The organism is uncultured Desulfovibrio sp., from assembly GCF_910584445.1.
GTDB lineage: Bacteria > Desulfobacterota > Desulfovibrionia > Desulfovibrionales > Desulfovibrionaceae > Desulfovibrio.
This window is the reverse complement of sequence record NZ_CAJUBO010000008.1, coordinates 1-57,443: the sequence shown is the minus strand read 5'-3', so window position 1 is coordinate 57,443 and position 57,443 is coordinate 1. Positions and strand designations below refer to the sequence as shown.

48 protein-coding genes and 2 tRNA genes (1 of these 50 running past the window's edge) are annotated in these 57,443 nt (G+C 65.0%); 22 read left to right on the top strand and 28 right to left on the bottom strand.

The window, feature by feature from the left end:
* The 3 genes from QZ294_RS05265 to QZ294_RS05255 all read right to left on the bottom strand — a co-directional run.
* A protein-coding gene (locus tag QZ294_RS05265; RefSeq protein WP_297047657.1) for a hypothetical protein crosses the window boundary here: on the bottom strand, positions 1–90 show its 5' portion. 2,940 nt of this gene lie to the left of the window's left edge; 90 of the gene's 3,030 nt are visible here — the first part of the coding sequence; its start codon is at positions 88–90; its stop codon lies beyond the left edge, outside the window.
* Between the two features lie 113 nt (positions 91–203).
* Positions 204–1,607, bottom strand: coding sequence for a [FeFe] hydrogenase H-cluster radical SAM maturase HydG (gene hydG / locus QZ294_RS05260; RefSeq protein WP_297047655.1), 1,404 nt, complete (start codon positions 1,605–1,607; stop codon positions 204–206).
* Positions 1,608–1,745: 138 nt separating this feature from the next.
* Positions 1,746–2,900: a hypothetical protein gene (locus QZ294_RS05255; RefSeq protein WP_297047653.1), complete on the bottom strand. Its 1,155-nt coding sequence runs from the start codon at positions 2,898–2,900 to the stop codon at positions 1,746–1,748.
* 138 nt (positions 2,901–3,038) lie between these two features.
* Between QZ294_RS05255 and QZ294_RS05250 the strand changes: the two genes are divergently transcribed.
* Complete coding sequence (locus tag QZ294_RS05250) at positions 3,039–3,719, top strand: DedA family protein (protein WP_297047651.1); 681 nt, start codon at positions 3,039–3,041, stop codon at positions 3,717–3,719.
* The gene (hydF, locus tag QZ294_RS05245) at positions 3,706–4,980 is read left to right on the top strand and encodes a [FeFe] hydrogenase H-cluster maturation GTPase HydF (protein WP_297047649.1); all 1,275 of its coding nucleotides are present in this window, start codon (positions 3,706–3,708) and stop codon (positions 4,978–4,980) included. Before QZ294_RS05250 ends, hydF begins: the two co-directional genes overlap by 14 nt.
* Before the next feature lie 118 nt (positions 4,981–5,098).
* Here hydF and nifS read toward each other — a convergent pair whose 3' ends face one another.
* The 6 genes from nifS to QZ294_RS05215 form a co-directional block, all read right to left on the bottom strand.
* The gene (gene nifS, locus QZ294_RS05240) at positions 5,099–6,253 is read right to left on the bottom strand and encodes a cysteine desulfurase NifS (RefSeq protein WP_297047647.1); all 1,155 of its coding nucleotides are present in this window, start codon (positions 6,251–6,253) and stop codon (positions 5,099–5,101) included.
* A 3-nt stretch (positions 6,254–6,256) separates the two neighbouring features.
* Positions 6,257–7,093 (bottom strand): Fe-S cluster assembly protein NifU, encoded by an 837-nt coding sequence (gene nifU / locus QZ294_RS05235; RefSeq protein WP_297047644.1) that lies wholly within the window; start codon positions 7,091–7,093, stop codon positions 6,257–6,259.
* Complete coding sequence (locus QZ294_RS05230) at positions 7,077–7,565, bottom strand: Rrf2 family transcriptional regulator (protein ID WP_297047641.1); 489 nt, start codon at positions 7,563–7,565, stop codon at positions 7,077–7,079. The genes nifU and QZ294_RS05230 overlap by 17 nt, the downstream gene beginning before the upstream one ends.
* 39 nt (positions 7,566–7,604) lie before the next feature.
* Positions 7,605–8,546, bottom strand: a complete 942-nt coding sequence (metA, locus tag QZ294_RS05225; protein ID WP_297047639.1) for a homoserine O-succinyltransferase — start codon at positions 8,544–8,546, stop codon at positions 7,605–7,607.
* A gap of 336 nt (positions 8,547–8,882) precedes the next feature.
* Positions 8,883–9,587, bottom strand: a complete 705-nt coding sequence (locus tag QZ294_RS05220; protein WP_297047637.1) for an ATP-binding protein — start codon at positions 9,585–9,587, stop codon at positions 8,883–8,885.
* A 7-nt stretch (positions 9,588–9,594) separates the two neighbouring features.
* Complete coding sequence (locus QZ294_RS05215; protein ID WP_297047635.1) at positions 9,595–10,269, bottom strand: HAD family hydrolase; 675 nt, start codon at positions 10,267–10,269, stop codon at positions 9,595–9,597.
* 230 nt (positions 10,270–10,499) lie between these two features.
* On the opposite strand from QZ294_RS05215, the gene QZ294_RS05210 reads away from it, so the two are divergent.
* The gene (locus tag QZ294_RS05210) at positions 10,500–11,381 is read left to right on the top strand and encodes an ornithine carbamoyltransferase (RefSeq protein WP_297047633.1); all 882 of its coding nucleotides are present in this window, start codon (positions 10,500–10,502) and stop codon (positions 11,379–11,381) included.
* Positions 11,382–11,577: 196 nt separating this feature from the next.
* Here the strand turns inward: QZ294_RS05210 and QZ294_RS05205 are convergent, their stop codons facing one another.
* From QZ294_RS05205 to QZ294_RS05175, 7 genes are all read right to left on the bottom strand, one after another.
* The gene (locus QZ294_RS05205; RefSeq protein ID WP_297047630.1) at positions 11,578–12,306 is read right to left on the bottom strand and encodes a thermonuclease family protein; all 729 of its coding nucleotides are present in this window, start codon (positions 12,304–12,306) and stop codon (positions 11,578–11,580) included.
* A 4-nt stretch (positions 12,307–12,310) separates the two neighbouring features.
* Positions 12,311–14,077 carry an RNA polymerase sigma factor RpoD gene (gene rpoD, locus QZ294_RS05200; RefSeq protein WP_297047628.1) on the bottom strand — a complete coding sequence of 589 codons (1,767 nt, stop codon included), beginning with the start codon at positions 14,075–14,077 and terminating at the stop codon, positions 12,311–12,313.
* Positions 14,064–15,800, bottom strand: a complete 1,737-nt coding sequence (gene dnaG, locus QZ294_RS05195) for a DNA primase (RefSeq protein WP_297047626.1) — start codon at positions 15,798–15,800, stop codon at positions 14,064–14,066. Before dnaG ends, rpoD begins: the two co-directional genes overlap by 14 nt.
* Before the next feature lie 49 nt (positions 15,801–15,849).
* Positions 15,850–18,306 carry a Smr/MutS family protein gene (locus QZ294_RS05190; protein WP_297047624.1) on the bottom strand — a complete coding sequence of 819 codons (2,457 nt, stop codon included), beginning with the start codon at positions 18,304–18,306 and terminating at the stop codon, positions 15,850–15,852.
* A gap of 145 nt (positions 18,307–18,451) precedes the next feature.
* Positions 18,452–18,904: a GatB/YqeY domain-containing protein gene (locus QZ294_RS05185; RefSeq protein WP_297047622.1), complete on the bottom strand. Its 453-nt coding sequence runs from the start codon at positions 18,902–18,904 to the stop codon at positions 18,452–18,454.
* A 110-nt stretch (positions 18,905–19,014) separates the two neighbouring features.
* Entirely contained in the window at positions 19,015–19,218 is a 204-nt protein-coding gene (gene rpsU, locus QZ294_RS05180) for a 30S ribosomal protein S21 (protein ID WP_165078020.1), read from the bottom strand.
* A gap of 234 nt (positions 19,219–19,452) precedes the next feature.
* Positions 19,453–19,746 carry an HU family DNA-binding protein gene (locus QZ294_RS05175; protein ID WP_297047748.1) on the bottom strand — a complete coding sequence of 98 codons (294 nt, stop codon included), beginning with the start codon at positions 19,744–19,746 and terminating at the stop codon, positions 19,453–19,455.
* A gap of 226 nt (positions 19,747–19,972) precedes the next feature.
* Between QZ294_RS05175 and QZ294_RS05170 the strand changes: the two genes are divergently transcribed.
* The 10 genes from QZ294_RS05170 (at position 19,973) to rfbC (ending at position 29,786) form a co-directional block, all read left to right on the top strand.
* Positions 19,973–21,253, top strand: a complete 1,281-nt coding sequence (locus QZ294_RS05170; RefSeq protein WP_297047617.1) for a competence/damage-inducible protein A — start codon at positions 19,973–19,975, stop codon at positions 21,251–21,253.
* Positions 21,254–21,364: 111 nt separating this feature from the next.
* Complete coding sequence (locus tag QZ294_RS05165; RefSeq protein ID WP_297047615.1) at positions 21,365–22,525, top strand: HlyD family secretion protein; 1,161 nt, start codon at positions 21,365–21,367, stop codon at positions 22,523–22,525.
* 302 nt (positions 22,526–22,827) lie between these two features.
* A complete protein-coding gene (locus QZ294_RS05160) occupies positions 22,828–23,103 on the top strand; it encodes a DUF2325 domain-containing protein (RefSeq protein ID WP_297047613.1) in 276 nt (91 codons plus the stop codon).
* 114 nt (positions 23,104–23,217) lie between these two features.
* Positions 23,218–25,440, top strand: coding sequence for a ferrous iron transport protein B (feoB, locus tag QZ294_RS05155; RefSeq protein WP_297047610.1), 2,223 nt, complete (start codon positions 23,218–23,220; stop codon positions 25,438–25,440).
* Between the two features lie 127 nt (positions 25,441–25,567).
* Positions 25,568–26,119, top strand: a complete 552-nt coding sequence (locus QZ294_RS05150) for a thermonuclease family protein (protein ID WP_297047607.1) — start codon at positions 25,568–25,570, stop codon at positions 26,117–26,119.
* Positions 26,112–26,531 carry a hypothetical protein gene (locus tag QZ294_RS05145; protein ID WP_297047604.1) on the top strand — a complete coding sequence of 140 codons (420 nt, stop codon included), beginning with the start codon at positions 26,112–26,114 and terminating at the stop codon, positions 26,529–26,531. The genes QZ294_RS05150 and QZ294_RS05145 overlap by 8 nt, the downstream gene beginning before the upstream one ends.
* Positions 26,518–27,075: an exonuclease domain-containing protein gene (locus QZ294_RS05140; protein ID WP_297047602.1), complete on the top strand. Its 558-nt coding sequence runs from the start codon at positions 26,518–26,520 to the stop codon at positions 27,073–27,075. Before QZ294_RS05145 ends, QZ294_RS05140 begins: the two co-directional genes overlap by 14 nt.
* 87 nt (positions 27,076–27,162) lie before the next feature.
* Positions 27,163–28,278 carry a dTDP-glucose 4,6-dehydratase gene (gene rfbB / locus QZ294_RS05135; RefSeq protein ID WP_297047600.1) on the top strand — a complete coding sequence of 372 codons (1,116 nt, stop codon included), beginning with the start codon at positions 27,163–27,165 and terminating at the stop codon, positions 28,276–28,278.
* Complete coding sequence (gene rfbA, locus QZ294_RS05130; RefSeq protein ID WP_297047597.1) at positions 28,275–29,174, top strand: glucose-1-phosphate thymidylyltransferase RfbA; 900 nt, start codon at positions 28,275–28,277, stop codon at positions 29,172–29,174. Before rfbB ends, rfbA begins: the two co-directional genes overlap by 4 nt.
* Positions 29,175–29,240: 66 nt before the next feature.
* Entirely contained in the window at positions 29,241–29,786 is a 546-nt protein-coding gene (rfbC, locus tag QZ294_RS05125; protein WP_297047596.1) for a dTDP-4-dehydrorhamnose 3,5-epimerase, read from the top strand.
* Between the two features lie 51 nt (positions 29,787–29,837).
* On the opposite strand, the gene QZ294_RS05120 is transcribed toward rfbC, so the two are convergent.
* The 3 genes from QZ294_RS05120 to QZ294_RS05110 all read right to left on the bottom strand — a co-directional run bounded on the left by QZ294_RS05120 (position 29,838) and on the right by QZ294_RS05110 (position 33,543).
* A complete protein-coding gene (locus QZ294_RS05120) occupies positions 29,838–31,877 on the bottom strand; it encodes an alpha-amylase family glycosyl hydrolase (protein WP_297047593.1) in 2,040 nt (679 codons plus the stop codon).
* A 75-nt stretch (positions 31,878–31,952) separates the two neighbouring features.
* Entirely contained in the window at positions 31,953–32,876 is a 924-nt protein-coding gene (locus QZ294_RS05115; RefSeq protein WP_297047590.1) for an NAD(P)-dependent oxidoreductase, read from the bottom strand.
* A gap of 82 nt (positions 32,877–32,958) precedes the next feature.
* Positions 32,959–33,543, bottom strand: coding sequence for a hypothetical protein (locus tag QZ294_RS05110; RefSeq protein ID WP_297047587.1), 585 nt, complete (start codon positions 33,541–33,543; stop codon positions 32,959–32,961).
* 228 nt (positions 33,544–33,771) lie between these two features.
* Between QZ294_RS05110 and QZ294_RS05105 the strand changes: the two genes are divergently transcribed.
* From QZ294_RS05105 to QZ294_RS05080, 6 genes are all read left to right on the top strand, one after another.
* A complete protein-coding gene (locus tag QZ294_RS05105) occupies positions 33,772–34,725 on the top strand; it encodes a TAXI family TRAP transporter solute-binding subunit (protein WP_297047585.1) in 954 nt (317 codons plus the stop codon).
* A gap of 165 nt (positions 34,726–34,890) precedes the next feature.
* Positions 34,891–35,355: a DUF1850 domain-containing protein gene (locus QZ294_RS05100; protein ID WP_297047746.1), complete on the top strand. Its 465-nt coding sequence runs from the start codon at positions 34,891–34,893 to the stop codon at positions 35,353–35,355.
* 18 nt (positions 35,356–35,373) lie between these two features.
* Positions 35,374–37,494 (top strand): TRAP transporter permease, encoded by a 2,121-nt coding sequence (locus QZ294_RS05095; protein ID WP_297047583.1) that lies wholly within the window; start codon positions 35,374–35,376, stop codon positions 37,492–37,494.
* 137 nt (positions 37,495–37,631) lie between these two features.
* Positions 37,632–37,706: transfer RNA gene (locus tag QZ294_RS05090), tRNA-Gln, on the top strand.
* Positions 37,707–37,708: 2 nt separating this feature from the next.
* A tRNA-Glu gene (locus QZ294_RS05085) sits at positions 37,709–37,785 on the top strand.
* A 142-nt stretch (positions 37,786–37,927) separates the two neighbouring features.
* Positions 37,928–39,070 (top strand): DUF4062 domain-containing protein, encoded by a 1,143-nt coding sequence (locus QZ294_RS05080; protein WP_297047578.1) that lies wholly within the window; start codon positions 37,928–37,930, stop codon positions 39,068–39,070.
* Positions 39,071–39,419: 349 nt separating this feature from the next.
* Here QZ294_RS05080 and fusA read toward each other — a convergent pair whose 3' ends face one another.
* The 6 genes from fusA to QZ294_RS05050 all read right to left on the bottom strand — a co-directional run bounded on the left by fusA (position 39,420) and on the right by QZ294_RS05050 (position 49,110).
* A complete protein-coding gene (gene fusA / locus QZ294_RS05075) occupies positions 39,420–41,540 on the bottom strand; it encodes an elongation factor G (protein WP_297047577.1) in 2,121 nt (706 codons plus the stop codon).
* A gap of 30 nt (positions 41,541–41,570) precedes the next feature.
* Complete coding sequence (locus tag QZ294_RS05070; protein WP_297047575.1) at positions 41,571–42,428, bottom strand: hypothetical protein; 858 nt, start codon at positions 42,426–42,428, stop codon at positions 41,571–41,573.
* Entirely contained in the window at positions 42,428–43,867 is a 1,440-nt protein-coding gene (gene argH, locus QZ294_RS05065; protein ID WP_297047572.1) for an argininosuccinate lyase, read from the bottom strand. Before argH ends, QZ294_RS05070 begins: the two co-directional genes overlap by 1 nt.
* Positions 43,868–43,933: 66 nt before the next feature.
* Positions 43,934–45,139, bottom strand: coding sequence for an argininosuccinate synthase (locus tag QZ294_RS05060; protein ID WP_297047570.1), 1,206 nt, complete (start codon positions 45,137–45,139; stop codon positions 43,934–43,936).
* Positions 45,140–45,337: 198 nt separating this feature from the next.
* Positions 45,338–47,197, bottom strand: a complete 1,860-nt coding sequence (locus QZ294_RS05055) for an ABC transporter ATP-binding protein (RefSeq protein ID WP_297047567.1) — start codon at positions 47,195–47,197, stop codon at positions 45,338–45,340.
* A 185-nt stretch (positions 47,198–47,382) separates the two neighbouring features.
* Complete coding sequence (locus tag QZ294_RS05050; protein ID WP_297047563.1) at positions 47,383–49,110, bottom strand: TrkA family potassium uptake protein; 1,728 nt, start codon at positions 49,108–49,110, stop codon at positions 47,383–47,385.
* A 251-nt stretch (positions 49,111–49,361) separates the two neighbouring features.
* Between QZ294_RS05050 and ettA the strand changes: the two genes are divergently transcribed.
* The 3 genes from ettA to QZ294_RS05035 all read left to right on the top strand — a co-directional run bounded on the left by ettA (position 49,362) and on the right by QZ294_RS05035 (position 53,709).
* Entirely contained in the window at positions 49,362–51,044 is a 1,683-nt protein-coding gene (gene ettA, locus QZ294_RS05045) for an energy-dependent translational throttle protein EttA (RefSeq protein ID WP_297047560.1), read from the top strand.
* Positions 51,045–51,082: 38 nt separating this feature from the next.
* A complete protein-coding gene (locus QZ294_RS05040) occupies positions 51,083–52,747 on the top strand; it encodes a DUF4139 domain-containing protein (RefSeq protein WP_297047558.1) in 1,665 nt (554 codons plus the stop codon).
* A gap of 248 nt (positions 52,748–52,995) precedes the next feature.
* Positions 52,996–53,709 (top strand): helix-turn-helix transcriptional regulator, encoded by a 714-nt coding sequence (locus QZ294_RS05035; RefSeq protein WP_297047555.1) that lies wholly within the window; start codon positions 52,996–52,998, stop codon positions 53,707–53,709.
* Between the two features lie 39 nt (positions 53,710–53,748).
* Here the strand turns inward: QZ294_RS05035 and QZ294_RS05030 are convergent, their stop codons facing one another.
* From QZ294_RS05030 to lysA, 3 genes are all read right to left on the bottom strand, one after another.
* Complete coding sequence (locus QZ294_RS05030) at positions 53,749–54,642, bottom strand: phosphatidylglycerol lysyltransferase domain-containing protein (RefSeq protein WP_297047552.1); 894 nt, start codon at positions 54,640–54,642, stop codon at positions 53,749–53,751.
* Between the two features lie 55 nt (positions 54,643–54,697).
* Positions 54,698–56,068 (bottom strand): MATE family efflux transporter, encoded by a 1,371-nt coding sequence (locus QZ294_RS05025; protein WP_297047549.1) that lies wholly within the window; start codon positions 56,066–56,068, stop codon positions 54,698–54,700.
* 118 nt (positions 56,069–56,186) lie between these two features.
* On the bottom strand, positions 56,187–57,443 hold a 1,257-nt coding region (gene lysA, locus QZ294_RS05020; RefSeq protein ID WP_297047547.1), incomplete at its 5' end, for a diaminopimelate decarboxylase.

Sequence of the window (57,443 nt, the reverse complement as noted above, 5' to 3'; positions counted from 1 at the left end):
GCCGGTACGCGAATCAAGAATACGGTTGACAAGGGAAAGGATGTCCTTGTCCTGCTTGTCAAAGTAAATATCGCTCCAACGTTCCGCCACGCCGTGCCCCCTTGCTGGCCGCCGTGATGAAAGGATCACTGGCAGAAATTTGCCGGGGCGCGCCCCGGCGGCAGAAAGCCCCGCGACGCGCCCCGAAAGAGGTCCTCGTTTTGCTAGATGAATTCGTCCATGCGGCCCGAACGCACCTTCTGGAGGAGCCGCTCGGCCGCGCCGCGCTCATGCTCGGCGAGCTGCTCCAGCTTTTCGGCGATGACCTTTTCGCCAAGCTGACGCGTATAGGGCGTCGCATAGTTGATGAGGAATTCCATGAACGATGCCATGGAGTTCGGCCCGCACTGGGATTTGATGTTCCCCCCGCGGACAAGGGAGATGAACTCCTTGCCGCTGCGGCCAAGGCGCGGGCAGGCCGTGCAGAAGGAGGGCAGGTGCCGGGCCTCCTCCAGGAGGAAACGCACGACCTCGTCGAGGTGGCAGTCTTCGCCGATGGGGAAGGGCGCCTTTTCACCGGGCGCGTCCGTCCAGCTTTCATAGGGGTTGGCGACGCTGCCGGTGAGCAGTTGCGAACAGCCCGTATTGCAGGCCGCGCGCCAAAGCCCGGCGGGTTCGCGCGTGGTCAGCAAAATGCCCGTGTAGGGAATGGCAAGCCGCGTGATGGCGACACAGCGCAGGAAGTCCTCGTCATTCATGGCGTAGGGCGGCTGGAAGTCGCAACCGGGCGCGGGACGCACGCGGTGCAGGTTGACCGTGCGGCCGCCTGCGCCGTATTCGCGGGCAAGATGGGCGGCATGGGCCGCCAGGGCGAGCAGGTCGAATTCCCAGGGACCCAGGCCCAGGGCAAGCCCCAGCCCCACATCGGTCATTCCGGCCCTGAGCGCCGTCTCCGGGCCGAGCAGCCGGCCGGCGAAGTCGCTTTTGGGACCGCCGGGATGGGCGTTGTGGTAGCTCGCCTCGTGGTAGGTCTCCTGATAGATATTGACCGTTCCGGCTTCGGTGCGCCGCAGCAGCGCGTATTCCTCGGCGGTGAGGACGCCGAGATCCAGATTGACCCGGCGGATCTCCCCCATGCCGTCAAAAAGGCGGTGCAGGGCATCGACGGCTTCGGCCCAGTATTCCACATCGGCGCTCGTGCTCTGGCCGCTGACCAGCACCACGCGTTTGTGCCCCTGCCGGATGAGCTTGCGCGCCGCCTCGCGCAGTTCCGCCTGGTCCAGGCGCTTGCGCTGGATGGCGGTGTTGCCCTTGCGGGAGGCGCAGTACCGGCATTCGCTGGCACAGGTATTGCTGATATGGAGCGGTGCCGTGAGCACGATGCGGTCGCCATAGACCTTTTGCTTGACCAGGTCCGCGGTGCCGAAGATGAGCTTCATATCCTCCGGTTTCCGCACCCGGAGCAGGGCCACGATCTCGTCGGGACCCAGCGGTTCCAGTGCCAGGGACTTATCAAGGATTTCGCGCACCACGGCCGTTTCGGGCGCGCTTTCACGGGCAAGCGCCGTTTCGAGGGCGACGGGGTCCAGCCAGGACGAGGCGGAAGCGGACGGAGATGTGCCGGGCATAATGCATCCTCAGGAGTGGCAAGAGGTGAACCCGCAGCCAGCGCTGCGGGAGAGATGGACGTCTCTGCGGTGGCGGCACTCTAGCATGCCGTGGAAAAAAACGCCAGTCGGGAAAAGGCGCCGCAGGCGCGCCGCGCGTCAGGAGGGCGCGCGGTGGTGGCGGGCGCGGCGTTTCTGGGGCCTGGCCGGGGCGGCGGGCGCCGGAGCCTTTGGCGCGGGGGGCGTGAGATCCGGAGGCGCCGGGATGACCGGCACATGAGCGCTGCTGCCGAGATGGCGCAGGAAGAATTCCGCCAGTGCGCCGTCGAGCCGGTGTGCCAGGGCGGCGCGCGTTTCAGGAGTCACCGAAAGGCAGAGTTCGGGAAGTTCCGAAGCGATGCGGGGCGGACAGGGGGCCATGAGCGCGCCTGTGTCCGCCTGCGGAAGTTCCAGCACCGTCGCCTTCAGCCCCGGCACCCGCGCGATGGACCCGGCATGGAGTTCGGCCCTGTCCAGTTTCTCCGCGCCCGCCACTACCAGCAGGAGCGGCGGATAAAAATGGCGGAACGACGTGGGTCCGAACAGCATGCCATACCCCGGCGCCACGGCGGCCACGGCCCTGATGCGCGGATCGGCCGGGCTGCGCCCGAGGGGAAAGGCCGCGCACATGGCGTCGATTTTTTCCCTGACCCAGGGATCGCAATAGGCGTCCCCGGCGCCAGCCCTGGCGCAGTAGCCGGACCATGGGGCGCAATCGGGGAGCGCTCCGCCAAGGAGCAGGGCCGCCGTGGCGCCGGTGCCGAAACCGAGCACGCCGATGCGCCCCGGATCGATGCAGGCGGCGAGTTCCTTGTCCTCCAGCAGGATGCGGATGGTGGCCGACAGTTCCTTTGTGCGATTCTCCAGTTGCGGCCAGGTGAAAAGGTCGTCCATGTTGTGCATGCTGTCATGGGCGTGGGCCGGAGCTGCCACGACAAATCCCCTGGCCGCGAGGCGGGCGGCAGTGTCATGGTAGGAGAATCGCGTCCCGGGCGTTGCGTGCGAAAGCAGGAGCAGGGGAAAACGCCCTTCCGCCGGGCGGCCGTTGCGCGCGGCATACAGTGTCCAGGGCGTGTACCTGAGTTCGCGCGGCTGCCGGGTCCCCGGATACCAGACATTGATGTCCAGCCGCAGGGGAGGCTCGGTCAGCGCTTCGCCAAGCGTGCGGAAGGCAGGCTTGTATGCTTCGGCGGCATGTCCCGCGCAGGGGGGCAGGAGCAGCAGGACCGCGGCCAGGGCGCCCAGGATATGCCGCAGCCAGAAGGGGGATCGCATGCCGCCTGTTGTGCCACAGCCGCCGCTGGGGTACAAGAGGCAAGTGGGGGCGTCCCGATGACGGGTGTCGCCCCGGTTTCGCATGTCCCGGCCCGCGCGGGACAGAGATCCTGCTCTCTGGAGAGGAGATGCTGGCGGATGGAAACGCTGAGCTATTTTCTGGATTTCGTGCTCCACATCGACGTCCACCTTTTTGAGCTGGTGGAACAATATGGCCTGTGGATCTATGCCATCCTGTTCGTCATCGTTTTTTGCGAGACCGGGCTGGTGGTCACGCCGTTTCTGCCCGGCGATTCCCTGCTTTTCGCGTCCGGCGTGGTGGCCGGCGCCGGACTGATGGGCTACCCCGAAGTCATGCTCGTCCTTCTGGCGGCAGGCATCAGCGGAGATGCCGTGAACTACTGCATCGGCCGCCATGTGGGTCCGCCCATCTTTTCGCGTGACAGCCGTTTCATCAGGAAGGAATACCTGCTCAAGGCGCATCATTTCTACGAACGCCATGGCGGCAAGGCCATCGTGCTTGCGCGGTTCATCCCCATTGTGCGTACCTTCGCCCCCTTTGTGGCCGGCATCGCCCTGATGAACCCGGCCGTGTTTTTCTTTTATAACATCATCGGCTGTCTGCTCTGGGTGGGGGCGCTCGTGTCCGCCGGCTTCTTTCTCGGGAACCTGACGTGGGTCCGGGAAAATTTCAGCCTCATCGTCTATGCCATCATCCTGCTCTCGGTCATGCCGGTCTGCATCGAGTTCCTCCGCGCCTGGCTGGGACGCGGAAAGGACGCTTCCAGCCCGCGGGAGAAGAACGATGGCCGCGCCTGAATGTCCGCGCGATGCCCGGCGGGGCGTGGAGGAAGGCCGGGGCGCGCCCCGGGGGCTGCGCCCGCATATCGCTCTGGTGGGGCGCCGCAATGCGGGGAAGTCCGCGCTGCTCAACGCCCTGGCGGGGCAGGCCGTTTCCATCGTCTCGGAAACGCCCGGCACCACGACCGATCCCGTCGCCAAGACCATGGAGCTGGCCCCGCTCGGGCCTGTGGTCCTGCTGGACACGGCCGGCATCGACGATGAGGGCGACCTTGGCCGCCTACGCGTGGAGCGCACCCTGACCGCGCTGCGCGGTGTGGATGCCGTGCTGCTCGTGACGGACCGGGGGCTGTGGGAAGCGCCGGAACGGGAGGTCGCCGCCGTGCTGGACGCGCGGAGCATTCCCTATGTGGTGCTCTGCAACAAGGCGGATCTTGGGGACGAAGAGCCGCCTGCCATGGAGGGGCGGCGCCGGCTCAGTGTGTCCGCCAGGGCCGGGACCGGTATGGCGGCCGTGGTGGCGGAACTTGCGCGCATCCTTCCTGATGCGGCCCTGCGCCAGCCGCCGCTTCTTGAAGGCCTGCTGCCCGCGGGGGGCCTGGTGGCGCTGGTGGTGCCGCTGGATTCCGGCGCGCCCAAGGGGCGCCTCATCCAGCCGCAGGTGCAGACCATCCGCGATTGTCTGGATGCGCGCGGCATCTGCCTTGTGACGACACCGGAGGAATATCCGGGCGCCCTGCAACGGCTGAATGCCGCGCCGGATCTCGTGGTCTGCGATTCGCAGGTGGTGCGCGAAACAGTGGCCGCCACGCCGCCGCGGGTGCCGCTGACCACGTTTTCCATCCTCATGGCCCGCCTCAAGGGCGACCTCACGACGCTGGCCGCCGGCGCGGCCGCCCTTGAACGGCTCGCGCCCGGCGAGACCGTGGTCATCCAGGAGGGCTGTTCCCACCATCCCCAGGCGGACGACATCGGCCGCGTCAAGCTGCCGCGTCTGCTGCGCGCGCTGGCGGGCGGCGACGTGCATGTGGTGATGGCCGCGGGCACGGAGTTCTTTGCCTATCCCGCCGGGACAAAGGCCGTCATCCACTGCGGCGGCTGCGTCATCACGCGCCGCCAGATGCTGGAGCGCATGGCCGCCGCCCGCGCGGCGGATCTTCCCATGACCAACTACGGGCTTGCGCTTTCCCTCGGGCAGGGCGTGCTGGAGCGGGCGCTCGCGCCATTCCCCGAAGCCCTGGCGGCGTACAGGGCAATGCGCGAGGCCTTGCCCACATAGGGGGTCCGCAGCCTCTCCGTTCGCGGCAGCCGTTGCCGGGGGGACCCGTGCAGCCGGCAGGCGGGCATCTTCTCCCGCAGCCGCCGGAGCGTTCACGCGATTCCATTGCGAAAACGCCTTATCCCTTGAACGGCGAGATGGCCCGCAGGGTCTCGATGACGCCCGGGAAGTTGGCGAGCACATAGTCCACCTCCTCCCCTGTGGTGTAGCGCGACAGGGAAAGGCGGATGGAACCGTGGGCGTAGTTGAAGGGCACGCCCATGGCGCGGAGCACATGGGAGGGTTCCAGGCTGCCGGAGGTACAGGCCGAGCCGGAGCTGGCGGCGATGCCCAGACGGTCGAGCATGAGCAGGATAGCCTCGCCCTCCACATTCTTGAAGGAGATGTTGGAGGTATTGGGCAGCCTGTTCTGCGTATCGCCGTTGACGCGGCTGTCCGGGATGCGCTCAAGCAGGCCCGCTTCCATTCTGTCGCGGAGCAGCGCCACATCCACGCGTTCCTTTTGCATGAAGTCCGCGCAGAGTTGCGCGGCCATGCCCAGGCCCACGATATAGGGCACATTTTCCGTGCCCGCGCGCCGGCCGCGTTCCTGATGGCCGCCGCGCAACAGCGGGCGAAAGCGCACGCCCTTGCGGATGTAGAGCGCGCCGATGCCTTTGGGCGCATGCAGCTTGTGCCCGGAAAGGGAGAGCATGTCCACCGGCAGGTGGTGAAGGTCGATGGGCACCTTGCCCACGGCCTGCACCGCGTCCGTATGGAAGAGGATGCCCCGCTCCTTCGCCATCTCCGCCATCCGCTGGATGGGATAGATATTGCCCACCTCGTTATTGGCGAACATGACGGAAACGATGGCCGTGTCGTCGCCGAGGGCTGCGGCGTATTCCTCCAGGTCAAGGCGTCCCCTGGCATCCACGCCGAGCATGGTCACGCGGTAGCCCTGGCGCTCCCAGTAGCGGCAGACGCTCAGCACCGCCGGGTGCTCCACGCGGGTGGTGATGATGTGGCGCCGTTCCGGCTGGCTTTGCAGGGCCGACCAGATGGCCGCGTTATCGCTTTCGGAACCGCAGGAGGTGAAGAGGACTTCGTCCGGGTCCGCGCCAAGCAGGGCGGCGAGACGTTCGCGCGCCGTTTCCAGGGCTTCGGCCACCTGACCGCCGAAGGTGTGCATGCTCGAGGGGTTGCCATACAGCTCGCCGAAGTAGGGGAGCATGGCGTCGAGCACTTCGGGGGCGACGGCCGTGGTGGCGTTGTTGTCCAGATACACGGTATTCATGGCTCAGGCCTCCTCGACCACGATGTCCGGCTCCACATGCTCGCGCAGGAGTCGCTCCACCAGGTTGCCGATGGTCACGTTGCTGGAACGGCACTGCGAACAGCGGCCGTGCAGGGCCACCACCACGCGCTTGCCGTCCACATCCACAAGCTCGATATCACCGCCATCGGCCGCAAGCTGGGGCCGGATCTCCTCGTCGATGACCTTGAGGACCTGCTGCATGCGCTGGACATTGGTGAGGCGCGGCCGGGGCTTGAGTTCCTGCAGGGGCTTCTGCTTCAGCTCCGTGGCGAGGATCTCGGCGATCTCGTCCTGACATTCGCCGCAGGCGCCGCCGGCCTTGGTATAGGCGGTGACTTCCTCGACGGTCTTGAGGTTGTTCTCGCGGATGGCGCGGATGATCTGGGCATCCGTCACGCCGAAGCACTTGCAGACGAGCCTGCCTTCCTCATGGGCATGCGGCACCGCGGGTTCGCCCTTCCACTGGCGGATGGCGGCCTCCAGCGCCTCCTGGCCCATGACCGAACAGTGCATTTTCTGCTTGGGCAGGCCACCCAGCGCGTTGGCGATATCCTTGTTGGTGAGCTTGAGGGCTTCGTCCACGGTCATGCCCTTGATCATGTCCGTCAGCACCGAGCTTGAGGCGATGGCGCTGGCGCAGCCAAAGGTCTCGAAACCCGCGTTCTCGATGACGCCCGCATCGCTGATCTTCAGATAAAGCTTGAGCGCATCGCCGCAGGCGAGACTGCCCACCTCGCCGATGGCATTGGCGTCCGGGATGGGACCGGCGTTATGCGGATGCAGGAAGTGGTCATGGACGGCCTCAGTGTAATTCCACATATGATCCTCCTGAAATGGGGCGCTCTTCGCCCCTGTCGCCCGAGGCGGAGCCGGCGCCCGGGGTATTCTTGCACTGTTCGCTCAACTCCTGCAAGGTACGGCGCCGCAGAAAATCGCGCATATGCCTGTCGAGGGCCTGCCAGAAGGCCCGGGTGGAGCACTGCCCCTCATGCGTGCAGAGCGTGTTGGTGGTAAGGCAGCGCACGGGCGCGATCTCGCCTTCCAGATGCAGAAAAACATCTTCCATGTTGATGTCCGCGGCGGGCTTGGCGAGGGCGTAGCCGCCGCCCGTGCCGCGCACGGCCCGCAGGATGCCGAGCGGTTTGAGCGCCCGGACGATCTGTTCCAGATAGCCGGAGGAGATGCGTTCCTCTTTCGCCACCTGGCCGAGCTGGAGCAGGCAGCCTTCCGGCTGGGCCGCCAGGCGCAGCAGAAAACGCAGGCCATAGCGTGTTCGTGTGGAAAATCGCATGGAAAAGGCAGTCTCCTTTGGCGGAGCCTCGGGCGTCCGTCAGGACGCGCGTTCCCCGTCGTCCCGGGCAAGGGCGGTGAGGCTGAAGGGGGTTTCCTGATAGACGTAGTAGTTGAGCCAGTTGCTGTAAAAAAGATGGGCGTGCGCGCGCCAGGTCATGAGCGGCATGACATCCGGGTCATCGCCGGGATAGTAGTGGCGCGGGATGGCGGGATCGTCGCCCCTGGCGAGATCCCTCCTGTATTCCGCGTCCAGAGTGCCCCGGTCATATTCCAGATGGCCGGTCATGAAGACCTGGCGCTGGTCCCGGCTCTCCACCACGGCAAGGCCCGCTTCGGCGGATTCCGCAAGGATGCGCAGCTCAGGATGCCGGAGCACGTCTTCCGTACGCACTTCGGTATGGCGGGAATGGGGCGCGAGAAACTCATCGTCGAATCCGCGGAACAGGCGGCACTCCGGCCGGAGCACCTCATGGCAGAAGATGCCGGAGACCTTGCCCGGCAGCACATGCTTGGGCACGCCGTAAAAGTGGTGCAGGGCAGCCTGGGCGGCCCAGCAGAGATACAGGGTGGAATAGACGCGCTCCCGGGCGAAGGTCATGATCCCGACAAGCTCGTCCCAGTAGTCCACCTGATCGAAGGGAAGATGCTCCACCGGGGCGCCGGTGATGACCATGCCGTCAAAGCTTTTGTGGCGGATTTCGTCAAACGTTTTGTAAAAGCGTTCGAGATGCTGCACGGGCGTATTGCGCGATTCATGGGCCGCCGTCCGCAACAGGGTGATGTTCACCTGGATGGGAGAATTGCCGAGCAGGCGCAGGAGCTGCGTTTCCGTGGCGATCTTGGTGGGCATGAGATTGACGATGGCGATCTCCAGCGGGCGTATGTCCTGCCGGTCTGCCCGTTCGTCCGTCATGACGAAGATGTTTTCGCTCGCCAGCGCCGCGCGGGCGGGAAGATCTGCGGGAATTTTGATGGGCATCGGTTCCTCCCGTGGAAAGGGCCGGGGCTGTTGGCGGGCGGCGCGGACCCGCGGCTTGTCGGGTTCCGGCGCCCGCAAAACATAGTCTTTTGCTAGGATTTGTCAATGGGATCCGTCTTCAGCAGCGCGGAAGGGCGCGGCCACAAGGCGGACGCCTCGGGAGCGCTTTCACAATGGAACCGCGGAAACGCTCCGGCGGCTGCGGGAGCGGACGCCCGCGCCGCATATGGCGAAAAACCGCGCTTTTCCGCCGATTGTCCCGCTCTGCGGGGAAATGACAGCAGCGAAACCTGAGGGAGATCTCTGCCGTACAGATATTTTCCCCGGCAAAATGCGCTACGGCAGCCGGACCGTATGCGTCGCCAGCGGGACATTGCCGCCGCAGGCTGCCATGGCCTGTTCCGCCAGGCGGCCGAGCGCGCCGCAGCAGGGCACGCTCATCCGCAGGATGGTGATGCCGGCGGGAGCGGCCTCCCTGATGATGGCGCCCAGCCGTTCCCGAAGGGCGGCGTGGTCTTCGAGCTTGGGGCAGGCGAGCAGCGGGATGTGCCCTGTGAGCCAATGCGCGTGGAGGTCCGGCAGGGCCAGGCTCGCGCAGTCGGCCGTGAGCAGCAGCCGCGCGCCGCGCAGGAACGGGGCCGCCGGCGGCACGAGCGCCAGCTTGACGGGCCATGCGGGTAACTGCGCCGCGAGAGCGCCTTCCTGCGCTGCGGCGTGGCTCCTTTCCCCTCCATGGGGCATCAGGGGTCTGAGGGCGCGCGCCGCGCTGCCGGGGCAGCCACCGGAGGCCGCGCCGGATGCTTCGCGGCGCGCCCTGGCCGCCAGGGCCGCCGCCTCGTCAAAGGGCGCGGCCTCACGCGTGTTCAGGGTCAGGGCGCCCTGAGGGCAGTTGAGGCAGGCCCCGAGTCCGTCACAATACATATCGCCGATCAGGCGCGCCTTGCCATCCACAATGGCGAGAGCGCCCTCGGCGCAGTCAAGGACGCACTGGCCGCACCCGTTGCACTTTTCCTCATCGATCTCAATGATGGGCCGAAGCATGGCAACCTCACCTGGCGGCGGGGGCAGTATCCAGAAGGGCCGGAAGCTCCTCCGGCAGCGCGGCAAGCAGGCGCGCGCCCGCCTGGAGCAGCTCCCCGCCGCCGCGGAAGCCCCAGGCCGCGCCGACAGGCACCATGCCGGCATTGAGCGCCGTACGCATATCCACATCGCTGTCGCCCACATAGGCGCAACGCCCGGCCTGAAGGCCAAGCTCGGCCAGCATGGCGCGCGGCGCTTCCGGGTCGGGTTTGAGCGGGACCCCCGGGCGCGCGCCGCGGACAAGCGCGAACGGGATCTCCGGAAAAAAATGGCTGATCAGCGCGACCGTCCAGGCATCGGGCTTGTTGGAAAGCACGGCGAGGGTCATGCCCCTGTCCGCAAGCGCGGCCAGGGCCTGCGGCATGCCGTCATAGGGGACGGTATGCGCGCGCAGATCGCCCGCATAGCAGGCGCGCGCCTCGGCGGCCAGGGCTTCCAGCCCGTCCCGGGAAAGCGCCGCGGTGACAGTGGGGGGCAGAGCCTGCTCGACCGTGCGCGTAAAGCCGTTGCCCACCATGGCGGCATAGGCGGGGAGCGCATGCTGCGGGAAACCGTGGGCCGCCAGCATCCGGTTGCAGGCATTCCCGATGTCGGCAAGCGTATCCAGCAGCGTTCCGTCAAGGTCAAAAAACGCGGCGTCCATGGAGACTCCCTGTCAGCGGTGGATGTGGGCACCGTCGCGGCGAACGAGGATAGTCCATGGAGACGGAAAATCCAAGCCCTTCGCAGCCGGGTCCCCATTGTCTGGACACGGCGCCGCCCCCCTGTTAGTGTTGATGCGGGTACCGCCGCGCTGTTCGGACACGGACCCGCCCACCTGCTGCTCGTGACGCGGGTACCGCCGCGCTATCGCCTGTCGTTCTGGAGGAAGCCATGGCACGAAATGTTCTGACCATCAAGGACCTTGGTTCGGAAATCTGCTGGATGCTCGTGCAGCAGGCCATCGGCATCCCCGACGCCAAATTGCAGTCGGACTTCATGACCGAGCGCGTGGCGCTGCTCGTGTTCGCCCGGCATTCCCTGCCCGAGCGCCTCTGCGTCACCGCCGCCGTGCGGCAGATGGGCGGAACGACCATTTTTGAAGGCTGCGAATCCGATGTCTGGCAGAAAGAGGCCAGCGGTTTCCAGGAACACCTGATGCCCATTTTCGGCTATTACCTCGATTGCCTCTATGCCTACGGCCTCCCGGTGACGAGCTGGAACATTTCCGAAACGGAAGTGCGCTTCCCGGTCATCAACGCGGGCAGTCCCGACGCCCATCCCGTCCATGCCCTGGCGGACATCGCCTGCATGCTGCGTATCTCACGCTATCTCAAGGGGGTGACGGCGGCCTGGGTGGGCTGCGTCAACGGCACGCTCCATTCCCTCATCGAGGCGACGGCCTGGTTTCCCTTTGCCCTGCGCGTTGCCGTGCCCCGCCAGTTCGACACAGGCGCGTTGGAAGCCCGTGCGGCGCGCATCGGCAGCCCGGTGAGCTTTGTCTATTCCCCTGAAGAGGCGGTGCATGACGCCAACTTTGTGTTTGCGGGCTACCGCGGCACTCTGGATGCGGAGGAACAGGCTCTCTGGGGCATCTCCCCCGAACTGATGGCGAAAGCCCGTCCCGATGCGCGCCTTTTTCTGAGCGCCTCGCCTGTGCGCGCCATCCCCGTGGCGCCGGCAGTGCTCTCCAGCCGGGCATCGCAACTGGTGCGTCAGGCCGAATACCGGCTGCGGGTGCACAAGCGCATCCTGCACTGGGTCTTCGAGGGCTGAAGCTTCGGCAGAAGCATGGGCCATGCAGGCGCCCGGCGCGCGTCCGGAAAGGCCGTGGCGGTGTCCGCAGGCGGTTTCCGGGCCGTGGTTTTTGCAGCGTCGGCAGGGAAGGGCGGGCGCCTCATGCGTCCTCGTGAAAAATCAGCGCCTGTCTTTTGGGGCGCCTGCTGCGCGCGTGGCCGGCAGGCGGCATGCCCTACCTGGCTTCCGGCCAGAACACGCAGATGCGGGCGGGGGCGTAGCCGGCAAGGAAGGCATCCATGAGCGTGCCGAAATGGATGCGGTTGCGCGGCTTGATGTGCCGCGCCTCGGGGCAGTTCACGGGAAAAAAGCGAAGCGAGGCGCGGTTGCCCACATAGGTTTCGCGCGCCAGGGGCAGGGAAAGCAGGTGCGCCCAGAGACCGCGCCGTTCGTGGATGGCCTGTGCCTGAAGATCGCGCAGGCGTTCCTGAAATTCCGGCCCAAGATCCCGGTGCGGATAGAAAAAGGCCGCCCCGGAAGCCACCATAAGCTCATTGAGCGAGCGGCCGTCCGCAAGGCGCAGTTCGGCCACCAGGCGCCCATGACGGTCATGGTCGTTCACGCCGGCGGCCAGCAGGGCCACCTGCCGGCCCGTGGCGAGCCGCTCCAGTTCCGCCTTTGCCTCGCGGGCATAATACTGCGGCTGGGTCTGACCACGCCCCAGTTCCGGCGCATCGATGCCCGCAAGGCGCACCACCCGCCGATCCCTGAGTTTGAGCGTGTCGCCGTCAAAGCAGTGGGCGACGGTGCCGTCCGGCTGGCCCGGTCCCTGATCCGCCGCGTTTGGCTCCGCCGCCCGCGATACCGGAGCGCGTGCAAGGGAAAGCGCGGTGACGAGCAGGAGGAGCGCAAGCCCCGCCCGGCGCAGCGCGCGCGGCAGCGCGCCGGATCTGGTGCCGGGCATGGCGTCAGCTCTCATAGTACGAGCGCAACGGCTGGCTGCGTACCGGATGGCGGAGTTTCCGCAGCGCCTTGGCCTCGATCTGGCGGATGCGTTCGCGCGTCACATTGAAGAGCTTGCCCACTTCTTCCAGGGTGTGGTCACTTTTTTCCGCAATGCCGAAGCGTTTGCGAAGCACCTGCTCCTCGCGCGGGGTCAGGTCGGCGAGGACGGCGGCAAGCTGCTCCGAAAGTTTGGTGTTGATGACTTCTTCCGCCGGGGCCACGGCCTTCTTGTCCTCGATGAAGTCGCCAAGGCTGGAGTCTTCCTCGTCGCCGATGGGCGTTTCGAGCGAGATCGGCTCCTTGGCGATCTTCAGCACCTTCTTGACCTTTTCCACCGGATATTCCATGCGCTCCGCGATTTCTTCCGGCGTGGGGTCACGGCCAAGCTCCTGCACGAGATAGCGCGAAGTGCGGATAAGCTTGTTGATGGTCTCGATCATGTGCACCGGGATGCGGATGGTGCGCGCCTGATCGGCGATGGCGCGGGTGATGGCCTGGCGTATCCACCAGGTGGCATAGGTGGAGAACTTGTAGCCGCGCTGGTATTCAAACTTGTCCACAGCCTTCATGAGTCCGATGTTGCCTTCCTGGATGAGGTCCAGGAACTGGAGTCCGCGATTGGTGTACTTTTTGGCAATGGAGACCACCAGGCGGAGATTGGAGCGGATAAGCTCCTGCTTGGCGCGCATGGCCGCCGTATTGCCGCGCTTGATGCGCCAGAGCACTTCCTCGAGGTCGCCCACATTGTGGCAGCACTTTTCCTGCAGGCGGTTGAGGATCTCGATCTTGCCCATGATCATTTCCTTGAAGGAAAAAAGCTCGTCCACGCTGAGATGGAGATCGCGGGCGGCTTCCACGGGGTTGACCTCGCGCTTTTCCAGACCGTCGAAAAGCTGCTGTATTTCGGCCTGGGTGCGCCCGGTCGCAAGGATATAGGCCGTGAGGTCGCGCTGGCAGTTGTGCATCTGGCGGACATAGTCCTCAACGGTCTCGATGATCCTGTCGATGAGGGTCTTTTCCAGCTTGATGTCGCGCAGGCGCGTGACGATCTCTTCCTTGAAGGCGATGATTTTTTTCTGCAGGTCGGCCACGCGGCGCGCAAGCGTGCAACACTCGTCAAGGCGCTTGTAGTAATTGCGTTTTTTCTTGTAAATCTGGCGGATCTCGTCCAGAAGGAGGATGACGCGCTGGCGCTGGTTCATTTCATCTTCGCTGGGGTCGTCCTCTTCGATGGTTTTTACCACATCCTTGAGCTTGATGCGGTTCTGGCGCAGATCCTCGCCCACGTTGATGAGTTCTTCCACGGCCACGGGCACTTCCACAAGGGCGTAGAGCACATCCTGCTCGCCCATCTCGATCTTCTTGGCGATGACCACTTCGCCATCGCGGTCAAGCAGGGGAACGGCGCCCATCTCGCGCAGATACATACGCACCGGGTCGGTGCTGCGGGAGGAATAATCGCCGGAATCCTCGTCTTCGGCGAGGTCCAGGTTGCCTTCGGCAAGCTCTTCGTCGCCATCGGCGGCGGCGGACATCTTCTTGCCGTCTTTTTCGGAATCGACGATGAGGATCTCCAACTGCTCGAAAATGCCGATGATCTCCTCAAACTGCTCCTGGGTATTCATTTCCACGGGGAGGGCCTTGCTCACCTCATCGAAGGTGAGGAAGCCGGCGCCTTTGCCCTTGGCGATAAGCACCTGTATTTGCTGGACCTCTTTAAGATTGCTCATGGCCGTTCTCCAAGGTTTCCTGAAGTGCGCGAAGATACTCCAAGTCCGCCGCAAAGTCACTATTTCCGGTATTCTCGCGTAACGCGGCGGAAACAGAAGATTTTTTTGTCGATTCGTAATAGGTTTCCAGGTCGCGGCGCAGGCATTCCAGTTCCCAGTCGCCATTATTCAGGGGCGCCTTGTCGGGTCCGCGCTGCGCGAACCAGAAGCTTTTCTGGCGGTCATCCAGATGGTAGGGCGCTTCCTCCGCCCCCCATTCCTCGATGACGTCCCAGAAACGGCGCGCACCGGGCGAGCGCAGGGCCAGGTCGGCGCCCAGCTCGCGCAGATCGGCAAGACGTTCGGGATACCGCACGGCAAAGATCATGATCTGCACATCGCGCATGTTCTGGCGCGCCCTGTTGGCCGCAGGCGCGGCGCCCCCCCGTCCGCCGTGCCGTTCGTCCAGGCGCACGGCCACCCCCCGGCGCAGTTCCGCCTCGGAGATCTGGAGGTGCCCGGCCAGGGCCGAGGCATAGGGACTCACCAGTTCCGGCAGTTCCACATGGCCGAGGAAATCCCGCGCCCATTCCACGCTCTCGCGCGGGGCCAGGGCGCGCAGCGCCTCGACGCAGAAGCGCAGACCGTCCCGCGCCCGCGCCTGGAGTTCTTCAAAGGCGTCCTTTCCCTGTCCGCGCAGGAGGCTGTCGATATCCTCCCCTTCGGGCATGAGGACGACCCGGCACGCAAGCCCGCGCGTGAGCAGCATCTCGCAGGAGCGCAGGGCGGCCTTGCGGCCCGCGCGGTCGCCGTCAAAGAGCAGGAGCAGCCGCGAGGCGAATCCGGAAAGGCGCTTGACCTGCTCCGGCGTGAGCGCCGTACCCAGCACGCCCACGGCATTGGCGTAGCCGAACTGGTGCAGGGTGAGCACATCCATATAGCCTTCGGTGAGCAGGGCCTCTCCCGAGGCGGCGATGGCGCGCCGGGCCTGGGCCAGACCGTACAGATGTTCGCCCTTTTTGTAGATGGGCGTGTCCGCGCTGTTGATGTACTTGGCTTCGTCCTCCCCGGCGATGATGCGGCCGCCGAAGGCGATGATCTGGTTGGAGAGGCTGCGGATGGGAAAGATCAGCCTGCCCCGGAAGCGGTCATACGCCCGGCCGGTGCCGGAAGTACCCAGCAGGCCGGCCTGGGCCGCCTGGGCGACGTCAAAACCGGCCCGGCGCAAGGTGTCGGTGAGGGATTGCCATTGGCGTCCGGCCCAGCCCAGGCCGAAACGTTCCACGATCTCTCCGCTCAGGCCGCGCCGGTCGATATACTCCCGGCATTCGGCGCCCTCCGGCGCGCGCAACGCGGCCGCGAAATGGGCCGCCGCCAGTTCGTGCATCCGCAGCATGGCCTGCCGTTCCGACTGGCGCTGCCGTTGCCGCGCTTCGCCCGCGGACGGCCTGCCGCCGCGGTCGATCTCGATGCCGAGTTCCGCCGCGAGCTGTTCCAGGGTCTCCCGGAAGTCCAACCCGTTGATGCGGCCGTAAAAGTCGAAAAGGTCGCCGGAGGCCTGGCAGCCGAAGCAGTAGAACAGCCCCTTTTCCTCATTGACGGAAAAGGAAGGCTTGGTCTCCTGATGGAACGGGCATGGCGCCACCCAGCGGGGACCGTTGCGCTTCAGCTCCACATAGCGGCGCACGACGTCCACGATGTTCAGTCGTTCCTTGATGACGCGGATGGCATCCCTGGAATGCATGCCTGCCTCGGCGCGCGTTGCAACGGAAGAAAACGGAGCGGCAGCCCGGCTACCGCAGCACCACGATGGTCATGCCGTCACCGCCACGGTCCTCGGGGGCAAGGGTCGCGCTGGCGACAGCCGGATGGGCGCGCAGAAAGTCCTGCAATTCGCGGCGCAAGGCTCCGGTGCCGCGTCCGTGGACGATTTCCAGCTCGGAAAAGCCCGCGCGCAGCGCCTTGTCCAGAAAACGCTCCGTCGCCGCGATGGCGTCCGGCGCGCGCTGGCCGCGCACATCCAGGCGCAGGCTTGCCGCTTCCTCCTGCGCCCCGCCAGCCGCCCCGCGTGAAGCGGCGGATGCTCCCGCCGCCGACGGCGCGCGGCCCGGAGCCGCTCCCCGCGCGCCGGAGGCCGCGGCTTCCCGCAGGTCGCGCCGTTCCGCCCACAGGCTCACGCCGTTCATGTCCAGGCGGACGCGCCCGCGCCGTTCGTCCACATCCGTGACGATGCCGCGCTTGTTGAAGACCGTGTGGAACACTTCCTGCCCGGCGACGAGCGCCCGCGCCTCCGGGAGGACGGAAGCGGCGGACGCGTCCTTTGCGGGCGCCAGCGAAGCGCGCAGGCGTGACATCTCCTTCAGGGCCTGCCTGGCGGTGGCGCGGCCTTCCTTCCAGGCGCGCATAAGCTCGCCGGCGTGGCGGCGCGTCTCGTCATGCAGGCGCGCGCGTTCCTTTTCCAGCCGTTCTTTTGCCTGCAGGGCGGCGTTCTTCGCCGTTTCGCGTTCCCTGTGCAGCGCGGCCAGCTCTTCCTCGCGCCGGGCGGCCAGGGCGTTGAGGCGCCCCAAAAGGGCGGTGGTGTCCTGGCCGTCCTGCAAAAGATACTGTTCGGCACGCCGCAGGATCTCTTCAGGCAGGCCGTGTTCCCGCGCGGCATCCAGGGCCTGGCTCGCGCCCACTTGGTCGTAGGCCAGGGCATAGAGAGGCTTGCGCGTGGCCGGGTCAAAAAGCATGGAAGCGGCGCGCACCCCCTCCCGCGTCAGGGCGTAGGACTTGAGCGCCGGAAAATGCGTGGCCGAAAGGGCGAAGCACTGCTTGTCCAGCAGCCCGTCAAGAACCGCCTGGGCGAGCGCCGCGCCCTGGGCGGGATCGGTTCCGGCGCCGAATTCGTCAAGCAGGACAAGACCCTGTATGTCCAGATGTTTCCATGCCTTGGCGAGATGGTCGATCTGGGCCGTGAAGGTGGACACGTTGCCGTCGAGGCTCTGTTCATCGCCGATAAAGGCGTCCATGCGCGAAAACCACGGGAGGTGCGAGCCGCTCAGCACCGGGGCGGGCAGGCCGCTCATGGTCATGGCCGCCACAAGACCGAGCGTTTTCAGGCAGACGGTCTTGCCGCCCGCATTGGCGCCCGTGATGATCAGGACGCGCTCTCCCGGTCGCAGGATGATGTCCAGCGGTCGCACCGACTGCCCGACTGTCGGCTGGCCGGCGGACGAACGGGTGGCGGGCGCCCGTGTCTCCTGCCCGTGGCGGGCGAGCACCAGAAGGGGATGCCGCGCGCCCATGAGCGTGATGCCTTCGGCAGCGGGCGTCAGGGGGACGCAACGGGCGTCAAGCGCCTCGGCAAGGCGGCGCTTGGCCTGGAGGAGGTCGAGCCGCGCGAGGAGCGCAAGGGCGCCGCGCGCGCCCGTCAGTTCCGCCGCCAGCAGGTCGCCGAGGTAGGCGAGCACCTTGCGTTCCTCTTCCCGTTCCTCGTGTTTCAGCTCCTGAAGGCGGTTGTTGACCTCCACAAGGAAGAGGGGTTCGAAATAACAGGTTTCGCCCGTCTGCGACCAGTCATGGATGATGCCCTGCACGCGGCCCTTGAAATTGGCCTTGAGCGGCAGGACGTATCTGTCCGACGACAGGGTCATGAACTCGTCCTGCAGGTAGGGGAGCAGATTGTACTGCCTGGCGAAATCCTTGACTTTCCGCAGGCACCCCTGATGGAGGCGGCGCACTTCGTTCCGCAGGCGATAGAGTTCGGGAGAGCTTTCGTCCCTGAGCAGGGCATCGTCCGAGATGCAGCGGTCGAGCGCGGCCGCGAGCTGAACAGGGAGGGGCGTCTCCTGCGCCGTTTCCAGCAGGAGCGGCCACTGTCGCGCGGCTTCGGGGACAACGATGGACGCATGCGCCCTGGCCGCCAGGCGCAACAGTTCCCGGAGCGCCCAGAAGGCTTCCGTATCGGGGACCGCGCGCCGCGCCGCGGGCGCCGGGGAAGAGGCCGCCTCTGTCGCGGCCGCCTCAAGCAGGCCCGAGGTATCCGGGAAGGACGTGAGGGCAAAGGGCTTTCCGGTCCCCGGTTCGGGCGTGGCGCTCCAGAGCGCCGCTTCTTCATACAGGCGCAAGGCCCGGTGGGCGGCATCGGCGTCGGCCAGGGGTTTCAGGGCCTGGGCAAGGGCCGTGCCCGGGCCGGAGAGGCAACGCGTGGCGAGCGCGGCGATGATCTTGTCAAATTCGAGTGCCTGGAGCGTGCGGGGATGTATCATGATCCTGCATCACAAGCTTTGGTGGTGATGCCGCACAAGATAAGACCTGCGGCAATCCTGGCAATGGTCGCGCGCCGGGAAACGCGCGGAAAGGCTGCGCGTCGCTGCCACGGCACCCTGGGGCCGCGGACGCGATGCCGGCGCCTCAGGAGAGGCGCCGCTTGACGGCGGCCGCCACTTCCTTGCCGTCCGCGCGTCCCTTGCAGGCGCCCATGACGGCGGAAATGACCTTGCCCATGTCACGCGGACCTGTGGCGCCAAGTTCCGCCACCGCGGCATCGATGGCGGCGCCCAGCTCTTCCGGGGAAAGCGCCCGGGGGAGATATTCCCGGAGGATCGTCAGTTCGGCCTCTTCCTTCGCCGCAAGATCGGGACGCCCGGCGGTGGTGTACTGCTCGATGGAGTCCTGCCGCTGCTTGGCCTCCCTGATGAAGACATCCAGCATCTCGCCGTCCTCAAGCGCGCCGCCGGGCCGGCGCAGCTCCACAAGGCGGTTTTTCGCGGCGGTTTTGACCATGCGCAGGACGCTGAGCCGGAGCGCATCCTTGGCCTTGTATGCCTGCACATAATCGTTGTCGATCCGTTCCGTCAGGCTCATGGCATCCTCGCTTTGGCAGGAAAAAGGAAAGACGCTTTTCAGAAGAAGCAAACGCTGCGGGAAATTCGAGGATCTCCCGCAGCGCTGCTTCAGAATGCACGGACAGGGCGTTACGCCATGTTCATCTTGCGCATTTTCTTCATCAGCCGCTTGCGGGCAGCGGCCTTCTTCTTTTTGCGCATGACGCTGGGCTTTTCGTAATGCTGGCGCTTCTTCATTTCAGAAAGAATGCCGGCCTTCTCCACCTGCTTCTTGAAACGGCGCAGGGCAATGTCGAAATTGTACTCGTCATCGTTGAGAAAAACTCCGGGCAAGAAAATCACCCCCTTTATGGCGCCGGATGCGGCGCGGAAATGCAAAAAATCTTCTTACCTCATCCAGGAAAGAAGTTCAAGCAAAAAAACGGAAGACACGCGGACCCACCCCCCGGTCAGGACCGAAAGCCGGGGCAAGAGGCGTGAGGGAAATGCCGCCGATGGGGGCGGAAGAGGCATATCCGGCCGCGGTGCCGAAGGAAGACGCGGCTGCCGCGGCCGGAGAAAAGACGGTCAGTTCAGGGAATCCTTGAGGGTCTTCCCGGCGCGGAAGCGCACCATCTTGCAGGCCGGAATGGTCAGAGTTTCGCCGGTGCGGGGATTGCGCCCCTGCCGCGCCTTGCGGTTCTCAACGGCAAAGGTGCCGAAACCCGTGAGGGTCACCTTGGCATCCTTGCACAGGGCATCTTCCACGGCGGCGAGAAAGGCATTGAGCGCGCGCTCGGCGCCCGCCTTGGTGAGGTTGCCCTTGGCAGCGATCTTTTCGACGAGTTCGGCCTTGGTCATCAGCGTTTCCTCCTGATAAATGGCATGACGGCGACCGCAAAACGATTCCCCTCACGACGGCCCAACGCCGTAGCGGCACCATCGAACGCATTCAACTCAAACGTTTTTGGGCGTCCTTGTCAAGCAAGAAAGAAGATTTCCGTTCCCCGACGGGGCGCGGGCGCCCTTGCGGAGGCGGCATGTCCAAGATAGGCTGCGGTGGCGGGGCGCGTCGTTTCCACTGTGCGGCGCCCGCAAGGAGCCAGGCGTGAAAGCGGAGATCATCTCTGTGGGGACGGAACTGCTGCTCGGGCATACCGTCAATTCGGACGCGGCCCATGTGGCCCGGGAACTGGCGGCGTTCGGCTTTGACCTTGAGCATGTCCAGATGGTGGGCGATAATGCGGGGCGCCTTGAGGGCGCGTTGCGCGAGGCGTTGGCGCGAAGTTCGCTCGTGGTCTGCACGGGTGGCCTGGGACCCACCGACGATGACCTCACCAAGGAAACGGTGGCCCGCGTGGCTGGCCTCCCGCTTGAGGAAGATGCGGAGAGCCTTGCGCGGCTCAGGGAATATTTCGGCACGCGCCCCATGGGCGCGAACCAGCTCAAGCAGGCGCTGCTGCCGCGCGGGTCCGAGGTTTTTCCCAACAGCGTCGGCACCGCGCCCGGCTGCGCGGTGCCTGTCGGCGCGGAGAAGTTCGTCCTTCTCCTGCCGGGTCCGCCGTCCGAGCTTTTGCCCATGCTTGCCGGAAGCGTGCGCCCGTTTCTGGAGCGCCGCACGGGGGCGGTCATCGTGTCGTCCATGATCCGCACGTTCGGCATCGGCGAGGGGGCGGCCGCCGAACGCATCCGGGACCTGACCCGGGGCGGCAATCCCACGGCCGCCACCTACGCCACGGAGGGGGAAATGTTCGTGCGCGTCACCGCCAAGGCCGGGGATGAAGATGCCGCGCGGGCCTTGGCGGCGCCCCTTGTGGACGCCGTTTGCGAACGTCTCGGTGACGTGGTCTATGGTGTGGATGTTCCCAGTCTGGAAGCGGTAGTCGTGACCGGTCTTGCGCGCGCGGGGCTGCGACTTGTCACGGCCGAATCCTGCACCGGCGGTCTCCTCGCCAAGCGCATCACCGATCAGCCCGGCGCTTCCGCCGTTTTTGAAACCGGCCTTGTGACCTATGCCAATGCCGCCAAGACGCGCCTGCTCGGCGTGCCGGAAGCCGTTCTGGCCGCGCATGGGGCGGTAAGCCCGGAAACCGCCGCCTGGATGGCGCAAGGCGCGCGTCTGTGTCAGGGGGGGGACCTCGGCATCGGCATCACCGGCATCGCCGGGCCGGAGGGCGGCTCGCCGGAAAAGCCCGTGGGGCTGGTCTGCATTGCGCTCAGCGCGCCCGACGGCATCTGGGTGCGCGTCATGCGGCCGCAGGGCCGCTATCTTGGACGCGCATGGACGCGCCTGCGCGCTTCGAGCCATGCGCTGGACCTTGTCCGGCGCCGTCTGGCCGGACTGGACATGGAGGCCGGGCGCATGGAAAACCTCAAAATGCAGGGATAGAGGGGGGGATACATCCCATCCCTGTTTTTGGCATGGTATCTGCATGCGTGATGCCGAAACCGGCCGGGACCCATATCGTCCGCTGAAGCCGGCTTTGCCCGGAGGAGCGCCATGGCAGAACCCGTGTATCTTGAATTGCCGCGCGCGACGCGTACCGCGCGTCGCCGTCTTCCCGTCATTTTTCTCGTCCTTCTGGTCGCCGTTGGCGCCGCCCTTGGCTGGTGGTTCTTTTCGGGCAGGGTCACCAGCGTCAGCGCGCGTCTGGACGGCATGGTGCATATGGTTGCGCCCCGGTTTTCCGGTCAGCTTGCCACCCTGGACGTCAGGGAGGGAGACGCGGTGAGCGCGGGACAGCCCGTGGGGAGCATGGAAACGGGCGCCTATGACCGGCAGCTGGCGCAGGCGGCGGCCGAAGCCGCGGCATTGCGGTCCCGTCAGGGACCGGACATGGTGGAAAGCGCCGCCCGTCTGCGCCAGGCGCAGGAAGCGGAGCGGGATCTTGCCGTGCGCATGGCGCAGGCAAGGCATGAGGAAGACACGTTGCGCCTGTTGCGCGAGGAGCGGGTGACGGAGCATGTGCGCGCCCAGCTGGCATTGCGTTCGCTGGACAGCCAGGGCGGGGAGCGCGTGGCCGGCAAGCGTCAGTATGCGGCCGCCCGGGAGGCCGAGGCCATGGCCCGTGCCCGCAAGGAGACGGCCATGGCGGATTTTGAGCGCGCCAGCCTGATGCGCGCGGCCATGGAACAGGAGCTGGGGCGCATCCGGCAGGAAATCACGGCGGCGCGGGTCCATGCCCCGCGGCAGCGGGGAATGGCGGGCGCCGGCGCCGAGTCCGGGCGCCTTGTCGCGGACGGGACCCTTTTTGCCCCCGTGAACGGCACGGTATTGCGGCGGGTCGCGGAGCCGGGGCAACTGCTCCAGGCGGGGGAACCGGCGCTGATGATCGCGCCCGCCGGGCAGGCCGCCGGGGATGCCTTCTGGGTTGACGCCTGGTTTCCGGTCGGAGCGGCCGACAGCATCCGCGTGGGCCAGCGCTGCCGCATCAGTTGGGGGGATGCCCGTCTTTCCGGTGTCGTGCGGGAGATACTCCCTCCCCAGGCACTGCCGGAAACGCTGGCGGCCGCAGCGGCGGGAGACGGAAACGCGGCTTCCCTTCGCCGGCCGGTGGCGTATCTGCCCGTGCGGGTCGCCCTCAGCGGCGATCTTCCGGCGGGGCTGGCGCCGGGAGCTGACGTCACCTGCGTCGTCATGACGCACGGGCTGCCGTTCTGAGGCCCGCGCGGGGCCGTCCGCCTCTCCGGCACCGTCGGGACCGGCGGGACCGTCCGGCGACGGCGCCATGCCGCCGCTCTCCGGCATGACCGGGAGGCGAGCGGAAAGGGAGGAGAAGTGTCGTTTTTGTATTGACAATGAAATTCATTTTCATTTATATGTCTCCAACGACGCTCGCGGAGGGCGTCATGCAGGCGTTGGGCTGGGAGCAGGCCGGCCAATGCCTGGCAGGCGCAGGCGGGCCGCGTCCGCATCGCGCGGATGCGCGGACTCGATCGGAACCATTGCAGGGGAGGGAAGTCATGAGCGTGACGCTGATCGGCGGCATGGACCGCCTCAGGCCGGAATATGTGGCGACCGCGGAAGCCCTTGGTCACAGCCTGAAATGCATCAGCCGCAATGAGCGGAATTTTCTTGCCAAGATCGGCAGCCCGGACGCGTTGATCGTCTTCACCAACAAAATTTCTCACGAAGCGCGGCGCAAGGCCCAGCAGGTCGCGCGTTCCCGGCGCATCCCCATCCTCTTTGTGCATTCCTGCGGCGTCTCCACCTTGCGCGAATGTCTGCCGGCTGCCTGATGCGCTTGACAGAGGCAGGGCTTGCCGCTATTTCATTGGAAATGAATTTCAATTTTCCCATCTTGGCTCCTGGCGCGGCACGCGTGTCGCGCCGGGAGGATCCCGGGAGTGACGATGAGTGACGGGATGGAAAAACGCACCAGCCATGGCCCCGCCGGCGCACCAGTGCGGATTGCGCTGGCCGGCAATCCCAATTGCGGCAAAACGACGGTTTTCAATGCCTATACCGGGGCGCGCCAGCATGTGGGCAATTACCCCGGTGTCACGGTGGACAGGAAGGAAGGGCATCTGGAACAGGATGGCCGCTCCATTACCCTGGTGGACCTTCCGGGGACATACAGCCTCACGGCGTTCTCGCAGGAGGAGCTGGTGGCGCGGCGTGAGCTTTCGGCCGGGCATGTGCAGGCCGTCATCGATGTGGCGGACGCATCGGCCCTGGAGCGCAATCTCCTGCTCACGGTCCAGCTTCTGGAAATGGGCATGCCCGTGGTCCTTGCCTGCAACATGATGGATGAGGCGCGGGAGGCGGGCATCCAGATCGACATGGAGCGCCTGGGGCAGTTCCTGCATGCGCCGGTACTGCCCATGATCGCCCGCGAGGGCGAGGGCCTGCGCGAGACCCTGGCCGCCGCCGTCAGGATCGCCGGCGAAGGGCGCCGCGAGCCGTTGCGCCTGTCCTACGGGCCGGATCTGGATACGGCCCTTCTGGAACTGGAACAGATCATCGAGAGGGCCGGGCTTCTCGAAGGCGTGTACGCGCCGCGCTGGCTGGCGCTCAAGCTTCTGGAAAACGATGACGCCATCCTGCGCGAGGTGCGGGGCGCCGATGCCGAGGCGGCCGCGCGCCTTGAAGCCGTGTGCCGGAGGACGGCCGCCCATATCCACGACACGTTCAATGTCGGCACCGAGTCCATCATTACCGACCACAGATACGGGTTCATCCACAGCATCCTGCGCGACGGCGTCCTGGACAGGGACCCCGAGCGGGACAGGCTCGCGCTTTCCGACAAGCTCGACAGGGTGCTGACCAATGCCTTTTTCGGTCCGCTCATCATGCTTGGCGTTCTGTACCTCATGTATCAGATCACCTTTGAGGTGGGCGCGTATCCTCAGGGCTGGGTGGAGGACGGCTTTGGCCTGATGGGCGATTTTTTCAGGGACATCCTGCCCGAGGGGCTTGTCAGCTCGCTGGTGGTGGATGGCGTCATCGCCGGCGTGGGCGGCGTGCTCAGTTTCGTGCCGCTCATCATGATCATGTTCGCGCTCATCTCCTTCCTTGAAGACAGCGGCTACATGGCGCGCATGGCCTATATGATGGACCGCATCTTCCGCTTTTTCGGGCTTCACGGCGCTTCGGTGATGCCCTACGTCATTTCCGGCGGCATCGCGGGCGGCTGCGCCATCCCCGGCGCCATGGCTACGCGCACCCTCCGCAGCCCCAAGGAAAAGCTCGCCACGCTGCTCACGCTGCCCTACATGACCTGCGGCGCCAAGCTGCCGGTCTTTCTGCTGCTGGCCGGCGCGTTTTTTCCGGAAAATGCGGCCACTGTCATGTTCGGCATCATGCTGGCGGGATGGGTCTTTGCCCTGGTGGTGGCGCGCCTGCTGCGCTCGTCCATCGTCAAGGGAGAGGCGACGCCCTTTGTCATGGAACTGCCCCCCTACCGCATGCCCACGCTCCTGAGCGTCCTGCTGCACTGCTGGGAGCGGGCGTGGATGTATATCAAGAAGGCGGGCACGGTCCTTCTGGCGATTTCGGTCGTCATCTGGGCTGCCATGACATTTCCCGCCCTCCCGGAAGAGGCCGCCGCTCCGCATGAGGCGCGCATCGCCGCCCTGGAGGGGCGCCTTGAGGCCTTCCCCGCCGGGGCGGCGGAACGACAGGCCGTGGAGGAGGAGCTGGCCCGCGCGCGCGATGCCTTCGGCGAGGAGAAGCTGGCCTATTCCGTTGCGGGCCGCCTTGGCAAATGGGTGGAGCCGGTCACGCGCCCCGCGGGCTTTGACTGGCGCACGGATATAGCCCTGCTCGCGGGCGTGGCCGCCAAGGAGGCGGTGGTGTCCACCATGGGCACGGCATGGGCCTTGGGCGAGCAGGACCCGGACGATGCGGAACCCCTGGCCGAACGCCTCAAGAGCGATCCCGGCTGGTCAAAGGCCACCGCCCTGGCGCTCATGCTCTTTGTCCTGCTCTATTCGCCGTGCTTCGTGGCCCTGGTGGTCATCCGGCAGGAGGCGGGCAACTGGGGCTGGGTCGCGTTCAGCATCCTGTTCAACACCTCGCTGGCCTATGCCGTTGCCGTGGTGGTCTATCAGGCGGGGCGCGTCCTCTGGGGCTGACGCGTTCGCCCCCGGCGTTTCTTTTTTGCCGTCCTTCTCCGGCTTGACAAGGCCGTGGAAGGGCGGGCATGTTCATACCTTACGGATGCAGGATGGACGCGCGGCTTGCCGCGACACGGGGGGAGGCATGCGCCTGGCTGTTCTTGTGGCCCTGGGGGCCGTGCTCCTGGCCGCGGATGCGGCCCTTGCCTGGGAGACCATCACCCCGCACAGGGCCACGGCCTATGTGGTGCGCGTGGAGGAGGGCAACCTCATCGCCGTCAGCGAACACTGGCGGCGGAAGACTCCCGACTATGCCGTCAGCCTGTATGGCATCGGCATGCCCACCGACGAGCAGCCCTTCGGCCGGGAAACGCGCGACGAACTCATGCGTCTGCTGCCGCCGGGGACGAAGGTCATCCTCAGCATCGTCGGTTCCGATGCCGAGGGCGTGGTCAGCGCCCTGGTCCAGGTGAAGGACCGGTCGGTCAACAATCTTTTGGTCGAAAAAGGGCTGGCATGGGTGGATCGCTCCACCTGCCGGGCCATGCTCTGCCGCCGCTGGCATATCCAGGAACATGGGGCCGTCAAGGCACGGCGCGGTGTCTGGAGTCTGAATATGTCAAGCCCGCCCTGGCAGTGGGTCGGCAAATCGGGAACGCCGCTGAAACGGCGCCCTACGGGAAGCAGTCATGAATGAATCCGCTACGCAGGAACTGAAGCGCTTTGAAGAGGACTGGCGGCAGGACCCGCTCCACGTCAAGCCGGCGTTCGAGTCCTGGCATCATTTCCTCGCCGGGCTGCCGGATGTGGGGCTGGAGTTCAAGGCCCGGCCCGGCATCAGTTATTCCTTGCGGGCGCGGCATGCCGCGCAGAAAAAGCGTGAACTCTTTGTTCTCGTGGATGTTGTGGATGATGAGCCGGAAAGCCGCTGGCTCTCGGTCTGTTTTTACGCGGACATGGTCAACGACCCGGATGGACTCGGTGATTTTGTGCCCCAGGGGCTGCTCGGCGAGGATGCCATGTGCTTCAATCTCGACGAGGATTCGCCGGAAATGCGGGAGTACATCGCGGCGCGCCTGGCCGAGGCGGCCCGTCATGCCGCCGGCTGAAACGGAGGCGCCGCAGTGTTCGGGGGCGACCCCCTGTGTCGCCATCGATTTTGAAACCTCGGGGCGCGAGGCGCATTATGCCTGCGCCGTGGGGCTGGTACGCATTGAGGGCGGAACGGTCGCAGCGCGTTTTGAAAGTCTGTTGCGGCCCCCCTCCTCGCGCGTGTGGTTTACCCACATCCATGGTTTGCGGTGGCGCGACCTGAAAGACCAGCCCACGTTTGCCGAGGTCTGGCCCGTGGCCGCGAAGCTTTTGGAGGGCGCCCGGTTTTTGCTGGCCCACAACGCGCAGTTCGACAGGCGCGTTCTTCATGCCTGTTGCCGGGTCGCCGGGCTTGAGCCACCGGCGCAGCCCTTTCTTTGCACCCTCAAGGGCGTTCGCCAGGCCCCTCTGGAGCTTGCCTCCCGCAGCCTGGGGTGCGTATGCGCGCATTTCGGCATTCCGCTCCGGCATCACAATGCCCTTTCTGACGCCGAGGGCTGCGCCATGGTCTATGCGCGGCTGCGCGCGCTGGGGGTGCGTGAAACGGACATGCGCCTTTGAGCGGTCGCCCCGCCATGGGCGCGGGAGCGATCGCGGATGCATGGCGTCATGCCATTCGGTCCAAGATGGTCTGGAGGTCGCCGCAGTATGGCGCATACGCTTTTGATCACGGGGGGGGCGGGCTTTATCGGCTCAGCGGCTGTGCGCGCGGCGCTCTCCAGGGATGACTGGCGCGTTGTCAATATCGACAAGCTCACCTATTCCGGCAATCGTGCCTCCCTTGCGGAGGTGGAGGAACATCCGCGCTACAATTTCCTTCATGCGGACATTGCCGATGCTGCCGCCATGCGCGCGGCCTTCGAGGTTTTTGAACCTGATGCGGTCATGCACCTCGCGGCGGAAAGCCATGTGGACCGCTCCATCGACAGCCCGGCCGCCTTTCTGGAAACCAACGTGCGCGGCACCTTCGTCCTTCTGGAGGAAGCGCGCCGCTACTGGCGCGGGCTTGCCGCCGCACGGCCGGAAAAAGCCGCTGATTTTCGTTTCCTCCATATCTCCACGGATGAGGTCTTCGGCGACCTTGCGGATGCCAGCGCGGGTCCCGGCGCGCAGGCCCCGCTGTTCAGCGAGTCCACCCCCTATGCGCCGAGTTCCCCGTATTCGGCGAGCAAGGCGGCGAGCGATCACCTTGTGCGGGCCTGGCAGCGCACCTACGGGCTGCCCACGCTCATCACCAACTGCTCCAACAACTACGGGCCGCGCCAGTTTCCGGAAAAGCTCATCCCCCTCACCATCATCAACGCCCTGGCCGGACGGAAGCTCCCCGTCTACGGCACGGGCGCGCAGATCCGCGACTGGCTCCATGTGGAGGACCATGTCCGCGCGCTCCTGCTGGTGCTGGCGCGGGGGCGCGTGGGTGAGACCTATGCGGTGGGGGGCAGCAACGAGCAGCGGAATATCGACGTTGTCCGCGCCATTTGCGGACATCTGGAAACTCTCGCCCCGCGGAAGCCGGCGGGCGTGCGCCGCTATGAGGACCTCATCACCCTGGTGGCGGACAGGCCGGGCCACGATGGCCGCTATGCCATCGATGCGGGCAAGATCCGGCGGGAACTGGGCTGGCGGCCGCGAGTGTCCTTTGCCGAGGGCCTTGCGGCCACGGTGCGCTGGTACCTGGACAATGAAACGTGGTGGCGGCAGGTCCTGGACGGCACCTATCGTTGCGAACGGCTTGGCACGGGCGACCGCATGGAGGACATATGACCGTCTACAAGGGGATCGTGCTTGCCGGCGGGACGGGCACGCGCCTGTATCCCATCACCCTGGGCGTTTCCAAGCAGCTCCTGCCGATCTATGACAAGCCCATGATCTACTATCCGCTCTCGGTGCTCATGCTCGGCGGCATCAGGGAGATCCTGCTCATTTCCACACCGAGGGATCTGCCGCAATACCGGCGCCTGCTGGGGGACGGCTCCCGTTTCGGACTCCATCTCAGCTATGCCGAGCAGCCACGGCCGGACGGCATCGCCCAGGCCTTTCTCATTGGCGAGGAGTTCCTTGCCGGCGCACCTGTCTGCCTGATCCTGGGGGACAATGTTTTCCATGGGGAGCATTTCACCGAAAAACTGGGCAGGGCGGTCGCGCGCACGCAGGGAGCCACCATTTTCGGCTATCAGGTCCGGGACCCCGAACGCTTTGGCGTGGTCAGTTTTGACGCAGCCGGCAACGCCATCCACATTGAGGAAAAGCCTGTGCGTCCCCATTCCCCCTATGCCGTGACGGGTCTCTATTTTTATGACGCGTCAGTGCTCGACATCGCCCGCGCCCTGAAGCCCTCGGCGCGGGGCGAGCTGGAGATCACAAGTGTCAACCAGGCGTATCTGGAGCGTGGGCAGCTCTATGTGGAACGGCTCGGCCGCGGTTTCGCGTGGCTGGATACGGGAACGCACTCCAGCCTGCTCGAGGCCTCCTCCTATGTGCAGACCATCGAGGCGCGGCAGGGACTCAAGGTGGCCTGCCTTGAGGAGATCGCCTGGCAAAACGGCTGGATCAGCGATGCGGAGATGCGGCGCGCCGGGGAGTTTTTCGGCAAGACGGACTATGGGCAGTACCTTCTGCGTCTCGTGAACTCGGCGCAGCGGGCGGAGGCGGAAGGATAGGGCTGTCTTTCCCCCGGAAAGGCGGTATCGATCCCCCGGAGACGGAAAAAGGGAGAATCTGGGCACATGGAATTCCACACCCTTGCACCTGACGGGCCGGTGCTGATGGTGCCGACCCTGCATGGGGACGCGCGCGGCTTTTTTATGGAGACCTTCCGGCAAAATGAATTCGCCCGCCATTGCGGCGAGCATCTTTTCGTGCAGGATAACCAGAGTCGTTCCCGCGGACGCGTGTTGCGCGGGCTGCACTATCAGCTGCGCCAGCCCCAGGGCAAGCTCCTGCGGGTCATCAGCGGCAGCGTTTTCGACGTGGCCGTTGACCTGCGCCGTTCCTCCCCCGCATTTGGCAGGAGCTATGCCGTGGTGCTGGATGCGGAAGCGCATCACATTTTCTGGGTGCCTCCGGGCTTTGCCCATGGCTTTCTCGTGCTCGGCGACGGGGCGGAATTCGTGTACAAGTGCACGACCTATTACGCGCCAGATGATGAGTGCTGCCTGAAGTGGGACGATCCGTCGCTCGGCATCGACTGGCCCGTGCCCGAAGGCGGTCCGATCCTCTCAGAAAAGGACACGCGCGGACTTCCGCTTGCCCAGTGCCCGACCTTTGCCTGAGTCCTGTCCCCCGTTGCATGGCGGCGCGGCGGCGTCATGGCCCCGGGCGCATCAATCCTCGCGGTGGAGCACCAGCGCCACCATGGGCGGCAGATAAAGCTCGATATCCTGTTCGGGCCGATCCGCCAGCGGCATGGTAAAATGCTCCAGGGGCGGCTGCGTCAGCACAAGGTTGCCGTGGCCGGCAAAGCGCGTCTCGTCGGACGAAAGCACTTCCACATATTTGCCGGGCGTAACGGCGAAGAGCAGGTTCTGCCGGGCGCGGGTCTCGCTGAAATTGAAGGCGAACAGCAGCCGCCCGCGCTCGAAGGCGAGCAGCCGCTCCTCCTCGTGGATGAACCGGAAGAGGGGGGGCGCGCAAAAGTCCTCCAGATGCCGGGCCACAAGCCCCAGAAGCTGGGCCTTGTCCCAGGCGGCAAGCCCGGAATACTTGAGTTCCGCCTGATCGGCCAGATGCCACTGCCGGTGGGCGTGTTCCTCGGCATCCAGCCATTCGGGATGCCCGAACTCGTTGCCCATGAAATTGAGATAGCCCGCATCGGCGGTAGCCAGCGTGATGAGACGCATGAGGCGGTAAAAGGCCAGTCCGCGGGAGATGTTCCAGGTCTCCGCCGACGCGCCCATGCTGTGGTACATGGCGTCGCCGAGCAGGCGCCAGATCATGGCATCGTCGCCGTTGATGCACTGGTCATGGCATTCCACATAGCTGATGGTGCGATCATAGGGGCGGTGATTGGTCATCTCGTACCAGAGACTGCCCATGTCGCGCGGATGTTCCACGGCCTTGGCCCAATAGTCGGGGATCCCCATGGCGAAGCGGTAGTCAAAGCCCAGACCGCCCTGGTCCGGCGGGCAGGTAAGGCCGGGCATGCCGGAAAACTCTTCGGCGATGGTCACGCCGTGGGGCACTTCCTCATGCACCAGGGCATTGGCAAGGCAGAGATAGAGTTCGCCCGCCGCATCCTCGCGCGGCGTGCCATCCTTGCCGAAGAAACAGCGCCCCACATGGGAGAAGTCGTCATCCCGGCCGTGGTCGAGATAGAGCATGTTGCCCACGGCGTCGAAGCGGAAGCCGTCCACACGGAACTCTTCCAGCCAGTAGCGGCAGTTGGAGAGCAGGAAGCGCCGCGTCATTTCCTGCGTATAGTCAAACGAGGGAGTGCCCCACTGGTTGACCTTGCTGCTGAAAAAGTAGTGACTGCCGTCATAGGCGGCAAGGCCCTGCTCCGTATTGGAGGCGGCATGGCTGTGGGTGATGTCGAGGATGACGGCAAGCCCCAGGCCGTGGGCCGCATCCACCAGCGCCTTGAAACCGTCGGGCGTGCCGTAGCGCGAGCTGGGCGCGAAGTAGCTGCTCACCTGATAGCCGAACGAACGGTAGAGCGGATGTTCGAGGATCCCCATGAGCTGCACGGCCGTGTAGCCGTCGGCCCTGATGCGCGGCAGCACCTGGCGCGTGAAGTCTTCATAGCTGCCGACGCTTTCGCCCTGATGGTCAAGGGAGGATTGCGCCATGCCCACATGGGCCTCGTAGATGCGCGGGAACACCAGGGCGCCGGGGCGCCGGTGGCGGAAACGATAGGGTTCGGCGGGGTGCCAGACGCGCGCGCACCACTGTTCGGGCACGTCCCTGTCCTGCTCGACCCATTGGGCAAAGGCGGGCACGCGCCGCAAGGGCGGCGGAGTTTCGCCCAGACCCTTGGCGAAGCTGCCCTGCGGCTGGACGCGCAACTCCACATATTCCCCGTGCGCGAGCGCCTCCCTGGGCAGGATCAGCTCAAAGACGCCATCCGCTTTGCGCGCAAAGCGATGGCTCGCGCGCCGCTGGAAGTTGAGGCGGCTGGTGGTCAGCCACAGGGCTTCGGCGTGCGGCATGTATTCGCGCCAACGCCAGTGTTCGCCGCCATCCGCGTCGTGGACGAGATGGAGGCCGAAAATCTTATGAAGATCGGCATAGGCGCGCAAGGAGCCGGAAACCTCGGCAATGCGCCGCAGTTCCGCGGCAAAGTCGCGGCTGCGCCGGAGCAGGAAGTCACGATAGGGCGCAAGCGCCGGATCTTCCAGAGGATTTTGAGGCGGCGTGTACGACATGGCGGAAGCTCCCCGCACACGGCGGTTGTGCCGCGCGTCGCCTGCCGCGCGAATGCGCGTCCGAAGGCGCGGCGATTATGCCTGCCCGCGCCACTCCTTGCCGGAGAGTGCGGCCAGGCAGCGGATGAGGGCCTGGGTGCCGTCCCGTCCCTGGCCCTGGGCCTGCATCATCCTGTAAAACTCCTCGGCCAGGGTGGCGCCGGGAAGCACCAGGCGCATCCGGCGGCATTCCTCAAGGCAGAGGCCGAGATCCTTGACGAAATGGTCGATGAAAAAGCCCGGCGCATAGTCCGGCTTGAGCAGACGGCGCCCCAGAGTGTTCATGGCCGTGCTCCCGGCGGCACCGGGAACCACAAGCTCGAGCCACTGGGCCACATCCAGCCCTGCTTCTCTGGCGAAAAGCAGGGATTCGCACACGCTGAACATGACGCCGGCCACGGCGACCTGATTGGCGAGCTTGGCCTGCTGGCCGGAGCCGGGTCCTCCGCAGTGCATGAGACGTTTGCCCATGGTCTCGAAGCAGGGCCTGAGTGTGGCAAGGGCAGCCGCGTCACCGCCGACGAAGATGGAGAGCGTGCCCTGGCGCGCGCCCACGTCGCCACCCGTCACCGGGGCGTCGAGGCTGGCGCAGCCGCGCGCTTCGGCCTCGGCGGCGATGCGCCGGGCAAGTTCCGGGCTGGAGGTGGTCATGTCGCACAGGATGCCCCCTTCCGCCAGGCCGTTCAGCGCGCCGTCCGGGCCAAGCATGACCGCTTCCACATCAGCGGGAAAGCCCACGATGGAAAAGACCGCGTCCGAGGCGCGCGCCACAGCGGCGGGGCTTTCCCCCCATGCGGCGCCCCTGGTCAGCAACGGTTCGGCCTTGGCTTTGCTGCGTGTGTAAATGGTGAGCGGCCAGCCCGCATCCAGCAGGTGCCCGGCCATGGAAAGCCCCATGACCCCGGTGCCGATCCAGCCAATGCGCAGCCGCGCGCCCTGTTTTTTTTCCTGTGCCGTCATGGAGTGCTCCCGTCAGGATCCGTGCGGGGCTGTCCCGCTGTTCATCCGCTTTGCGCCAGTATTTCCCAGATAGCGTTTTTTTTCAAGGCTTGGACATTTCTTCCTGTTCATAGGTGGGTTCGCCATCCGGGTCGGTGCGCGGAAAGAGGGAAAACGACGTCTCTTCGGCAGTGTCGTCGGGAGCCGTGCCGGGTGCCGGGCTGGCCGGGGCGCTCATGCTGCCGTGCCACAAGGCGACGCCGCCCGCCAGCCATGCGACGAAGATGAGGACCCCGAGGAGGGCGCATCCCAGCCGTTTCCGGCGTGATGGCGATGGTGGCGGCGTCCTCCCCGCGCCGTTTCCGCCGCTGGCGCGCGACAGGACATGGTCGTCCGTTTCCAGCGCGCAGGAGCCGGCGCCGGGGACAGTGAGCGCGTAGGCATCTCCCGGCTCCAGAGCATCCACGAGGGCCGTCCCGAGCATGAGGAGCTGGCGGTCTCTGTCAGTATTCCAGGCCTCGGGTCGGAGCGCGGTCTCGGCCTGGCCCCAGCCGGTGCCGGAAAGCCATGCGCCGTCAGATGCGCGGCGAAGGAAAAAGACCGGAGGATCCGGCGGGGCGGCGTCATGAAGTTCGAGGACCGCGTACCCCGGGCCTCGGTGGGGATCGGGAACGAGCAGCGCGCGCATGGGCATTCCGGGGCAAAAGGTCATGGGGAAAGGCGGGGGACATGGTAGCAGGAGGCGGGGCACGCCTTCAAGCGTTTTGCCCGCCGCGGCTTCGGCGGATACGGCAGCGCCATTTGCCATCAGGAAGATTTTGGGGTAGGAAATGAAGCTTCTGTATATGTTCCTCCGGCGCGCGGCGCGGCATGCGGGCGACCATTGAGGAAAATCATTTTTCAAGGAGAACCGCTGATGAAAAACGTGTTGGGCCTTCTTCTGACCGGCGCCCTGATCCTCGCCTCCGCCACGGCGTTCGCCGCTGATGCCAAGCGGTTGACACTGGCTACGGGCGGCACCTCCGGCGTCTATTTCCCCCTGGGGGGCGCCATCGGCCAGGTGTTGAGCAACAAGAGCGACGGCGCGTTTTCCATCACCGCCCAGGCCACGGGCGCCTCGGGGGAAAACATGCGCCTGGTGGAATCCGGCGATGTGGATTTCGCCATCGTCCAGAATGACGTGGCCGATGCGGCGTTCAACGGCAACGCTCCCTTCCGCGGCAAGCTCGGGAATGTGCGCGCCATCGCCCGCCTCTATCCTGAATATATCCATGTCGTCGCCAGCAAGGACAGCGGCGTGAAGAACCTTGAGGATTTCAAGGGCAAGAAGATCTCCGTGGGCGCGCGCGGCAGCGGCAATGAGGTGAACTGCCGCCAGATTTTCGATTTCTACGGGCTGGACTACAAGAACGTGGAACCCATCTTCCTGCCCTATGGCGAAACCGCCGACCAGTTCAAGGATCGCCAGGTCGATGGCTTTGTCTTCTCCATCGGCACGCCCAGCCCGGCCATCCAGGACATCACCACCACCCAGGAAGTGGTTTTCGTGCCGCTTGAAGGGGCCAAGGCCGACCAGGTCATCGCCAAGTTCCCCTATCTCGTCAAGGACTCCATCCCGGCCAAGACCTACAAGGGGCAGGAGAATGCCGTCCCCACCCTTTCGGTGCAGGCCATCCTTGTCGCCAACAAGGACATGCCCGATGATGTGGCCTATGCCCTCACCAAGACGCTTTTTGAAAACCTCGGCGATGTGGCGAAGGGGCACAACAAGGGCGCGGAGATCGTTCTGGAGAAGGCCGCCGATGGCGTGACCATCCCGTTCCATCCCGGGGCCGAAAAGTACCTCAAGGAAAAGGGCGTCCTGAAGTAGACCTTGGACAGCTTCTCTGGACCCATACGTCGCAACGGCCGGGCGGGATATGCTCCCGCCCGGTGCGGTTTTTCGCCGTTCCGTCCTTTTTCCGCAAAAGACGGGGGCAGGCGCTGTTGTCTGCTGGCGGCACTTCGGCTATGCCTGTGCGCGGCCCTGTTGCTGGTGGCGCAACCGGCAGGCGCCGCCGGAGAAGCGGGCGGCGAACTGTGCGCCCTTGGCGCCGACGGCTCGGTACTGGGCGCGTGGCCCATGGCTGAGGGACAGGGATTTGCCATTCGTTATACCCATTCCGTGGCACTGACGCCGGTGGAAGATCATTTTGTCATCCGGGACGGGATCATCCGCCTGGACAGGACAGTGTATCAGGATTTCGGCGCGGGGCTGCCCTCGGCCCCGGAGCCGGGCCAGAGCATGAGCGCCGGGAATGGGCGGATCGTCATGAGCGGATACAACAGGCCGCTCCCAAGATTTGATGTGCGCGTGGGGCGCGTGGCCGGGCATGTGCTGTTGCTGCCCGCCGGTGGGGGGATGCGGGAACTGCCCCTGACTGATCTGGCGCCTGCGGGGAATGCCCTTACCTTTACCTTCGCTCCGTGCGGATGCGGTGCCGGACCCCAGCGTCCATGAGCCATTCCAGAGGCAGCCATGAGTCATAAAGAGCGGATGAAGATCATCGAGCAGGAAGGTTCCGGCGGCTTCGCCCTTGAAGAGGGCAGGCTGGATTCCGACGCGGCGGCCAAGATCCAGGACACGCTGGACGTTTCGGAGATCGTCGCCAAATACGACAAGGAAGCCACGTTCCGCACGTTTCGGGGCTGGCTGCGGATATTCATCAGCTGCCTTTGCATCCTCTTTTCCGCCTTTCAGCTCTTTACGGCGGCGACGGGCCTGTATCCGCCGCAGATCCAGCGCTCGGTCCATCTCGGCTTCGTCCTCGTCCTCATCTATCTGCTCTATCCCGCGCGGGCCACGGGCAACAAGCACCGGCTCAACTGGTACGATGTCCTGCTGGCCGCCGCAGGAGCGGCAGTGTGCGGGTATATCATCTGGAATTATGACGTCATCGTGCTGGATGCCGGGCCGCCGACGGAACTGGACTTCATTTTCGGCTGCGCGTCCATCCTGCTCGTGCTGGAGGCCACCCGGCGCATCGTGGGCCTGCCCATTACGCTGGTGGCTGTCGTTTTTCTGCTCTATGCCAAGTTCGGGAACCTCATTCCCGGCATGATGGGGCACCCCGGCTTTTCCCTGCGGCGCATCGTCGGCCACATGTACCTGACGACGGAAGGTCTGTTCGGCATGCCGCTGGGCGTGGCGGCGTCATTTGTCTTTCTTTTCATCCTTTTTGGCGCCTTTCTGCACAGCACGGGCCTGGGCAAGTTCTTCATCGATCTCGCCCTTGGCGCGGCCGGCAGGTTCGTGGGCGGGCCGGCCAAGGTGGCTGTGCTTGCCAGCGGCTTTTTCGGCACCATTTCCGGCTCCTCGGTGGCGAACACTGTTTCCACCGGCACCTTCACCATCCCGCTCATGAAAAGCGTCGGCTACCGTGGCGCCTTTGCCGGCGCGGTGGAAGCCGCGTCGTCCACCGGCGGCCAGATCATGCCGCCCATCATGGGCGCCGCCGCCTTCATCATGGCGCAGTTTTTGGGCGTCGGCTATGTGGAGATCGCCAAGGCGGCCCTCATCCCCGCGCTGCTCTATTATCTCGCGGTGGGCTTCATGGTGCATATGGAGGCCAAGCGCCTGGGCCTCAAGGGGATTCCCCGGGAGCGCCTGCCAAAGCCGTGGCTCGTGCTGCGGCAGGGCGGCTACCTGCTTGTGCCTATCGTGGTGCTCGTCTATCTGCTCATGCAGGGATATACGCCGCTCAAGTCGGCCTATTACTGCATCGTGACCACCGTGGTCATCTCTCTTGTCGCCAATAACTGGAAGGCATGGGCCGGCGCCGGACCCAGCGGCATGACCGTGCGGCGCAGCCTCGCCCGGTGCAACCGTCTGGCTGTCAAAGATGTCCTCATGGCTATGGAAAATGGCGGCCGCCTGGCACTTGGCGTTTCAGCCGCCTGCGCCTGCACGGGCTTTGTCATCGGCGTGGTGACGCTCACCGGCGTGGGACTCAAGCTGGCAAACGCCATTCTTGCGCTTTCTGCCGGGAGCTTCGCCCTGACCCTGGTGCTCACCATGTGCTCGTCCATCGTTCTGGGCATGGGGCTGCCCACCACGGCGAAATATATCGTGCTCGCCACCATTGCGGCCCCCGCCATCCAGAGCTTTGGCGTGCCCATGCTCGCGGCCCATCTGTTCATCATGTACTTCGGCATCCTCGCGGACCTGACGCCCCCGGTGGCCCTGGCCGCCTATGCCGCGGCGGGTATCGCCCGGGCCGAACCCAACGCCACCGGGTTCATGGCGGTCAAGCTGGCCTTCGCGGGTTTTCTCATCCCCTATATCTTCTGTTACAACCCCGGCCTGCTGATGATCGGCGCGAGCAACTGGGAAGTCGTCTTTATCGTGTGCACGGCTGCGGTAGGCATCGCCTCGCTTTCCTTTGCAAGCGTCGGGTACTGGTTGCGGAATCTCTATCTCTGGGAACGTCTGATCCTTGTGGGCGCGGCCATCACGCTCATCACCCCCGGTTTGAAGACAGATATCATCGGACTCGCCCTGATGGGCGCGGTCTATGTGTTGCAACGCATTTTCAAGGCCGGCCCCCGGCAACCGCCGCGGCACCCGGAAGAGGACCATGGCGTCGGGGTGGCCGGCTAGCGCCCCCCTGCTGCGGTGTGCGGCCTCCGCAAAGGATTTTTTCGGAGGCGCGGGAGAAGGTAATAGGATGCGTGCAGGCGTGGAAAAATTCGGTTGACATCCATCGGCGCTTGGCCTATACACGTCGAACGCAACACTGGGTTGTCGTTCAATTGGCAGGACGGCGGATTCTGGCTCCGCTAATCAAGGTTCGAGTCCTTGCAACCCAGCCAATGTCCCCATCGTCTAGTCGGCCCAGGACAACGGCCTTTCACGCCGTCAACAGGGGTTCAAATCCCCTTGGGGACGCCAAATAGAATCAAAGGGTTACATGAAAATGTAGCCCTTTTTTCGTATGTGGGGCAAATTTGCCCCACACTCTGACCCACAGATTGGAATATAATTTCCATATCTGATTTGCCCCAAATACAACTTGGTGGCGGGAAGGAAAAGGATGGCAAATTCAAAAAAATACCAAATATTTGTCAGTTCGACATTTGAGGATTTAAAGGAAGAAAGGAATAAGGTTTTTGAAGCAATATACTCACTGCATCATATTCCGTCTGGAATGGAATATTTTAACTCTGCTGACGATTCTTCTTGGAAACTGATTCAGAAACTTATTGCCGAAAGCGATTACTATATAATAATTATTGGTCATCGATATGGTACATTAGATTCAAAAGGTATAAGTTTTACTGAAAAAGAATATAAGTACGCAAAATCAAAAAAAATTCCTATACTCTCTTTTATACGCGATAGAAATTATCCAGTTCCGCCTCAATTTATTGACAGTGGTGAAAATAAAGAAAAACTTGATAAATTTATTGAATTAGTAAAGAGAAAACAATGTGCTTTTTGGCTTGATAAAAGTGACTTAGCAACTAAAGTGCTATCATCTCTGAATGAAGCATTTAAAAGCCATGAAAGGCCAGGTTGGGTTCGCGGGATTGACTCATTAGTAAAATTGACAGATAATATCAAAGAACAAATTTCAGAAGATATTTCTAATGTAAATATAGATAAGCAGATAGCATATGAATTAATTAAAAATAATATAATAAATTTAAAGGAAATATTAAAAAGTTCTGTATATGACAATAAAGATATATCAATGGATGATATCGGCAATGTTATTATGTCAGTCAATGATTATACCTATGAAAAAATAAACAAGGACAAGCTTACAGCACTACTCAAACCTGCAATGGTTCATTCATTTATAGGTGATGTTCTTAATGATATTCCAACATTCCAGTCTTTTACCAAAGAATATATATTACTTAGCGATAACTTAAAAACTGTCCTTGGCCTATTAAAATATAAGGATAATATTCTTGCCCAACATATTGTTCGGATTATTACATTTTCTTATACGCTTATCAGATGGGATACTGAATTGTCATCAATTTTGAAATCATCGGCAAAGGCGTCTCTTATTTCGGGAATAAATAAAGAATCATACAAAAATCTAAAGCCAGATGATTCTTTTAATTTAATGCATCCAATTGTTATATACTATGTAATAATGCATCAAGTTATTATAGACATTGTAAAACTAGAAAAAGATTTAAAGTCCCCCACACAAATTGAATAGCAACACGTGGGTGGGCAATTTAAATTACACTATCGATCTTGATTCTGAAGTGATCTTTATGCCCGAGTAGCTTTCTCAACAATTCATATATCTGTTCAAACTTAGGTATGAAATGCTTGTGTACTGAAGTTCGGAAAAGTCCAGATTCTCTCGAAGTGGGTTTTAACCAAATAATGTTAGCCTATCGGCTATGTACGTTGATTTAAGCGTTTAACTAACGATTTTAGAGGCTGTTGCCCTGCCTATATGGCGTACTGGCACAGTTTCCGGTGTCCACATACGGCTCTTGGCAGGAACCCGCCAGCTTCCCGGCCACCGGGTGCGGGAACAACGTGTTGACACTTTACATCTAGGGAGCGTCAAAGCGGTCGAAGGTGAGCGTCAGGCCCGCGCGGCCCTGGGTGGCCGAACGCAGGGACGTGGAAAAGCCGAAAAGCCGCCGCAACGGGGCCGTGCCGCGCAGGAGCTTGCGCCCGGCCTGGTCTTCCACATCCTCCACCTTGCCTCCTGCCGTGGTGAAGAGTCCGATGGCCGCGCCCAGAAATTCCTCCGGCACGGTGATCTCGGTTTTCATGACAGGCTCCAGCACAAGGGGGACCGCCGCCGTGAGCGCCTCGCGCAGGGCCTGGGCCGCGGCCATCCGGCAACCGGGGATCGTGGTGAGGCCTTCGGTGCGTTCCACCTTTGTCAGCTCCACATCCACATCCACCACGGGCCAGCCCGTCTGGACGCCGCTTTGCAATCCGTCGCGCACGCCTTCCAGCGCGGCTTCAAGAAAGGCCGGTGGCAGGAGCTTGCGCGCTTCCCGCTCCTCCTTCGGCAGAAAATCGCCCACCCGCACGCGGTTGCCCGCATGCCGTTCACGGGGGACAACGCGCAGGGCGACCGCGCCCTGCTGTCGTTCCTTGCCGAATTCCCGGTCAAAGACCACATCGGCCGCGGCCTCGCGGCTCACGGTCTCGCGCAGCACCGCCTGCGGCTGACCCGCGCGCGGGCTGATGCCATATTCGCGCCGCATGCGTTCCAGAAGCACATCCAGATGCAGCTCTCCCATGCCGGAGACCATACGCAGGCCGGAGTCTTCGTCCAGGCTGACCGTGAGGGTCGGGTCCTCCTCCGCATAGCGTCCCAGGGCTTCGTCGAGGGTCTTGCCTTCATCGGCGTTGCGCGGCTCAAGGGCGAGGGTGATGACAGGCGGCTGCACGGCAATGGACTCCAGGCGCGCGTCCCGTCCGCGTCCGCAGCAGGTGTCGCCCGTATGGGCGGAGCGCAGGCCGACAAGCGCGGCGATGTCGCCGGTGCCGACGCTTTCGAGCTGTTCCCGCCTGTCGGCATGCAGGCGGAAGATGCGGCCCACGCGTTCCGCCTGCTCGCGCGCCTTGCCTTCGCTGTCCGCCCCGAGCACCCGGACCACGTCCCCTTCACGGATGCTCCCGGCATAGACGCGGGAAAAGGCCAGTTTGCGTCCGTTCTCCACGAGCACCTTGAAGACGAGCGCGGCAACGGGGGCGTCAGGATCTGGCTCGATGCGCGTCGTTTCACCGTCCGGCGCCGTGCCCGTGGGAGGCGGCACATCGAGAGGAGAGGGGAGATAGTCGCGCACGCCGTCCAGCAGGGGCTGCACGCCCATGTTGCGGAGCGCCGAACCGCAAAAGGCCGGCACCAGGGCGCGCGCCAGCGTGGCGCGGCGCAAGGCCGCCCGGATGTCGGCCTCGCCGGGCGCGCCCTCAAGCCAGAGCGCCAGGAAGGCGTCATCCGCCTCGGCAAGGCGCTCCAGCAGCGTTTCGCGCCAGGGGGCGGCCATGGTCGCCTCTTCGGGCGACCACGGCGCGCGCGTCACCGTGCTGCCCTGGTCCGCGTCGCTGAAGGTCACGGTCTCGCCCGTGATGAGGTCCAGCACGCCCGTGAAGGCATCGCCCTGACCCAGCGGCGCGGTCACGGCCACGGCATTGGCCTTGAGCCTGGCGCGCATGGCCTCGAGCACGGCGGCGAAATCCGCGCCCGGCCTGTCCATCTTGTTGATGAAGGCGATCTTGGGCACGCCGAATTGTTCGGACTGCCTCCAGACCGTTTCGGACTGCGGTTCCACGCCGCCAACCGCGCAGAAGACGCCCACGGCCCCGTCAAGGACGCGGAGACTGCGCTCCACCTCGATGGTGAAGTCCACATGGCCCGGCGTGTCGATGATGTTGAGCGTGACGCCGCCCCAGTGGCAGGTGGTGCAGGCCGAGGCGATGGTGATGCCCCGCTCCTGTTCCTCGGGCATGTAGTCCATGGTGGCCGAGCCGTCATGCACTTCGCCCATGCGGTGGATCTTGCGGCTGTAAAAGAGCATCCGTTCGGAGAGCGTGGTCTTGCCCGCGTCGATATGGGCGATGATCCCGAGGTTCCGAATGGCGCATATGGCCCGGATGGCGGGGTTGGAAGCGGTTGTGGGCGTGTCGGGGCGCGTGTGGTCGGCTGGGGGCATGGGGCGGCCTCCGGTGCGCCGTGGCGCGGTTCAGGATGCGGCGGCGGTCTCCGCGCGGAGCGGCGCCCAGGGGGCGAATGCCTGCCGGGAAACGGTAAAGAAGTTCGGGTCCAGTCCCGGGTGCAGCCAGAAACCTTCGCAGCCCGGGCAGAGGGTCAGCGCCGCATCCGGGTCCGCTTCGGCCGTGGCGCGAAAAACGGCGTCCACCGGGGCGGCGGCCGTCGGCGCGGCGTCAACGGCGGCGGTGCCATGGGCGAAGGCGAGGAGTTCGCGGTCGATAGGGGCCGTGGCCTCCACGCGCAGACGCGGAGGACGGTGTTCCTCGTGGCAGGGGATGTCCCGCTTCCGGGCGGCAGGCGCGATGGACGCCAGTTCTCCATCGTGGAGGACCACCACGCGTCCTCGCGGGCCGGGGAGGGCGGCAAGCCCGTCAAGGAGCGCCGCGAAACGCCCGGCGTCAAGGCGGAAAACATCTTCCACGCCGCTGAGTTCAAGGCTGACCAGGGCGGCGGCATGCGGGTCCCCCCCAAGGCAGACAGCGCCCACACGCGGCACCCCCGCCAGCAGGGCCGCGGCGCAGGCGGCCGTGAGGCGGGCCGCAGCCGCGTAGGCTGGGGAAATGACGATGAGCGCCCAGGGCGCGGGAACGCGCGAACGCACGCGCAAAAAGCCCAGGCGGTCGTGCCGCGCCGTGTCATCAAGGCATGGCGTGCGCTCGCCGAAATGAAAGTGGGCCAGGGCAAGACCGGTCTTGAGGGCCGCCCGGAAATCGGGCGGCGTGGCCTCGTACGCCGAGGCGGCCAGGCCGTCATCCACCCGTGCGGACTCCAGCCATGCGGGCCATGAGAGAGGGGGCGCGGAAGCGCCGCTTCCGGAAGCGGCCGCCATCAGCGGGCGTCTCTCGCAGCGGGCGGCGCAGAGGCGGACGTAGCGGCGCGGGCATCCTCCAGCCACTGGCGGAAATTCTCCAGCTGGTATCCCACGGAGCGCGGTCCCGTGCCGCCGGGCGTTTCCCGGCGCCGGACGGCGGCCGCGTACTGGAGCACATCGTACACATCCTCGCCGATGCGCGGAGAGAGCGCCTGAAGTTCGGCCATCGTCAGCTCTTCCAGGCTCTTTCCCTCGCGTTCCGCCGCGGCCACGGCCTGGCCGGTGACGTGGTGCGCCTCGCGGAAGGGCAGGCCGTGGGCCACGAGGTAGTCGGCCAGTTCCGTGGCGTTGAGAAAGCCTGCCTTGCAGGCGTCCCGCATGCGGTCGACGCGAAATTCCAGTTCTCCGAGCATGGCCGCCATGATCGCCAGGGAAGCCGAAACCGTGGCATCGGCGTCAAGAAAGCCTTCCTTGTCTTCCTGCATGTCGCGGTTGTAGGCGAGGGGAAGCCCTTTCATGACCGTCAGCAGGCCCATGAGCGCGCCGTAAACGCGCCCGGTCTTGCCGCGCATCAGCTCCGCCACATCGGGATTCTTTTTTTGCGGCATGATGGACGAACCTGTGGAAAAGCTATCCGGCAGGCGTACGAAGCCAAAGGCCGGATTGGCCCACAGCACGATCTCCTCGCAGAGACGTGAGAGGTGCATCATGACGGTTGCCGCGTCGAAGAGCGCCTCCAGCACAAAATCCCTGTCCGAAACGGCGTCCATGGAATTGGCGAGGATGCCGGAAAAGCCCACTTCTTCCGCCACGCTTTGGGGGTCGAGCGGATAGGTCGTCCCCGCCAGGGCCGCAGCGCCCAGGGGGGAGATGCGCACCCGGGCGAGGGTGTCTTCCAGGCGGCCCGCGTCGCGCCGGAACATCCAGGCGTAGGCGAGCAGATGCTGGGCAAGGCTCACGGGCTGGGCGGGCTGAAGGTGGGTGTAGCCGGGGAGCAGGTCGTCCCTGTGTTCGCCCGCGCGGCGCGCCAGCGCCCCGCAGAGGGCGACAAGCCCCTTGCGCCAGCCGTCCAGCGCGTCCGCCACAAAGAGGCGGAAGGTCAGGGCCACCTGGTCATTGCGGCTGCGGCCCGTATGGAGCTTCTTGCCCGCTTCGCCAATCAGCTCGGTGAGGCGCGACTCGATATTCATGTGGACATCTTCCAGCGCGGGCTTCCAGACGAAGGTCCCGGCGCGGATCTCGTCCGCCACCGCGTCCAGGCCCTCCACGATCCGGTCGGCCTCGTCAGGCGTGATGACGCCCTGGCGCCCCAGCATGCGGGCGTGCGCTTTGGAGGCGCGGATGTCCTGCCGCCAGAGGGCGCGGTCATAGCGCTGCGAATCGGTATATGCGGCCACAGCCTCCGCCGGGCCGGCGCTGAAGCGGCCGCCCCAGGTGCTGTTGGTGTGCGATGCCATCTGTTTCTCCTCGTGCCCGCGCGGTCTGTCCGTGCGTGCGGGGCGCCCCGGGGCGCCCCGCGGGGGTTATTTGCCCGCCCGGTCGCGCACGGCGGCAAACAGGCCAAGGCGCAGGCCGTTCAGGCGGATGAACCCGGCCGCGTCCTTGTGGTCGTAGTTGCCGCCTTCAAAGGTGGCAAGGTCCTCGGAAAAGAGCGACACGGGCGAGGTGCGCGCCAGGGGCCAGACGCCGCCCTTGTAGAGCTTGGCGCGTACGGTGCCGGTGACGTTTTCCTGCGACTTGTCGAAAAATGCCTGCATGGCTTCGCGCTCGGGCGAGAACCAGTAGCCGTTGTACACGGCATGCGAATAGGGCACGGCGAGCATGTCGCGGATGGCGAGCAGTTCGCGGTCCATGCAGATGCCCTCAAGGTCGCGGTGCAGGGCATAAAGCAGGGTGCCGGCGGGATTTTCATAGACGCCCCGGCACTTCATGCCCACATAGCGGTTCTCCACCATGTCGTCGCGGCCGATGCCGTTGCGCCCGGCCATGTCCGCCAGGGTGCGGATGAGGGCATAGGGCGAAAGACGCTCGCCGTTGACGGAGACCGGGTTGCCCGCCTCGAAGCCCACCTCGATGATCTCGGGCGTGTCCGGTGCCTGTTCCACCGGCACGCAGCGTTCGTGGCAGGACTCGTGCGGCGCGTTGCCCGGATTTTCCAGCTCGCTGCCCTCAAAGCTCGTGTGGAGCATGTTGGCGTCCATGCTGTAGCGCTTGGCGCCGCTGGAAATGGGGATGCCGTGCTTTTCGGCGAAGGCGTTGAGCGCCGTGCGCGACATGAGGTCCCATTCCCGCCAGGGCGCAATGACCTTGATATCCGGCGCAAGGGCCTTGGCCGCGAACTCGAAGCGCACCTGATCGTTGCCCTTGCCGGTGGCGCCATGGGCGATGGCGTCCGCGCCCTCGGCGCGGGCCACGTCGATGAGGGCCTTGGTGATGCAGGGCCGGGCGATGGAGGTGCCGAGCATGTAGCGGTTCTCGTACCGCGCGGCGCCCCGGTTCATGGGGAAGATGAAGTCGCGCGCCAGTTCTTCGCGCAGGTCCAGCACATAGGCCTTGGAAGCGCCGGTGCGCAGGGCTTTTTCCTCAACGCCCGCCAGGTCTTCCGGCTGTCCCAGGTCGGCGGTGACGGTGATGACCTCGCACCCATAGGTAACGATGAGCCACTTCAGGATGACCGAGGTATCAAGGCCCCCCGAATAGGCAAGAACGACTTTTTTGATTTCGGACATGCTGCACTCCCTTTGTGTTGGCCCCGCAGTATTGTCCAATTCCTTCCGTGGCGCAAGCCCGGCGGTAGTCATGCCCCAAAGAGTTCATGGTCGGTGGCGGGCCACGGCGCCTGTATGGCCGCCGCAGGGATTTTCCGGGGTTTTCCGGGCGCTGGGAGGCAGTTCTGATGGATCCTGGAGCCGAGGGGAAGGCCTGGCTTACGCCCCCTGCGCTTCAGGGGGCACGGTTCCTTCGCCGCATGCGCCGTTTTTCGCGGCGAGATAGGCTTCATAGGCGGGCAGCACGGATTCCGGCGTCCCGGCCATGCGCACTTCGCCCTCATCTATCCAGTACACCGTGTCGCAGGCCTGCACCGTACTCAACCTGTGCGCCACCACCACCAGGGTCATGCGCGACCGCAGGCTGTCGATGGTCTGCTGGATGGCCTGTTCCGCCGCGCCGTCCAGGGCGCTGGTGGCCTCATCGAACAGAATGAACTGCGGATCGTGGTACAGCGCCCTGGCAATTGCCACCCGCTGTATCTGGCCGCCGGAAAGACGCACCCCCCGCTCTCCGATGACGGTATCAAGCCCCTGTTCCAGGTCATCCACAAAATCCATGGCCGCCATGCGGCAGCATTGCTGCACCCGCGCGCGGTCAACTGTCGTGCCCCAGTGGCTGAAGGCGATGTTTTCCGCAATGCTGGCATTGAGCAGAAACGGCGACTGGGGCACATACCCGATACGACGGATCCACCCCGCGCGCAGGGCGTTGTCCATGGGGCGGCCGTCCACCAGGATCTTTCCTGATGTGGGGGGGAACAAGCCGGTCAGCAGAGCCACCACCGTGCTCTTTCCGGCGCCGGAAAGCCCCACGAAGCCCACCATGCTTCCGCGCGGGATGCGCAGGTCCAAACCGCGCAACGCATCCGGCCTGCCGTCCGGCGTGCCGGGATAGCGGAAGGAAACATTTTTCAGCTGCAAATCTTTTGTCAGCGGGCAGTCTGCCGCCTTCTCGGGGGCGGAGGGCAAAAGCGCGTCAACTTCCTCCAGCTTCCGCAGCACCGGCCCGATCTGGGGTATCTGCTGCTGCATGATCAGCAGCTGCTGCACCAGTCTGTTGATGATGGGCAAAAGTCGCCACGCTACCGCCGCCAGCAGGGTCAGGGCGCCCACAGTGGCCGCGATGCCGGTATCCCGCCAGTACAGCAGAAGGACCGCCCCGAGCAGGAGCACCATCCCCACCCATTCCAGCGTCCAGGACGGCAGCGGATTCCAGACGGGCAGCAATGCCCGGCCGCGGGCCGCCCGCCCCTCGCACTGGACATAGCGGGATTCGAAGGCCCGTTGCTGATGATAGATCATCAGCTCGCGGACGCCATACAGGGCGGTGTGCGCGATGCGGCCGGCGTCACGCTGGCCCTGGGCCACTTCCTGACTGGAAATATTGACGAGCCTGCGGCTGAAACGAAAGCTGAGATATGCGGCCACGGTGGTGCCCGTGAAGACGATGCCGCCCACGACAGGCGTTGCGACGAACACCACGACGATCAGCACAACGGCGACGGCCAGTTGCCCCAACGCCTGCACGACGGCAAAACAATACTGCCCCACATAGCTGGTCCAGCCCAGCATCGTGACCAGATCGCTGACCCGCTGGCCCACATGCCAGAGATAGGGGGCATTCACGAAACCGTGGAACAGGCGTCTTGCCATTTCCAGATTGAGCGCCTGGCTGAAGGACGATTGCCGCCAGGTGAGGAGCGCCAGGGACAGCGACTTGCACAGCACGGCCCCGCACAGGACCGCCAGCAGGCAGATGAGCAGTAGCCGCGGGTCCTCCGTCATCGGTTGCAGGAAGGGAAACAGCTCCACAAGGCGCCGCATGACGCCGGACTGCACAATGGTCTGCGGCGATGCCAGGACCACGCCGAGGAGCGCCACCGCGGCCGCCAGCCCGAATTCCGTCAGGGCCACCACCACGGAAAGCCCCATGACCCGCCAGAAACGTTTTCGCAGGCCACTGCCCATCCACCTGTAAATGGACTTAAATACCGTGTAGAGCTGTTGGTTCAGCATGTGTCCCCCCGCACATGTCGAAAGGTGCAGAACACCCTATGCTCCATACGGGCTTTTCACAAGTCCGTCCGCGTTCTTTCCCGAACCTGACAGGTTCGCTGGCGATCCAAACCACTTCACGTTAATGCTGCCGCTTCTCTTCTTTAATGGTGGCTCTCCGGCGTTTCGCCCGCGCGGGCGGCGTTTCAGGCCGTGAGCGGCTCGTTCTTGCCGAATTTTTCGTAAAACGCCTTTTCCGCCTCCGAATCGCCGATGAGATACATCTCTTCTCCCTCCGCGAAGACATGGCTGGGGTCGGGGTTGGCGTGGAGGATGCCGTCCGTGCCGCGCAGGGCCACCACGCTGCACCGGCTTTCGCTGCGGATGCCGCTGCCCATGAGCGGCTTGCCCACCAGGCTCTTGCCCACGATGGCGCGGAAGATGTTCAGCCCTTCGCTGATCATGAGCACCTTGCCCGGCGCGAGCAGGTTGATGATGCTGCTCGTCACCATCGACGCCAGCGAAAGCACAAGGTCTGCCCCCGCCGCGTGCAGGATGCCCACGTTGCGGTCCAGCGTGGCGCGGCTGATGATCTGGATATCTTCGCGCAGGCGGCGGCAGTAGAGGGTGAGGTAGATATTGGTGTCGTCGTCGTGGGTGGTGATGATGACCGAGGGCGCGGTGCGGATGCCGGCGCGCTCCAGCACCTCCAGGTCGGCGGCGTCGCCGATGACAAGATGCTCCTTGAGGAAGCCGCCCTTGGGGGTCTTGTCCACCACGTTGTAGGGGCGTCCGCTGCGTTCAAGCTGGCGCGCCGCATCGCGGCCCACGCGGCCGCAGCCGAGGATGACCACGGGCGCGTCGCTCTGTTCCCGTGTCTCCTCCGGCATGTCCTCGCTGAGAAAGGCGTTGGCCGCCTGGATCTGCTGCATGTCGCCCACGATGACCATGACCATGGTGGCGGTGAAGACCGTGTCGGGATTGGGCAGGACAAAGCGCCCGCGCTCCCACAGGCCCACCACGTTGGCCCCCGAGGCCTTGCGCAGGCCGCTCTGCCGCAGGGATTTGCCCACGAGCCGCGTACGCATGACAGGCCCCTCGGCGGCCACCAGTTCCTTGTAACGGCTGGCGATGCTGAAGCGGGCATTGGCGTTGAGGACGCGCCTGGCAAGCGCCTCGCCCAGCAGGCGGTGGAACTGGAACACGCGCGAGCTGCCCGCCAGGCGCAGGATGTCGATGGCGTCCTCGCTCTGGGCCGAGGCCACGATGGGGACATCCTTTGCCACGTCGCGCGCGGTGAAGACGATGTTGGTGTTGCGCACGTCGCTGTCCAGCGCCACGAGCATGGCCGCCTCGGTCAGGCGCAGGTTGCTGTAGACCACGCTGGAATCGTGCTCGCCCACCACGGCCTCGTAGCCCTGGTCGAGCAGGTCGAGGGTGGTCTGGCTGTCGTGGCAGAGGAGGACGCAACGCGCGCCGTAGCTGCGCAGGTCGTCCACGAGGTTGAGGGCGATGGGGCTTGTGCTGACCACGATGACGTGCCCCTTCACGTCCTGCCCCACCGCGCGGGGCGTGTGCCCCTTTTCCTGCGCCTTGAGCCACGGGGCATAAAAGAACTGGATGAACGCGAAGGGGAGCATGATGAGCAGCAGCAGCACCCCGGACAGCAGGACCACGATGGAAAAGGCCATGCCCAGGTCGGACGTGAAGGTGATGTCGCCGAAGCCCAGCGTGGACATGACCGTGAGCGTCCAGTAGAAGCCGGTGATCCAGGAATAGTCGTGCCCTTCGTAGCGCATGATGACGTGGAAGAGCAGGGAATAGAGGATGATGAGTCCCAGCAGCATGAGCAGGAAGCGCCGGAGAAAGACGAGGTTGCGGCGCACGCTGTGCTGCTGGAGAAAGAAGCTGATCTGCGAGGGGAGGAACTTCATGCGCGGGGTGTGTCTCTGCGGCGCCGGGCCGTCCTGCGGCACGCCGGGTTGGGGTGTGTCCCCAGTGTGCCAAAGGCGGGGCGAAAGGTCGAGCGGAAATCCCCGCGCGGCAGGGCGTTCGCACAGGGCGAAGGCAGCCGCGCCTTGAAAACCGGGGGCTTTCCGTGTAGCGTGCAAAGAAGTCGCGCCCTTCCGGGCGCGCTTCCGCGGCCGCGCAGCCCCGCGTGGCGGCGGCAAACCCTGAGGAGCTTATGAGCAACGAACCGGACAAGATCATCTATTCCATGATCCGCGTGTCCAAGCGGCACGGTCAGAAGGAAGTGCTCAAGGACATTTCCCTTTCCTATTTTTATGGCGCCAAGATCGGCGTCCTCGGCCTCAACGGCGCGGGCAAGTCGAGTCTGCTCAAGATCCTTGCCGGCGTGGACGAGGCGTTTGAGGGCAAGACTGTGCTCGCGCCGGGGCTGAGCATCGGCTATCTGGAGCAGGAGCCTCTTGCCGGAGAGACGCGCACCGTGCGTGAAGTGGTGGAGGAAGGCGTGGCGGAACTTGCCGCCATCGCCCGCGAATTTGAGGAGATCAACGCCAGATTCGCCGAACCCATGGAGCCGGACGAAATGGACGCCCTGCTGGCCCGGCAGGCCGAGGTGCAGGAACGCATGGACGCGGGCGGCGTCTGGGATCTGGAGTCCCGTCTGGAAATGGCTATGGACGCCCTGCGCTGCCCGCCCGGCGACATGCCGGTGAACAAGGTCTCCGGCGGCGAGCGGCGCCGGGTGGCCCTGTGCCGTCTGCTGCTCCAGAACCCGGACATCCTGCTCCTTGACGAGCCTACCAACCACCTCGATGCGGAATCCGTGGCCTGGCTCGAACGCTATCTTTCCACCTTTCCGGGCACGGTCATTGCCGTCACCCATGACCGCTACTTCCTCGACAATGTGGCCGGCTGGATCCTCGAACTGGACCGGGGCCGCGGCATCCCGTGGAAGGGCAACTACTCCTCCTGGCTGGAACAGAAGCAGAAACGCCTCGCCGGGGAGGAAAAGGCCGAGGCCGAGCGCCGCAAGACCCTCGCGCGGGAGCTGGAATGGATCCATATGTCGCCCAAGGGGCGGCACGCCAAGGGCAAGGCCAGGATCAACGCCTACGAGGCCATGCTCTCGCACGAAAGCGAAAAGCGCGCTCCCGACCTTGAGATCTACATCCCGCCGGGACCGCGCCTCGGCAAGAGCGTCATCGAACTTGACAGGGTGAGCAAGGCCATGGGCGACCGCCTGCTCATGGAGGACGTGTCGGCCATCATCCCGCCGGGGGCCATCGTGGGCATCATCGGACCCAACGGCGCGGGCAAGACCACGCTCTTCAGGATGCTGACCGGGCAGGAACAGCCGGACAGCGGGCGCCTTGCCGTGGGCGAGAGCGTGGTCTTCGCCCATGTGGACCAGGGCCGCGAGTCGCTGGACCCGGACAAGACCGTCTATGAGCTGGTGAGCGACGGGCACGAGACCATCCGCCTCGGCGCGCGCGAGGTCAATGCCCGCGCCTACTGCACGCGCTTCAACTTCCACGGGGCGGACCAGCAGAAAAAGGCCGGCGTGCTCTCCGGCGGCGAGCGCAACCGCCTGCATCTCGCGCGGATGCTCAAATCCGGCGCCAATGTGCTCCTGCTGGACGAACCCACCAACGATATCGACGTCAATACCATGCGCGCGCTGGAAGACGCGCTGGACAACTTCGCGGGCTGCGTGCTCGTCATCAGCCACGACCGCTGGTTCCTTGACCGCGTGGCAACGCACATCATGGCCTTTGAGGACGATGCCCATGTGGCCTTCTTCGAGGGCAATTTCCGGGAGTATGAGGAAGATCGCAAAAAACGCCTCGGCAAGGACGCCGAGACGCCGCATCGCCTCAAATTCCGCAAACTCACACGCTGAACAGGGGCCGCCGCTGGCGGCCGCCGATGGAGGTAATCATGGAACATGCCCATACCGCGGCCAGGGCCGCGACGATGGATACCGGCGATCCTGGTCCCGCGCGGCCCCGGCCTTTCCGGCGCGGGCGCCTGCGCTGGCTTGGTCTTGCCCTGCTCGGGCAGTTGCTCTGCCTCTCCCAGGCGGGGCAGGCCCTGGCCGCCGATGCGGGCGCCGCGTCTGGACGCGGCGCGGACGTGAAGGTCGCGCTTGCCAGCCCGGCGACGGCCCTGCTTTCGCCCTCGGGCGGACGGCTGGAGGTGGAGGAGCGCCTCGCCCCCGTGACGGCCGGCCCGGATGCCGGGCGCACGCTGGTCTTCGCCATCCCGGCGGATGCCGCCAACCTGCAACTGAGCGTGCCCGGCCAGACCGTGGTGCGCTGGAGTTCCTCCCCCGTGGCCCTTGCGGAGTCCGGCGCTCTGGCGAGGGCGCGTGGGGAGCTTCTGACCGAGCGCGGCCACCTTGCGGCGCGCCTCGTCACCGTCAAGACGGCCATCGCCCTCTGGCAGGCCCAGCCCGAAAACGCCGCGCCCCAGGACCTGGTCCAGCGGACAAAACTGCTTGAAGAGTCCATGCCCGAACTGGTGCTTCGTCAGGAAGCGCTGGAGAAGCGCATCAATCTCCTCCAACAGCGCATCGAGCGCCTGCCCGCGGGCGCGGAACTGGGCCAGCTCGTGAGCGTCACCCTGCAAAAGCCCGTGCCCGGCGGGGAAAAGGTGGCCGTGCGCTATTCCTACACCTGGCCCCACTGCGGCTGGGAGGCCGTCTATGATTTCAACGCCCGGCCCGAGGAAGGCAGCGGCGGCAGTATCGATGTGCGGCTGATGGCCGATGTCTGGCAGTATTCCGGCATCGACTGGCGCGGCACCAGGGTCACGCTTGCCACGCGCGGCGGCGGCCCGCGCGAGCCGGCGCCGCTTCCGGAATGGGTGGTGGATTCGCAGCCCCGGCCGCAGCCGCGGGCCGTGCCCATGATGCTCAATGCGCGCGGCGCCAAGCTGTCCGCGGAGGGCGCGGCGGATGCCGTTCCGGCCGCAGCGGGCGTAACGGCGGACACCGCGTCCGTCTATGCCAGCTGGACCCTGGCCGAGGCGGGCCTGCCCGAAGGCCGTTCGCGCCTCCAGATCGCGGCGGATGCCTGGAAGGCGCCGCTGCAATGGCTGGCGCGGCCCAGCCGGGGCGACAGCCGCGTCTGGCTGCTTGCCAAATACACGCTGCCCGGCACCTCGGCGTGGCCCGAAGGCGCCGCCGAATACAGCGTGGACGGCCAGAGCGTGGGCAGCGGCGTGTTCCGCCCGCGCGGCGGCGAGGCCACCCTCTATTTCGGGGCGGACCCGCGCGTCAGCGTCCGCACGTTCGACGATGCGCGCAAGAAGGGCGAAAGCGGCATCATCAAGACCAGCAAGACCTGGACCTGGGCCTGGACCTATACGGTGAGCAACGGGCATGCCCGGCCCGTCACCGTCAGGCTGGAGCGTCCGGCGCCCGTCATTGTGGACGAGGGCGTCACCGTGACCTACAAGGATGAGCCGCCCGCGCAGAAAAACGAGCAGGAGCACATGCTCTTCTGGAACGTTGAGGTGCCCGGCAACGGCAAGGCCAGCGTGAAGCACAGCGTCACCATCTCCTCGCCGGAGAAGTTGCCGCTCTTCCCCGACGTGCCGTAAGCGCCTGCGGGACAAAACGGTGCAGCGCGCCCCGGTCCCGCCATGTGCGGGTCCGGGGCGCTTTGTCGCATGAAAAGACAACTCCCCTTTTTCACCGGCAAACAAAAATCAGAGCGGAATCAGCATCAGGCGAAAAAAACAGCTTGTTATTGATGGCTGTTCATGATAGATTGTTTTCCTGTTTCACAGGAGCCTTCCTGCATGTTCCGCGCACGGCCCCTTGCCGATCCCCAAACCGCGAGGATGCCATGGTCCCTCTGCCTGCCTCACCCCGGAAGTCCGGCGACGCTGCCGCCCAATGTCTGACCCGGCTCATGCGCGCGCTTGACGTTGCCAGCGATGCGGAGCTTGCGCGTGCGCTCGGCATCACGCCGCAATCCGTCAATGGCGCGCGCAGGCGCGGCGAGGTGCCCCCGGCCTGGGTCCAGACCTGCGCCGCGCAGACCGGCGTCAATGCCCACTGGCTCTTTTTCGGGCGCGGTCCCGCGCGCCTGCCGGAAGCCGGGGCCGGCGAGCTTCCGTGCGCGCCCGCGGACTGCGAGAGTGACCTTGTCACCATCCCGCTTGCCGAGGCGCGGCTTTCGGCGGGCACGGGCAGCCTTGAGGTCAGCGCCGCCCAGGAGGGCGGCTATGCCTTCCGCAGCGATTTTTTGCGCCGCAAGGGCAATCCGCGCCGCATGGTGCTCATGCGCGTTTCCGGCGACAGCATGGTCCCGGAGATCTTCGATAATGACGTGGTCCTGCTCGACCAGGGCCAGACGGACATCACTCCCGGCCGGCTCTACGCCGTGGGCTTTGAGGACGCCATTTACATCAAGCGGGTGGACAAGCTCCCCGGCAAGGTCGTCCTGCACAGCGCCAATCCGGCCTATCCGCCGTTGAGCCTTGATTTGCGCGGCGACGGCGCGGACCAGTTCCGCGTGATCGGGCGCGTGCTCTGGTCCGGGCGCGAATACCGCTGACGCCGTTTTCGTCCGCGGTATCGGCGCCCGGAGCGCGGCTCATGCCGGGCGCACGCGGACCCTGTACTTGCGAAGGAAGTCGGCGGGGAGATAGGTCATCTTGGCCTGGCGCAGCCCTTCCTCGTCCAGATCCTGGGCGCGGTTGATCCAGCGCAGTCCGGCGCCCGCGTGGCGCGCGAATTCGCAGTTCATGGCCTGATAAACGCCCTTGTAGCCGCTGAGTCCCTTTTCAAAGTGGACGCCCAGGCTTTCATCATCCAGGCGTTCTCCCACGCTGAAGGCGATCATGCGGCCATCCACATAGAGCGAGGCGCCGGTAAGGCCCCGGAAGGCATCCCAGCGGGTCAGGACGCGGTTGATGGCCTCGTTTTCCGCCAGCAGGGAGGGCGAGTTGTCGCACTCATGCCACTGGCACCAGTCATCCTGGACGCCGAGGACATCCTCCACCATGGCGTCGGTCACGCCACGGTAGTCCGGCTCGCCGTAGGCTTTGATGAAGCTGTTATAGTGATTGCGTTTTTTGTGGAAGCGGTTCCCGGCAAGGGTCGCCAGTTCCTCCTGCCGATAAAGGTATTCCCATTGTCCCCGTTCCTCGCCGGTCTCCACCAGGTCCGGCAATTCCTTGCGCCAGATATGGACGAGCGCTTCCGGCACGCGGATGAACTCCAGGCCCGTCGTGCCGCCCGCAGCGGGGAGCAGGGTCGTCCAGTTCACGGCGTTCCAGTCGCCGATGGGCGCCCAGAAGCGCGGTTCCGGCCGTGTCTGGCGTATCCAGCACAAGCGGTCGGCAAACTGCCATTCGAGTCCGTAAAATTCCTGCCAGCCCCAGAGGTTTGCGAGGGTATAGTCCAGTGAGCGGCGCGGCGTTGCCTGCCAGAGTTCATAATAGGCATCGGCGTCTCTGAGGTTCACGGGAATGAAGTTCCGGTCCATATTCGTTCTCCTTCGGCCATGTGCGGGTCCTCCCGGACACGGCCACGGATGGGGTTCAGTGGGGGCGGCGCTGCCGGTTCATGGCAAAGCGCGCCCAGTCGCAGCGCAGCACCACATAGAGCATGATAAGGGTCTGGAGACACTGGGAAACGAGCATGGCGGCAAAAACGCCGGAGGCGGTGCCCCAGATCCGGTGCCCGAGCAGCCAGCCCAGCGGCAGGCGGACGATCCAGAAAGTGCCGCCATAGACCAGCAGGTTGTAGTGCGTCGCTCCCGCGCCGACCATGATGCCGCCCATGACGGTGCTGGCAATGGAAAACGGCGTGGAAACAAGATTGTAGGAAAGATAGCTCACGATCTGGGCACGGGTGGCCGCCTCCTGCGAGAGCAGGGCGGCAATGTCCGCCCGGAAGGGCCAGAGGACAAGCGCCACAAGACTCATGGCGCCCGCCGCCAGCCCCACCAGGGGGAGGGACACGCGTTTGGCCTGCCCCGGGCGCCCTTCGCCCAGGCTGTTGCCCACCAGGACGGCCACGGTCATGTTGAAGGCCATGCCGGGCAGGAAGAGCAGGGCTTCGGCCCGCAGCCCGGCGGTGAGTCCGGCCAGGGCGTGGACGCTGTCCACCGGAAGCGAGGCCACGAGGACAAAGAGCGTGAGATAGCCGGATTGCCAGACGATCTGCGCCGCTCCCGCCGGAAGCGCCACGCGCACGAGGTAGGGCAGGCCGACGCGGAGCCAGCGCATCGTGGGGATTGCGCGGCGCCGCAGGTAGCCGGAGCGCACGAGCAGCAGGGTATTGCAGACAGCGCCCAGGCATTGGGCGCCGAAATTGCTCCAGGCAAGGCCCATGTAGCCGCAGTCAGGCAGGCCGAACCAGCCGAGGCCGAAGCCCAGGCAGCCGAAAAGGTTGGCCGCGCAGACGAGGGCCGCCACCCAGAGCGGCGGCAGCACCAGGCGCGTGGCGCGGAAGATGACGCCCGTGGCGGAATACACATACTGTGCGGGCAGCATGAACATGAAGACCCGCCAAAGCTCGGCGGCAAGCGGCCGGATGGACTCGGGCACCATGATGAGCCGCAGGATGGCGTCACCGAAGCTCCAGCCCAGAAGCGCCATGAGCAGCCCGAGGCCAAGGCTTCCCAGCCAGGTGGCGGCCACATAACGCTCGGCGCGGAGCACGCGGAACGCGCCCAGCGACTGGCTGATGGCCGCCGTGGCCCCGCTGGACAGGGCCATGATCACCACCATGAGGAAGAGGGAGCATTGCGTCACCATGCCCAGGGCGGCCTGGACATTGGCGCTGATCCTGCCCCCCACCCATACGCTCGCAAGGCCCATGAAGAAGACGATATACATCATGAGCAACTGGGGCCAGGTCAGGCTCCAGATGGCGCTGGGGGAGGTGCCGAGGCGGGGCGTGGGCATGCGGAGCGGCGCTCCTTGCGTCGTGCGCGAACAGGTTCAGGCTCTTGCGGAAAGCCGGTATCCGGGCCTGCCCCGGTACGGAGCGGCCCTGCGGCATCCTGAGGTCCGGGATGCTCCGTCAGCCGCGTGGGCCGGCGTCCTGGCCGGAAGGCTGCCGGACAAGGCCGTCCAGGCAGCGGGTCAGGTCCTCGGGCGTTTCCCTGCGGCGGATGAGGCGCGGACTGCCGTCGGCCTGGATGAGCACCTCGGCGGGGAGGAGACGCTGGTTGTAGTTGGACGCCATGCTGAAGCCATAGGCGCCCGCGTCCAGCACGCCCAGCACATCGCCTTCCCGCAGGAGCGGGAGCAGGCGGTCTTTCGCCAGGATGTCGCCGCTCTCGCAGATATTGCCCACCACGGTCTGGAGGACGGACTCGCCGGCGTTTCCGGCATCGCCCCGGTAGGCTTCCAGATCATGGAAGGAATCATACATGGCGGGACGCATGAGGACGTTGAAGCCGATGTCCGTGCCGGCATAGCGCGTGCCCGCATTTTCCTTGACCGCGGTGACGCGCCCGAGCAGGATGCCGCACTCCGCCACCACATACCGGCCCGGCTCCACCAGAAAGCGGCCGCGGTAGCCCGTGGACGCGGCCCATCCGCTGATGAGCGCGTGCAGCCCCCGGCCGAGAGCGGCCAGGTCCAGCCGGGCTTCTCCTTCATATTTGTGATAGGGGATGCCGAAGCCGCCGCCGAAGTCGATGACATCCAGCCTCTTCAGCACATCGGCGGGAAGCGCGGACGCAAGCTTCAGCAGCACCTTCGCCGCCTCAAGATAGCCTTCAGGCTCCATGAAGAGCGAGCCGATATGCTGGTTGATGCCCGCCAGCGTCATCTCGTGCTTTTTGAGCAGCGCGAAAACATCGTCCATCCTGTCCGGGGAGATGCCGAACTTGGTGGCCTTGCCCGCCGTGACCACCTTGGCGTGATGGCCGGCGCCGATGCCCGGGTTGAAACGGGCCATGACGCGGCCGCCCCGGTTGATGCCCCCGAGCATGTCGAGCTGCGAGAGGGAATCCACGCTGATGAGCACGCCGTGGGCCAGGGCCGTGAGCATTTCCTCGGGAGCGTTGTTGTTGGAGATATAGAGGATCTCTTCCGGCGTGAAACCGCCGAGCGCGTCCATGCGAAGTTCGCCGGGACTCATGGCGTCCGCCACCAGCCCCTCGTCGCGGATGATCTGGAGCAGGGAGGGGTTGGCGTTGGCCTTGACGGAATAGTTGACGCCAAAGCCGGGCTGCGTCGACAGGCCCATGAGGTCGCGGCAGCGCTCGCGCAGGATGCGTTCATTATACACATAGAGCGGCGTGCCGAAACGGTCGGCCAGTTCGCGCGG

Bases quoted from the DNA above. Each gene is read 5' to 3' on its own strand.
- hydG (WP_297047655.1), bottom strand. From the start codon at position 1,607: ATGCCCGGCACATCTCCGTCCGCTTCCGCCTCGTCCTGGCTGGACCCC.
- QZ294_RS05255 (WP_297047653.1), bottom strand. From the start codon at position 2,900: ATGCGATCCCCCTTCTGGCTGCGGCATATCCTGGGCGCCCTGGCCGCG.
- QZ294_RS05250 (WP_297047651.1), top strand. From the start codon at position 3,039: ATGGAAACGCTGAGCTATTTTCTGGATTTCGTGCTCCACATCGACGTC.
- hydF (WP_297047649.1), top strand. From the start codon at position 3,706: ATGGCCGCGCCTGAATGTCCGCGCGATGCCCGGCGGGGCGTGGAGGAA.
- nifS (WP_297047647.1), bottom strand. From the start codon at position 6,253: ATGAATACCGTGTATCTGGACAACAACGCCACCACGGCCGTCGCCCCC.
- nifU (WP_297047644.1), bottom strand. From the start codon at position 7,093: ATGTGGAATTACACTGAGGCCGTCCATGACCACTTCCTGCATCCGCAT.
- QZ294_RS05230 (WP_297047641.1), bottom strand. From the start codon at position 7,565: ATGCGATTTTCCACACGAACACGCTATGGCCTGCGTTTTCTGCTGCGC.
- metA (WP_297047639.1), bottom strand. From the start codon at position 8,546: ATGCCCATCAAAATTCCCGCAGATCTTCCCGCCCGCGCGGCGCTGGCG.
- QZ294_RS05220 (WP_297047637.1), bottom strand. From the start codon at position 9,587: ATGCTTCGGCCCATCATTGAGATCGATGAGGAAAAGTGCAACGGGTGC.
- QZ294_RS05215 (WP_297047635.1), bottom strand. From the start codon at position 10,269: ATGGACGCCGCGTTTTTTGACCTTGACGGAACGCTGCTGGATACGCTT.
- QZ294_RS05210 (WP_297047633.1), top strand. From the start codon at position 10,500: ATGGCACGAAATGTTCTGACCATCAAGGACCTTGGTTCGGAAATCTGC.
- QZ294_RS05205 (WP_297047630.1), bottom strand. From the start codon at position 12,306: ATGCCCGGCACCAGATCCGGCGCGCTGCCGCGCGCGCTGCGCCGGGCG.
- rpoD (WP_297047628.1), bottom strand. From the start codon at position 14,077: ATGAGCAATCTTAAAGAGGTCCAGCAAATACAGGTGCTTATCGCCAAG.
- dnaG (WP_297047626.1), bottom strand. From the start codon at position 15,800: ATGCATTCCAGGGATGCCATCCGCGTCATCAAGGAACGACTGAACATC.
- QZ294_RS05190 (WP_297047624.1), bottom strand. From the start codon at position 18,306: ATGATACATCCCCGCACGCTCCAGGCACTCGAATTTGACAAGATCATC.
- QZ294_RS05185 (WP_297047622.1), bottom strand. From the start codon at position 18,904: ATGAGCCTGACGGAACGGATCGACAACGATTATGTGCAGGCATACAAG.
- QZ294_RS05165 (WP_297047615.1), top strand. From the start codon at position 21,365: ATGGCAGAACCCGTGTATCTTGAATTGCCGCGCGCGACGCGTACCGCG.
- QZ294_RS05160 (WP_297047613.1), top strand. From the start codon at position 22,828: ATGAGCGTGACGCTGATCGGCGGCATGGACCGCCTCAGGCCGGAATAT.
- feoB (WP_297047610.1), top strand. From the start codon at position 23,218: ATGAGTGACGGGATGGAAAAACGCACCAGCCATGGCCCCGCCGGCGCA.
- QZ294_RS05150 (WP_297047607.1), top strand. From the start codon at position 25,568: ATGCGCCTGGCTGTTCTTGTGGCCCTGGGGGCCGTGCTCCTGGCCGCG.
- QZ294_RS05145 (WP_297047604.1), top strand. From the start codon at position 26,112: ATGAATGAATCCGCTACGCAGGAACTGAAGCGCTTTGAAGAGGACTGG.
- QZ294_RS05140 (WP_297047602.1), top strand. From the start codon at position 26,518: ATGCCGCCGGCTGAAACGGAGGCGCCGCAGTGTTCGGGGGCGACCCCC.
- rfbB (WP_297047600.1), top strand. From the start codon at position 27,163: ATGGCGCATACGCTTTTGATCACGGGGGGGGCGGGCTTTATCGGCTCA.
- rfbA (WP_297047597.1), top strand. From the start codon at position 28,275: ATGACCGTCTACAAGGGGATCGTGCTTGCCGGCGGGACGGGCACGCGC.
- rfbC (WP_297047596.1), top strand. From the start codon at position 29,241: ATGGAATTCCACACCCTTGCACCTGACGGGCCGGTGCTGATGGTGCCG.
- QZ294_RS05120 (WP_297047593.1), bottom strand. From the start codon at position 31,877: ATGTCGTACACGCCGCCTCAAAATCCTCTGGAAGATCCGGCGCTTGCG.
- QZ294_RS05115 (WP_297047590.1), bottom strand. From the start codon at position 32,876: ATGACGGCACAGGAAAAAAAACAGGGCGCGCGGCTGCGCATTGGCTGG.
- QZ294_RS05110 (WP_297047587.1), bottom strand. From the start codon at position 33,543: ATGCGCGCGCTGCTCGTTCCCGATCCCCACCGAGGCCCGGGGTACGCG.
- QZ294_RS05105 (WP_297047585.1), top strand. From the start codon at position 33,772: ATGAAAAACGTGTTGGGCCTTCTTCTGACCGGCGCCCTGATCCTCGCC.
- QZ294_RS05095 (WP_297047583.1), top strand. From the start codon at position 35,374: ATGAGTCATAAAGAGCGGATGAAGATCATCGAGCAGGAAGGTTCCGGC.
- QZ294_RS05080 (WP_297047578.1), top strand. From the start codon at position 37,928: ATGGCAAATTCAAAAAAATACCAAATATTTGTCAGTTCGACATTTGAG.
- fusA (WP_297047577.1), bottom strand. From the start codon at position 41,540: ATGCCCCCAGCCGACCACACGCGCCCCGACACGCCCACAACCGCTTCC.
- QZ294_RS05070 (WP_297047575.1), bottom strand. From the start codon at position 42,428: ATGGCGGCCGCTTCCGGAAGCGGCGCTTCCGCGCCCCCTCTCTCATGG.
- argH (WP_297047572.1), bottom strand. From the start codon at position 43,867: ATGGCATCGCACACCAACAGCACCTGGGGCGGCCGCTTCAGCGCCGGC.
- QZ294_RS05060 (WP_297047570.1), bottom strand. From the start codon at position 45,139: ATGTCCGAAATCAAAAAAGTCGTTCTTGCCTATTCGGGGGGCCTTGAT.
- QZ294_RS05055 (WP_297047567.1), bottom strand. From the start codon at position 47,197: ATGCTGAACCAACAGCTCTACACGGTATTTAAGTCCATTTACAGGTGG.
- QZ294_RS05050 (WP_297047563.1), bottom strand. From the start codon at position 49,110: ATGAAGTTCCTCCCCTCGCAGATCAGCTTCTTTCTCCAGCAGCACAGC.
- ettA (WP_297047560.1), top strand. From the start codon at position 49,362: ATGAGCAACGAACCGGACAAGATCATCTATTCCATGATCCGCGTGTCC.
- QZ294_RS05040 (WP_297047558.1), top strand. From the start codon at position 51,083: ATGGAACATGCCCATACCGCGGCCAGGGCCGCGACGATGGATACCGGC.
- QZ294_RS05035 (WP_297047555.1), top strand. From the start codon at position 52,996: ATGGTCCCTCTGCCTGCCTCACCCCGGAAGTCCGGCGACGCTGCCGCC.
- QZ294_RS05030 (WP_297047552.1), bottom strand. From the start codon at position 54,642: ATGGACCGGAACTTCATTCCCGTGAACCTCAGAGACGCCGATGCCTAT.
- QZ294_RS05025 (WP_297047549.1), bottom strand. From the start codon at position 56,068: ATGCCCACGCCCCGCCTCGGCACCTCCCCCAGCGCCATCTGGAGCCTG.